This is a genomic window from Paenibacillus konkukensis (genome assembly GCF_023523925.1).
GTDB classification, from domain to species: domain Bacteria; phylum Bacillota; class Bacilli; order Paenibacillales; family NBRC-103111; genus Paenibacillus_S; species Paenibacillus_S doosanensis.
Window position 1 is genome coordinate 4,614,087 of record NZ_CP027059.1, and the last position, 57,671, is coordinate 4,671,757.

Genomic DNA, 57,671 nt, shown 5'->3' on the forward strand with positions numbered 1-57,671 from the left:
GGGTGTTCATTGAAGCGAAGGACGGGGCGGTCGCTCCCGTATCTCTGGAGCTGCTGGGAGCGGGCAGGACGCTTGCCGACAAGCGGAAGACGGAGCTGGCCGGCGTGCTTATCGGCCATCGGGTGACCGGACTCGCGGCGGCGGCATTCGAATACGGCGCAGATACCGTATACGTCTACGACGATCCGATCTTTACCCATTATCGCACGGAAACGTTTATGAAAGCGCTGCTCGCTTGTACGCAGAAATATAAACCGGAAATTATTTTGTACGGGGCGACCTCCACAGGCAAAGATTTGGCCAGCGCGGTAGCGACCGATCTGCCGACGGGACTGACTGCGGATACGACGTTGCTGGATGTCGAGGAGGATACGGGGCTGCTGCTGGCGAGCCGTCCTGCCTTTGGCGGCAATATTATGGCGACGATTTTGTGCAAGAAGTACAGACCGCAGATGGCTACCGTTCGCCCCAAAGTTATGAAAGCGTTGCCGCGGGAGGAAGGGCGCACAGGGAAGCTCATCGAAGAGAGCATTCCGCTGCAGGAAGAGGATGTGCGAACCAAGGTGCTCGAAATAGTCCGCCGGACGACGCAGCAAGTGCGCATTGACGAAGCCGATATTGTCGTGTCCGGCGGCAAGGGAATGGGCGGGCCGGAAGGCTTTCAGCTGATTCACCGGCTGGCCGGGGTGCTCGGAGCCGCCGTCGGGGCGAGCCGCGATGTCGTCGAAGCGGGCTGGATCGAGCATCACCATCAGGTAGGGCAGACCGGGGTCACGGTGACGCCCAAAATTTATTTTGCCATCGGTATTTCCGGCGCGATTCAGCATATTGTCGGGATGCAAAATTCGGGCTTGATCATTGCGATCAACAAGGACCCGGAGGCGGCGATCTTTCAATCCTGCCACTATGGGATCGTCGGCGACGCGTTCGAGATTATCCCGCTGCTGATCGAGCAGTTTACCAAGGCATTGGGCGGAAAGGAAGACGGCTATGTCGGAAAAGTTTGATTGCATCGTCGTCGGCGCGGGGCCCGCGGGCATCGCTTGCGCTTACGAGCTGGCGAAAGCCGGCGTCGACGTGCTGCTGCTGGAGAGGGGAGAGTACCCAGGCTCCAAAAACGTGATGGGAGGCGTGCTGTACCGCAAGATGATGGAGGACGTCATCCCCGAGTTCTACAAGGAAGCTCCGCTGGAGCGGCCTATTGTCGAGCAGCGGTTTATGATGCTGGATAAGGAGTCGGCGCTGACCTTCGGCTATAAGGGACTGGAGTGGGCGCGCGAGCCGTACAATAACTTCACCGTGCTGCGGGCCAAATTCGATCAGTGGTTTGCGCAGAAGGCGGTCGATCAGGGCGCGCTGCTGATCAATGAAACGGTGGCGCTGGAATGCATCGTCGAAGAGGGCCGGGTCGTCGGGGTGCGTACGGACCGTCCGGACGGCGATCTGTACGCCGATGTCGTCGTGCTGGCCGACGGCGTGAACTCCCTGCTGGCGAAATCGCTCGGCTTCCACAAGGAATTCAAGCCCGACGAAGTGGCGCTGGCGACGATGGAGATCGTCAAGATGGACCGCAAGGTGATCGAGGACCGTTTTAACCTGGAGGAAGGCCAGGGCTGCACGATCGAGCTGTTCGGCGACGCGACCAAAGGCATCCTAGGCACAGGCTTTCTATATACCAATAAAGATACGCTCAGCATAGGCGTCGGCACGTTACTGTCCGGGCTGATCAAGCATAAAATAAAACCGTACGAACTTCTCGAATACGTCAAGCGTCATCCGATGATCCGGCCGTATTTGCAAGGCGGCGAGCCGCAGGAATACCTGGCCCATCTTATTCCCGAGGGCGGCTACCATTCGATGCCGAAAGTCGTCGGCAACGGCGTTCTGGTCGTCGGGGATGCGGCGCAGCTGGTCAATGCGATTCATAGGGAAGGCTCGAACATGGCTATGACGTCCGGGCGGCTGGCGGCGGAGACGATCGTCATGGCCAAACAGGCGGGCAATTTCTCCGAAGACATGCTGGATTATTACCGGCAGCGGCTGATGGAGAGCTTCGTCGGTCAAGATTTGCATAAATACAAGGATGCCACCCATCATTTCGACAAATTCCCGCAATATTTCGAGGAATACATCCCGATGATGAACAGAGCGGCCAGCCAGATGTTCACCGTAGACGGAACCTCCAAGCGGGAGAAGCAGCGAAAAATATGGCGAGACATCGGCACGGCCAAGCAGAAACTGAAATTGGCCCGCGACATGTACCGGGCATGGAAGGTGATGAAGTGATGAGCGAGCAGGGGAAAGCCGCGAGCATCGAAGAGAAACAGTACCTCCTTCGCTTCAACGCAGATACGAAATCCCATCTTACCGTTCTCAACGCAAATACGTGTTTGACGCAATGCCCGGATAAAATCTGTACGATTTTTTGTCCGGCGGAAGTATACAAGTGGGAAGATATCCGCATGCATGTCGGTTACGAGGGATGTCACGAATGCGGAAGCTGCCGGATCGGGTGCCCCCACCAAAACATTAAATGGGAGTACCCGAAGGGCGGTCATGGAATCGTCTTTAGACTGGGGTGACCGGAATGTTTGAAGTAGGCGATCGCGTCGTGTTTGTGCTTGATGGCGCCAAGGGCGTCATTGTGGAAGCCGAAGCGGAGGTAGGCTTCTATCACATCATTTGGGAGGACCGTTTTACGAGCTGGGAGAAAGAAGAGATGCTGGAGAAACCGAAGGAATAATTCGAATGCGCTTTCTTTGCGCCCTTTTGCCCTGCTCTCCACAAATTGACAATCCTAATCCGCAGTGTTAGTTTGGTTACAGGATGGCTGCATCATCCCAGCTGAAGATTTCAAACGAAAAGGGGACTTCATCTTGGAACGAACTGCGGAAAACACGGTAATCGGTTTTATCGGCACAGGGGTTATGGGCAAAAGCATGGCCGGCCACCTGATGAGCAAAGGCTACAAGCTGCATGTCTACAGCCGTACGAAGGAGAAGGCGGAATCGTTGGTAGCCCAAGGGGCGTCCTGGCACTCATCGCCTGCCGCGCTGGCTCCATTGTGCGACGTCATCATTACGATGGTGGGCTATCCCCGCGACGTTGAGGAAGTGTATTTGGGAGACCAAGGCGTCATTCCGTTCGCCAAGCAGGGAGCGCTTGTCATAGACATGACGACCTCCAGTCCTTCGCTTGCCAAGCGGATTGAGGAAGAGGCGTCGAAGCGGGGAATCTGGGCGCTGGACGCTCCCGTTTCCGGCGGGGATATCGGGGCCAGAGAGGCGCGCCTGTCCATTATGGCGGGCGGCAGCAAGGAAGCCTTCGAGCAGGCCGTACCCGTTCTGGAAGCGATGGGGACGCAGATCGTCCATCAAGGGCCTGCGGGCTCCGGCCAATTTACGAAGATGTGCAATCAGATTGCCATCGCATCCAATATGATGGGCGTCTGCGAGGCGCTGATTTATGCCGAGAAGGCAGGGCTCGACCCGTCTACCGTATTGAAAAGCATCCAGTCGGGGGCCGCAGGGAGCTTCTCCTTGAGCAATCTCGCTCCGCGGGTGATCAACGGAGATTATGCGCCCGGCTTCTATGTGAAGCATTTTATTAAGGATATGCAAATTGCGCTGGACTCTGCGAAGGAAATGAATCTGGACCTGCCTGGATTGTCGCTTGCTCTTTCGTTATACGAACGGCTGGCCCGAATGGGAGAAGAGGATAGCGGCACGCAGGCGTTGTTCAAGGTGTATTTGCAGCAGCAATAACGGACGGGAACAAGAGAGAGGGCTGTAATCGGCCCTCTTTTTTGCCGTTCCTAGGAGTCTGTCCGACGAAACAGGAAAAGCATAGTTTCGTCGCGAAACTTAACTGTAATCTGTTTATCTGGTAAAAAAGGGTGTGTGGTTTATGGCAAAATTTAAATCTTACTCCACGGAACAAGGTGAATTGTTTCCGATGTATTTGAGCGATTGGATCCCTGAAGATCATTTAGTGCGGCTTGTTAGCGACATCGTGGATCAGTTAGATCTCACGGTCATGACAAATCGGTATTCCCATCGCGGAGAAGAAGCCTATCACCCCGCCATGCTTTTGAAGTTATGGTTCTATGGCTATGCTACGGGTGTGTTCACCTCCCGGACCCTTCGTCAGGCTATGGATGAAAATATTCCTTTTCGTTGGCTATGTGGCGGCCATCGACCGGATTTCCGTACGCTCAGCGATTTTCGAAAGGATCACCTCGAATCATTACCGGGACTTTTCAAACAAGTGGTACACATCGCCATACAGCTAGGGTACGTGTCCCTCGGTCATGTCAGCATCGATGGTTCGAAGCTGAAAGCCCATGCATCGAAGCATAAGTCGATGTCGCGAGATCGGATGAACCAGGAAATCGAGCGTCTGGAAAAGGAAATCCGCGAAGCTCTCGAGCAAGCCGGCCAGATAGACGACCAAGAGAACGAAGAGCCCCTTTCGCTGTTGCCGGAATCGGTGACCAATCGCCAATCCCGACTTGAAAAAATCAGAGAGGCGCTCAGACAGTTGGAAGCTCGCAAACCGGTAGAGGAATCGAAGACACCGGACAAAGATCAATTTAACTTTACCGATCCAGATTCCCAAATCATGGATACGAAAACCCAAGGCGTCATCCAAGGATATAATCCGCAAATTGCCGTAGATGCGGATCAGGGATTCATCGTCGGACTGCAGATGAACCCTAGCAGCAGCGACCAACACCAATTCCAGCCGGTGCTCGGTTCCATCCGCAACATAACGGGAAAGGTGCCCGAGAAAGTGAGTGCGGACGCAGGGTACTTTAGTGCGGACAACATTCAGGCGGCGACGAAGGCCGAGACCGACGCCTACATCGCGGCAACCCGTGAAAACAAGCAGCACGGGAATCCGTACGATAAAACCAACTTTACGTATATCCCGGAAACGGATACCTATGTGTGCCCAGCGGGACAAACGCTGATCCACAAGTACACATACTATGAAAAGGATCCTCAAAAAGCGACTCAATGGGTGTATATGAGCGATGCCTGCCTGACCTGCCCGTTTCAAAAGGACTGCGTTAAGTCCGGATCCGGTAAACGAAGGGTCAAACGCAATGAAGGCGATCCGATCCGAGAAGCCATGAGAACCAAAGTGCAAAGCGATGCCGGTAAAGACATTTACCGGTTACGTAAAGCCATCGTGGAACCCGCGTGGGGGCAAATGAAAGAATGTCAGGGCTTTCGTCAGTTTCACCTCCGTGGCGAAGATAAGGTTGAGGGTGAGTTCGTCCTTTTGGCTTTAAGCTATAATTTAAGAAAGCTTCATTCTGCCAAATATCCCAAACCATCCACGGTGTATAAACGGGAGAGGTCTGCCCAAAAACGTAAAAAAGCGGCGTAACTCCCACAAAGGCAAAGAAAGACACAGTGATTATACTCAAATCGTGATGAAAAATCATTTGAAAACCGAGTCTTACTCCGAAGGGACCTACAAAAGTAACTCCGTCGGACAGACTCCTAGATGTGAACGCGGTCATGGTGGACGTGTTGCCGAAGCACAGAACGGTGCCTTCTCTTGAAAATTAGTTATTGACCAATCACTAACCTATTGGTATAGTTTAATCATTAATTAGTGACTGATCAATTACAATTCGAAGGAGAGTTGCTGTCTGATGAAAAAAGCGATTGTAGTAGGCGCGACGGGCGGAACCGGTGCGGTGGTTACGGCCGAGTTGGTCAAAAGGGGTGTGCCCGTCATTGCCTTCGGACGTTCACGCCGTAAGCTGGAGGAGCTTGCGGATGAGCTTGGCCATCCTTCGCATCTGTCATTATCCGTCGGGGACGCTTTCCGGCCCGATGACATAGCCGTAGCGTCGACAGAAGCGGATGTATTGTTCCATTGCGCGAACGTCCCTTACCATGAGATGGAAAGCAAACTGATTCCGCTAGGCGAGTCGGTCATGGAAGCGGCTAACCGATTGAGCTTGAAGGTGGTGGCGGTAGACGGCATTTACCCTTACGGACGGGGACGGTCGGACTGGATAACCGAGGAGCATCCGAAGCAGCCTCATACGAAGAAGGGGCGAGTGCGGCTTGCTTTTGAGAAGATGATCTTTAGCGGCAGATGGCCGCATGCGCGCGCAATGATTGTCCGATTGCCGGACTATTACGGACCGACTGCGAATCAAGCTTCGTATTTGGGCGGAACGTTCGAAGCGATCGCTGCGGGCAAACCGGCCTTCTTCATCGGAAACATGAAGGTTCCCCGTGAATATGTGTACTTGCCGGACGCGGCCGTAATGATTGTCGAGCTTGCGGGACGCGATCAGGCGTATGGTCAAAATTGGCATATTCCCGGCTCCGATATCATTTCCGGATATGAAATCGTTCGGATCGCCCGGCAAGCGAGCGGCATGAAGAAACCGGTCATTTCGCTCGGCCGGACCGGGTTAACGCTGCTCGGTTTATTTGTCCCCGTCATGAAGGAGGTTGTCGAAATGCTGTACTTAACCGAAGAGCCGCTGCGCCTAAGCGGAGACAAATACAAGCGGCATATCGGCCCGATCCCGGCAACGAAGCCGGCCGACGGCATTGCAGCGACGATTCGCGAATTGCAGAAAAGAATGCATGTCAAAAATCCATCGTAAAATACGAATATGAACCTGGCAGCGTTTTTGCTGGAAAAAGCCGGCCCGAGAAACATCGGACGATAGATAACAACGTTCGTGTTTTTTATCGAAAATTCCATGGTACAAAGATGAAACCTGTTATATTTCGCCTAAATACGAATGAATTCCGCCGAATCTCTTGACAATTGTAATGAACTGATTTACCATTCTAGATGGCAATGGAATATGACGCAACTTAACAACTGTTCGTATATCTTCGGCGATATGGGCCGGAGGTCTCTACAAGGAACCTTAAATTCCTGGCTACGAGTGGGCGGGCTTACCGTACCTTCTCGCAGCCGGGGTTTTTTGTTGTTATCGGGTATTGCCGCCGAATAGCAATATCCCGAAATGCAATGAAATCGTTTTCTCGAAGGGTCTTCGGTTGCTCGCAGCGGTATGGCAATGAATTCTATCTTGCGGAGGAGCTAAGAAGGATGAGCAGACGTTATGATGTCATTATTGTAGGAGCCGGACCGGCGGGGATTTTCGCCGCTTATGAATTATTGTTGAAAGCGCCGCATTTGAAGGTGCTGCTTATGGATAAAGGTCATGATATCGACAGCCGGCGCTGTCCGATTCTGGAGGAGAAGATCAAGCTGTGTCCGCCGCCAGCGGGCAAAAAATCTTATGCAGGCTGTCTTCCCGCCTGTTCCATCACGAGCGGGTTCGGAGGAGCGGGAGCGTACAGCGACGGCAAGTTCAATATTACGACGGAGTTCGGAGGCTGGCTGACTGATTATTTGGCTCCGTCCAAAGTGCTTGAACTGATCACTTATGTAGACCGCCTCAACCTGGAGCACGGCGCTCCGGATACGATTACGGACCCGCTGACCGACGTCGTCCGCTCGATCGAGCAGCGCGGCTACGCGGCGGGACTAAAGCTGCTGCGGGCGCAGGTGCGCCACCTGGGCACGGAGAAAAATTTGGAGATTCTGCAATCGATCAACCGCCATTTGAAGCGGCATATCGATATGATGTACAAGACGGAGGCGGCCGACATCTTGACGGTCAAAGAAGACGGTCGCCAGCGCGTGAAAGGCGTCGCGCTCGCAAACGGCGAGGAGATCGAGGCGGATTACGTTATCGTTGCGCCGGGGCGGGACGGGTCCGCTTGGCTGACGGACATTCTGAAGAGACGGCGCATCCCGATGTTTAACAACCAGGTGGATGTCGGAGTGCGCGTGGAAACCTCGGATGTCGTGATGCAGGAAATCAACGAGCATTTATATGAGGGTAAATTTATTTTCAATACGTCGGTCGGGACGCGCGTCCGCACGTTCTGCAGCAATCCGTCCGGCCATGTGGTGGTGGAGAATCACAGCGGCGTTATGGCGGCCAACGGCCACGCGTACAAGGACCCTGCACTCGGTTCGGCCAACACGAACTTTGCGCTGCTTGTCTCGCATCGCTTCACGGAGCCGTTCGACAAGCCGAACGAATATGCCCGGGAAATATGCAAGCGGGCCAACGATTTATCGAGCGGAGGCGTGATCGTGCAAAAGTACGGCGATATTATCCGCGGGCGCCGTTCCACCGAAGGGCGCATCAAGGAGGGGTTCCTCGAGCCGACGCTCAAAGAGGCCGTGCCCGGCGATTTGGGCCTTGTACTGCCGTACAATACGATGAAAAGTCTGATCGAAATGGTCGAGGCGCTCGACAAGGTCACGCCTGGCATCGCTTCCGAGCATACGCTGTTCTACGGCGTGGAAGCGAAGTTTTATTCCGCGCGGCCGAAGCTGACCTCGCAGCTGGAGAGCGAGATCGGCGGTTTGTACTGCGGCGGCGACGGCGCGGGAGTAACCCGGGGACTGGCGCAGGCCGGAGCCGCGGGCATCTGGATCGCGCGCTCCATAGTGGAGCGGGTAGCCCCGTAGTGCGGAAGGCTGTGTCTGGAGCCGGTAAGAAGAACGATAGTTGAAGAATAAGAGCCGAGTGCCTCTAGTTGAGGCCCCGGCTCTTTTTTGCATTACGGGTCATCCTCCTTCATGCCTCCCACCATGCGATATTCAAAGTCGTCGAAAGGACGCCGGCAACGCTCAAAGAGGCGCTGAGCGTCGCAGCTATCGATTGTCCTGCCGGCACTACGATGCTTCCCGTCTGCTCGAGCGCGAATTGTCCGGCATTGACAGGAAGCGCAAAAAAGGCCGTGCCGCCGGAGACGGCCGAGGTGGAGGAATTGGCCGTCATGACGCTGACGTTGGCGCTGGAGAAGTTGGTGTTCAATTTGCTTGCCGACGTAGGGGAAGTCAGGGTTCCTCCTTTGATCAGCGTAAAGTTGGCGGAGAAGGAGGACAAAAGGTTTAGCGAAATGCCCGTCCCCCCTGCAATGCGCGACACGTACAGCGTCTTGCCGCTGGAACCGGGATTGCTGATTTGCAATGTAATGGTGACGGACCCTCCCAACAGCCCCAGCGAGGAAGAATTGGAGGCGGTTGAGATATACATGCTGCCGTTGCTGCCGGCGCTTGTCTCCGGAGGGGCGACCGTTCCGGGAGAGCTGTAAGCATTGGTGATAAGGGTAAACACGGGTTGGTTCTGCGGATTGAAGACGGAATGGTTCGGCATAGTTCTCCTCTCCTTGCAAGGCTGTTGTTTAAAATTCCCACCAGACTATGTTAATGGACGCGGTCAATGCTCCGGTACCTACCGTTACCGTTAAGATTTGTCCTACCGGGACGACGATGCTGCCGGTCAACGGGATGCTGTACAGACCTGAGGAGACGGGCAGACTGATCACGTTGATAAAGGTTGCCCCCAAAGTGCCTGTGTTCTGCTTCGTCGTCATGCTGCTCTTACTCGTGCTTCCAAACAGCATATTGACGGGAACGGGGTTCGTACCGCCCGTTATCGTGCCGCCGGAGTAGACGAAAACCGCAGCCGAACCCGTGACTCCTCCCATAATGCGCGATACGTACATGGTTTTGCCGCTGCCGGCGGGATTGACTGCTTGCAGCAGCAAGCTTTGGCTTGCCGGAACACTGACGCTGCCGGAGGAGAGCGTGTATAGAATTCCGGATTTGGCTGCGCTTCCTTCGGGTTCGGATTCGATTCCCGGTGAAGTGTACGTATTCGTCATTTGAGTGTACAAAGGGCTGTTCGATTTATTGAATACGGAATAATTCGTCATCGGCACACCTGCTTTTTTTCAGTTCATAGGCTAACTGCATTCATCGCGCGATACTATACAATATGTAAGTATAGAATTGCGTTGTTTGGGTTTATTGGTAACGATTTACATTTTGTGGAGGCATGAGCCGTTTCACCTTCGTTTGAGAAACCATACACTATGGCAGCACAACTTTTAAGGGGAGTTACTATGGGATCAAGAATGGATTGCGATATGCGCAAACGGAAAAAAGCCAAGACGGGCAAAAGCAAGCATAAGTGCAAAAACAAGTGCCGAATTCTGCTGAGATCGGCTTGTGCTGTATGTTTGCGCAAAAAAAAGCGGAAATGCCGCCATTCCTGTCATAAGGAAGCTCCCCATACGTTTCTTAATATTCAAGCGGGGGGTGAATTTACGGTACTTCCCGTTCAGGACGTATCGCAATTGACTATGTACTCTTACGGTATCGTAAATCGGGGCGAACATCCGATCGTGGCCAAAATTCAGATTAGTCCCAACCGCCACGATTTTGCCGATGACGTAGAAGAGGTCATTGATAGCGGTGCGACTTTGGCGTTGGTGCCGGTCCGCTTCCTGTATTATGCGCGAGTCGCTGTCCGTGCCGAGGACCCTGACCAGAGCTCAATGGTCGATGTGTATTTCCAGGCAAGGACCGTAGCGTAAACGGCCTGGAGTGTCTTCGTTAGTTTTACATTTTCTGTGAAGGGAGAAATGCGGCTTGCCTAACTTTTCAACGTTTAATACAAACCCGGACAGATTGCGTACGTTGATATTCGGTCAGGACAGCGCAGCTGTTAACCATCCTCTTGCAACGGATACCGACGGCAATCTGTTGACCGTTATTATGGACGGGACTGTAAGTTTGCAAAGTGTGACGTTGACGGCGGGAACATTGACGAACCTGCTGAACGGGACGATTACGAGCGTCATGGGAGCGACGATTACGGCGGGAACGCTGACGAACCTGCTGGACGGAACGCTGACCAGCGTCATGGGAGCGACGATTACAGCCGGAACGCTGACGAACCTGTTGGATGGTACGCTGACAAGTGTAATGGGAGCGACGATTACAGCCGGAACGCTGACGAACCTGCTGGATGGTACGCTGACCAGCGTCATGGGAGCGACGATTACAGCCGGAACGCTGACGAACCTGCTGGATGGTACGCTGACCAGCGTCATGGGAGCGACGATTACAGCTGGAACGCTGACGAACCTGCTGGATGGTACGCTGACCAGCGTGCTGGGAGCGACGATTACAGCCGGAACGCTGACGAACCTGCTGGACGGAACGCTGACCAGCGTCATGGGAGCGACGATCACGGCTGGAACGCTGACGAACCTGCTGGACGGAACGCTGACCAGCGTCATGGGAGCGACGATCACGGCTGGAACGCTGACGAACCTGCTGGATGGAACGCTGACCAGCGTGCTGGGAGCAACGATCACGGCTGGAACGCTGACGAACCTGCTGGCTGGAACGCTGACCAGCGTGCTGGGAGCAACGATCACGGCGGGAACGCTGACGAACCTGCTGGATGGAACGCTGACAAGTGTAATGGGAGCAACGATTACAGCCGGAACGCTGACGAACCTGCTGGACGGAACGCTGACCAGCGTCATGGGAGCGACGATCACGGCGGGAACGCTGAGCAGCGTAACCTCTATCTCGCAAAAAACCTTCCAGGAGCAGGAGACGCTGGATATTCCTACCGGAGATGACTTCACTGCTCTGCCGGCCGTGACGACAAGCGTGTTCGGCAACTATTCGTTCTTCGTATATAACCGGGGGACAAATAATGCGGATGCGCGCGTTGAAATTAGCGCGGATGGGTCCCATTGGTACGACGAGGTCGATACGGTTACAGGGATCGCTTCGGGTTCGGTCGATGTGCTTGTGCCGCAAAGATTTTTGAAATACACGCGGTTGTCGTATCGCTCCAGTTCGGCTGGCGATTCAACGAATATCGATGTGTTTTTCAATGGACAAGGCACATAATAGGGCGCTGTAACATATAGGTACATGGAATCCTCGGGAGGGGATCTCATGTACTCTTTACTTTTATGGGGGAAGTGCATATGGAGAAGCCGTTGTTAGGCGTTCATTTGATCGTCAAAAATGAAGAAGCGCTGCTGGCCCGCTGTCTGGAGAGCATCCGCGCGGCGGCGGACGAGATTATTGTCGTAGATACGGGCTCCGACGACCGTACTTCGCAAATAGCGCAGTCTTACGGGGCAAAGGTCGTTTATAGCGAATGGCAGGACGACTTCGCGCAGGCGCGAAATACGGGGCTTTCCCATGCCGCCAGCGAATGGGTATTGATCATCGATGCGGATGAAGAGGTAATGGAAGGCATAGAGAAGCTTCCCGCCTTTTTACGGCAAACCGGCGCCGAGAGATGCAGCGTCCGCATTGTCAGTCCGGTTGGGGATCGGCATGAGGAGCGAGTCGAGCATGAAAGCGTAAGATTGTTCCGTACGGGCCAAGGCTACCGGTTTAGCGGACGCATTCACGAGCAGCTGATACGCGGCGAGGACTATGCGGAGAGAGAGCAAGAGGCTGGAGAAGAGAGCTCTTTAGGCGGCCGAAGCATCCCTTTAAGCCCGCTGCTTTTAAACCATACCGGTTATTTGCCGGCCGAACTGGAGGGCAAACGGAAACCGGAACGAAACCTGCGAATTATCCGAAAATGCTTGTCTGAGAGCCCGGGGGACCCATTTCATACTTATAATTTGGCGGTGACGTACTGCCAGCTGGGGGATTGGCCCCAGGCGGCGGAAGCTTTTGGCTGCGCTCTTGATGCCGCCCCGGATGCGCCTTATCGGCCTACCTTAATCCGCGATTACGCCAAGGTTCTGCTTGCTTTGGGGCAGCCCGCCCAGGCGGGCGAGCTTTTGCAGCGCGAGGTCAAGCGGTACCCGCATTATCCCGACCTTCATATGCTGCTCGGGCAATGCTTGGAGGAGCAGGGGCTGCTGGCGGACGCCTTCTCGGCGTATGGCTGCGCCCTGACCGTCGACAAGCAAACGGCGGATGGCTATATTACGGAATCGGGCTCGCGCGGATACCGCGCTTGCACGGGGCTGGGCCGGATCGCCGTGCGCCAAGGCGAGAAGGAGCTCGCCGACCGGCTATACCGCCAGGCGCTGACGGAGCATCCGCATTATGAGCCTGCGCTATGCGGCTGGGCCGATCTGCTGCAGTTGCGCGGGATGGACGACGAGGACATTAAGCAGCGGCTGCTGGAGGTGCTGCAGCCGGACGGTTCGTCTGCGCTTGCAGCCCGCGCTTTGGCAAGCTGCGGAGCGTACGCGGCCGCACTGGCGGTGCTGCAGAGCCCGGGGGCGCAGCAAGAGCGGGCTCTCGTCTGCGAGTGCCTCATGCAGACGGGGCAGTTCGGCGCCGCCGCGCTGCGCTTTGCCGCATGGCGGCAGGAGGGCGGGGCGGAGCTCCCGGCGGGCAGCATAGCCGATTGGGCGCTGTGCTGCTGGAGCGAGCAAGGAACGCTGCCGAGGAGCTTTTATGCCGCGGCCGATCCGCGCCGTCATGCCGCTTACGCGGCGCTTGAGCGATGGCTGTCGGCCGGCCCGGGCGGCGGGGAGCGGGCTATGCCGCAGGTCGGGCCGGAACTGCTGGAGCTGGCGGCGCAGCAGCTCGAACGCGCGGTGGAGCTGCGTCTTCTGCAGCTCTCGGAGCAGCTCGCCGAGCTGGCGGAGCCGCTTCGGCTGCGGCAAGCCAAGGCGCTGTACCGGCACGGTTATGTGCTGCCTGCCGCGGATCGCCTTCTTGCCCTGATGGATCAGGGAGGGCTGGATGCCGAAGGGTTGTTCGACTTGGCGGAAATTTTGTACGACAAAGGCTTCTACGGACAATCCGCCGCTCTATTCGAGCAAGCGCTCGTCCTTAAGCCGGACTGGCCGCGGGCTCATACGGGGGCTGCGCTCAGCTACTTGCAGTTGGCCCGCGAGGTGGCGGCGGACAGCATTGGCAAGCTGCCGGATATGGAACCGCTAAAGAAAGACCTGCGGAAGCTCGATCAAGCTGTGAGCCGGTTCGGCGGCCTTGGCTGGAAAACATGGCGCAGCGGCCGGCAAAGGAGGAACGCGGATGCGGCGCAATCGGATTTCGTTATGCATGATCGTCAAGGATGAGGAAGAGCAGCTGCCGCGCTGTCTGGCAAGCGTACAGGGAGCGGTGGACGAGATCATCGTCGTCGATACGGGTTCCTCGGACCGTACGGCGGCGATTGCCCGCCGGTTCGGGGCCCGAGTGATCGAGACGGCCTGGACCGGGGATTTCGCCGCAGCCCGCAACGCGGGTATCGATCAAGCGGCGGGCGAGTGGATCTTGTTTCTCGATGCCGACGAGGAGCTGAACCGGGCCGACCGGAGCAAGCTGCGGCAGTATGTGCAGCTTGCGGGGTATGACGGTTTTTTTCTGCAGATTCATAACTACATCGGCAGCGGCCATCAGGGGGCGACGATCAATCCGGTTCTGCGGTTGTTCCGCAGCGATCCGCAGCATCGTTTCGAAGGGCGCATCCACGAGCAGATCGCCGAAGCGATTTGCCGCCGGAATCCGGCCGCCGCGTTTCATATTACGGATATCGTGATTCATCACTACGGCTATCGGCAGGAGGTCGTCGTAAGCAAGGATAAGGTGCGCCGCAACATCCGGCTGCTCGAAGAAGCGATCGCCGCAGAGCCGGATAACGCTTTTTACCGCTATAACATGGGGGTAGAGCGGCTTCGCTCGGGTCAGCCGCTGGCGGCGTTAGACTCCTTCGGCGAAGCGGTCCGTCGCATCGATCCTTATACGACCAGCTACGCGCATCTTCTCTATAAGTATGAAGTTCGCTGCTACCAGGCTCTCGGCCGGTGGGAGGAGGCGCTGAACCGGATCGGGTCGGCCCTGGAGTTGTTCCCGGAATATACCGATTTGCTGCAGTACAAGGCGGTATGCGAGAAGGCGCTCGGGCGCAGCCGCGAGGCGAAGCGGTCGCTGCTGCAGGCGCTGGAGCTCGGGCCTCCGCCGGCTATGTATCATACCGAGGAAGGAATGGGCACGTTCCAGAGCGCTTACTTACTGGGCCAATTGATGGAGGAGGACGGCGAGGCGATCGAGGCGGCGCACTGGTACACGGAGGCGATCCGCTTCAAGCCCAGCTTGACGCCGCCGCTCTATCGGCTTTTTCATATTTTCCGGATTACGGGGCGAGAGGAACAGATTCCGGAGTGGGTGAACCGGCGGTTTGCAATCCGCTCGCCGGAGGCGCTGTGGAAGGTTGCGGCGATTATGCTGCAATGCCGCTGCGGGCGGGCGCTGCTCCTTCTGCTTGCCGCGGATCAAGGCGTCCGTCTGCCTAGGGAATTGAACCGCCGTATCCGGGCGGAGGCGTATATGCAGACCGGCGAGCTTGGGCGGTTGAGGAGCTTATTGAACAAGGAATGCAAGCAATCCGGAGACGATAGGCTGAAGGCGCTGCTCCTTCGCTTGAACTGGCTCGAAGGCAGACCGGTTCAAGGTCGAGACCGGATCGTCGGCAGGCTGGCCGGGAACGCGCACGTGCAAGAAGACCTGGCTGGAGCGAGCCTGGAACCGGAACCGGAACCGGAACCGGAGCGGGAGCCGGGGCTCGCCATGCGTCCGGTCGAATCGTCTTCATCTGCTGCATCCTCGGGAAAAAGAATGAGGAGAACCGAAGGACGAGAAGAAGGAGTCGCTGCGAGAAGCTTCTCTATCCCGCCATGCGAACGGCCGCTGCCAAAGAAGGCTGCCGGTCCGTTGTACGGCGCGAACGATCCGTGGGACGAGTGGATGAATCTGCTGCTGGCCGCCGCTCAGTCGGGGCGCCATGAAGCCGCCGGTCACATTCTCGCCGCTTGGAACGGGGCGCTGGAATCGTGCGGGAAAGCTGCGCAGGCATCGGGAGCGGCTTCGCTTGTACGGGGATTGGCTGCCCTGGCTGACCGGCATGCCGCTGAGCTGGGGCGCAGCGGCATACCGCTCTCCGATGGCGGAGAGAGCGGGCAGCGATCCGGCGCGGATCGGGAGCAGCCGAACCCGGAATCGAATGGGGCCGGTCAGACCGCCTCATCCGGGGAGCCGGATGAACGGAACCGGCTGACTGCGGCGATGCCGTATCAACGGTGGAGCGAGGCCGTTCGTCTGGGACTGCCATGTATGGACGGCTTTTGAGCGAAGTCTGCGTGAAAATACGGCCGGATAGCCGCTAGGGAGCTGAAACGGCGTAAGCGATCGCCTTGGCAGTCGGATTTTCTCCTGTTCATGGGGCCGAAATTCAAAAAATCCGGCTGCATTAGCGAGTGAAGCCCCTAACGACCGCAGGCCATGCATAAATCGCCACGCATCTAAAAGTCCGGTGAACAAAGAGCGGAGGGCCCATTTGAATCTGGAAAAGCGTTAGCGTTCGCCTTTGAAAGCAACAGCGATTGGAGGATCAAATGGGCGCCGCAGCGGACTTTTTCACCACACTTCTAAGGATGATTGGATGGAGGGGAGGAGGTCTTGATGGGACGAACGGAAATCTCGCTGTGTATGATCGTGCGCGATGAGGAGGAGCATTTGGCCCGCTGCCTGTCTTCCGCGGCTTCTACCGTATCCGAGATCGTAATCGTCGATACGGGATCGGCCGACAGGACGGTGGAGATCGCCCGCAGCTTCGGAGCCAGGGTAGTCTCCGTGCCGTGGACCGGCGATTTCGCCAAGGCTCGCAATGTGGCCTTGGACTTGGCGACCAAGCCGTGGATATTGGTGCTCGATGCGGATGAGGAGTGGGTCGAACCGCAAGAGGGGAAGCTGGAGAGGCTGCTCAGCCAAGAGGGGACGCTAGGCTATTACGTCCGGCTGTTCAGCTATGTGGGGGCCGCCGGGGAGGAGTATGTGACGGATGCCGTCTGCCGCCTGTTCCGCAACAATCCGGGTATCCGCTACAAGGGAGCGATTCATGAAGACGTCGCCTCGGGTATTCTGGCGATGCGGCCCGGGGCGCTCGAATTCTCCGATCTGGAAATCGTGCATTACGGCTATACGGACCGCATCATTGCGCAAAAAAACAAAAGCGAGCGCAATTTGACGATCATCCGCGAAGCATTAAAAGCGAATAAGGACGACTTGCAGCTGATGTACGCGCTCGGCACGGAATATTATCAGCAAGGCCAATACGGACGGGCGCTGCTTGTATTTGAAACGATGCTTCCGAAGGTGCCGGTCTATGGCGGCTATACGTCGGATTTGCTGCTAAAAATGGCCTTTGCCTACCGGGAGACCGGCCGCCGCGACGAATCGCTTCGCATGATTGAGGAGACGCTGCGCCTGTACCCGGATTTTACCGACCTGTTCGAGCTTCAGGCGATCGTGCTGACCGATTTGCGCCAATACCCCGAGGCGCTGCGTTCTTTGGAGAAGGCGATAGCATGCGGTGATGTGTCGCATCAATACACTTCCTGTTCGGGGGCAGGCACTTACCGGAGCCGGTATTTGTCCGGTATCGTCTACGAGCGGTTGTACCGCTGGGAGGATGCTTGCCTCAGCTACGAGCAGGCCCTCGCTTGGCAGCCGGGCTATACCCCCGCCTGGCAGCGGTTCGCTGCCGTCTGCGCGGCTCTCGGGCAGCAGGAGCGGCTGATGGCTGCGATGCAGGCTCATGCCGCTCGGCTGCCGCTGCACGCGCAGCTGGCGCTGCTAGAGACGGCCGCCGATGCGCAGCGGCCGGAATGGCTCCTGCAGGGCCGAAGCCTGCTGCAGGCGGCTTTCGCCCGCCAGCCGCTGACGGAAGGGCTGCTGCTGGCCCAGCAGGGCGACGATGCGCAGGCTGAGGCGGCATGGGAGCGGTGGACCGGCCATCCGCAGCACGGGAGGCAGGCGCTGATCTACCGCTGGGCGCTGTCCGTCAAGCGGGCCGATGCCGCTGGCGGGCCGGACCGCGAGCCGGCCGAGGCGGAAGCCCGCCGGCAGCTCGAGCGGCTTGTCCGCGCCGACGGCGCCTACGCCGCGTTGGCGCAGCCTGCGGCCGGCGCCGCGCTGCCGCCGGCCGTCTACGCGGGCGCGAGGACGGCGCTGCTGCGCACCGGCGCCTGGGACGGCTGGCTCCGGCTGCAGGAGGCGCTGCCGCAGCCGGAGCCGCTCGGCGCACTGCCGCCCGCGCTGCGCTGCGGCCTGCTGCGTGCTCCTGCCGCGGTGCAGGAGCGGCTAATCGGGCGGCTGCTCGCGTCCGGGCAGCCGGAGACGGACCGTCCCGGCCTGCTGCTAGCCGGGCTGCTTGCCCTCGAGCGCGGCCGCAGTCATGACGCGCTGGGGCTGTTCTGGGCCGCGCGGGAGCAGGCGGACGGCATGCCCGAGGCTGGCGCCGCCGCCGTGGGCGTGCTGCACGCGCTGACGCAGCTTGCGGCCCGCAGCCTTCGCGGCAGCGGCGCAAGGCTGGCTCCGCCGATGTTAACCAGCGAAGTCAGAGCGGTCCTCCTCGCCGAGTGACCGCTCGCGGCGTTTACGCTCCGCTGGGAGAGGCTCCGGGGCGGCGGAGGCCGGAGGCAAATAGGCTTCCAGCACGGCCCGCCACTTGCGCCTCCACTCTTTCTTATCGAAGGCGAGCGCAACCTGCCTGGCGCTGCCTCCCAGTCTTTGCCGCAGAGCCCGGTCGTTCAGCAGCCGGCGGAGGGCGGAGCACAGCCGCTCTACCGTAGGCGGGACAAGCAGCCCGTTGTATCCGTCGATGATCAGATCGTTCAGCCCGCCGACATTGGCGGCGACGATAGGCAGCCCGCAGCTCATCGCTTCCAGGCAAGAATAGGACGTTCCTTCGGAATAAAGGGTAGGGATAACCGCAATATCCGCTTGCCGGTAGGCGCGGCGGATTTCTTCGAAGGAATACGTGCGGTGAACGATGCGATCGCGGTGAGGGTGGGCGCTATGCCATATGGAAAAAGCTTCGCTGATCGTACTCCCCTCTACCTGCTCTCCGGCAAATTCGATTTCGATTTGCGGGTATTGCGCCAGCAGCTCGTCTGCGGCGAGCATCATGGCGATAATGCCCCGTTCCATACTGATGCGGCGCGGGTACAGGATGCGCAGCGGGCGAGGGCCCGGCTCGGATTCCGTCTGCGGCGAACTGTCCTCTGCCAAGTTTCCCTTCGCAGCGACAGCCGGCGGTACGCTGGGCAGGGCCGCTTGAGGCTGCGTCGTGCTTTCCGTGCTTGCTGCCTCCGGGCAAAAATAACCGGTGTCGACCGCATTCGGAATCAGCTCGATGCGTTCGGGGTCGTTATAGGTGCATACGGAGCGGCAATAGGTTTGGAAATGCGAATCGACCGTGACGATTTTGCTCAGGCTGCGAACCGCGTTCCCGATCTGGTCGGCGACGCTTCGCTTGACCTCTTCGGGCAGACTGGGACGGTCCCAGTTGATTCCGTGACAAATGCCGAGGCTGCCCGGCCGGTAGCGGATCGGGTGCCATATGCAGCTGGCGTAGATGATCGGCCCCTCCGCCCGCTCAGCCATCCGGTGGAACGCTTCGTCGATCCGATCCGGATCGTACGGATAGCCGAATACTTCGATATGCTCTACCGTTCGATGGAACGCTTCGAAGAACGAGAGCTGATGAACCTGCGGCTGGTAGCCCATATCGCGGATAACGCCGCACAGGTCGTAAATGTAACGCTCCAGCCCTCCGCCGAAAATACGGCTCAAATCACGGTTGTAGCCGTCAAGAAAACTGTGCGTAAATATACTGACTTTGCCCATTTAGCGATCCTCTTTCCATTCGATCAGATTCGGGTTCAAATCAAGAATCGATTCATACTGGGCGAGGCTTCCCCATCTGCCCTCCGGATCGATTTGCTTGTATCGGAGATATTTGCGCACGCGATCCTCCAGGCTTCCCGCCCAGCCCAGATGCTTGACTCTCAGGTCCGTGAGCAAGCCGGGCAGCGCGATGCACGGCAAAGGGAGCCTGGGGACATGGTGATCCCATCGAGGATAGGCGTAAGGGAACTGCGGGAAATAGCGGAGAAGCGCCATCGTATGATGCTTGTGAACGTTCCAATGCGCATCCTCCCTGTAGTGGGTCGTTCCGCCCCACAGATCGTAGAAGCGAAACCCGACCCAATCGTACCGGTCTTGATCGATCAGCTCGCGCATTTGGCGTTTGGCTTTATCCTCATACAACTCGTCGGCATCGACCGACAGCAGCCAATCGGGGCTGGTCGATACGGCGGCCTCCCAGAGCAGGGAGCGCAGCTCCCACTCTTGACCGAAGCGGGACGTCTTCAGGGCAACGAGCTTGGCGACTTTGGGACAAGCTTGGCATATCGCAACGGTGTCGTCGGTGCTTCCGTCGTCGACTACGACAATGTCGTCCACGAATGTGCACAGCTCGGCAAGCACTTGCTTCAAATAGCGGCCGCTTTCGTTACGCACTTGCATCATGGCGGTCAATCGATTGCCGGAAGCTTTGCGCACTCTCCTTAACGGCCGATGCGGCCGCGGCTGGTCGCCGGCGATTTCTGCCGCCGCCGCTTGCGGAAGGACGCCGGAACGGTCGTCCGCGTCGGCCACTCCGGTATCCTGCGGAAGCGAACCCGTCGCGAACTTGTCGCTTCGGCGGCTTTCCGCAGGCAGTTCCCGCTCCGGCTGATCGTCTCTGTGCGCAGCGGTATGGTCAATCATCCGATTCTCCTCCTATTCGTTCCAGGGCTTGATCGACGGCTTTCATTTCCAAGACTTGAGCCAGTGCTTCTTCTTCGTCCAAGGCGGCTTCCAGAAAGCGATGAATGGCTTCGTGCCGTTTCCCTTTCAGTGCCAGAACGATTCCGCACAGCAGAAGGTAATCCCTTTTGTCGGCCGGAATCGTCAGCTCTTCGGGATCGAGGCAGGCCAGCGCCGCTTCCATGTTTCCGGCAGCCAGATGGGTTCGCAGGCCGAGGCGTCTCGCTTCTGCAGACGAGGGATCAAGGACTCCAAGCGTCTGAATGGCGGAGCGGAAGTCGTCGTTCAGCCTGTACAGCTCTCCTCTCACCAGCTCCCGCTGCCCTTGTTCCATCCATCGGCACAGATGCTCATACCATATCGTATCCGGCTCGGACACGGCGGTAATCCCGTAGACGGTCACCGCTTTCTCCAGCTCGTCAAGTTTGGCGTGGATGGCCGAGAGGAAACGATAGTGCGTATGCAGGGAGTTGCCGGCTTTCCCTCCCGTTGCGGCCTGTTGGAACGACTCGATCAAATGCCGCTTCGCGCTGTCGCTGCCGAGTAAATACAAGTACACCGCAAGCAGGAAGGAGATCGTTTCGTGCGCTCCCGCTTGCTCGCGCAGCCGTCCGTAATAATCGGCCCGCAGCGACCATTGCAGCGCGGCGGTTTGCGCGGCGGCGGACGGTCCGTGATCCGTCAATTCGCGCATGCATTTTAGAAACAGCACTTCATAATCGCGCAGCGATACCGATTCGCCGCCGACGATGGCGTCGCCGGAGAGAGAAGAATTCTCCCCTTGCAGAAACAGCGCTCCGGGTGCCCGGAAGCTTTGATCCAGATAGCGTGTCTCCGATTCCGTACAGACCAGATCCGCCAGAGCGGTCAAACGGCGCCAGCATGTTTCCCATAAAGGGGTCTCTTCCTCGCGAGACGGATGGGGCAGCATGACGACCAGGCGGGCCGGCTGCAAGGCGGCTACGTCTGCCACCCAGTAAGGATGGGTGACGATGGCGGTCATTTCCTGCTGCGGCAAAGAGCCGAGCCTGCTTCTGGACAACGGGGAGAGCGACGGTGGGAGGGAGGAAGCCGCATCCTCCGAACCGCCGTGCACGAACCAGACTTCGCTTTCTCTGCTTAAGAGGAGAAGCAGCTTCTGGAACGGGAATGCCCTCCAGCTGCAATGGGGAAATACGACAAACGGTTTGCTGCTCATGCGCTCCATCCTTTCGGTCTCCCGGTTTACCGGCTTCGCCCGTCCAAACCTGCGGGCTGTTGCGGGTATATTTCGTAATTATTTTATGGACGAATGAGGCGGAAGGTGACGATGGAAGACGGATTCAAGCCGGCAGGGATACCAACGGGGAGGCTGTAGGAAAGATCTCTATTCGGACTATGAAACGGCAAAAAAAGAAGCCCGCGGCATGAAGCATATATGCCTGGGGCCTCTCGTCGGTAGAACGGCTTTCACCCGACCCGTTTAAACTGACTGTTATACAGCTCGTAATAAAATCCTTGGCGGTCCAGCAGCTGTTGATGAGTGCCGCGTTCAATAATTTCCCCGCCGTTAATAACCAGAATTTGGTCGGCTTCGCGAATTGTGCTCAGCCTGTGAGCGATGACGAAGCTTGTGCGCCCCTTCATCAGGGAATTCATCGCTTCCTGAATATGCATCTCTGTGCGTGTGTCGACGCTGCTGGTCGCTTCGTCCAGGATCAGGATGGCCGGGTCGGCCAGGATGGCTCTGGCGATCGTAATCAGCTGCCGCTGCCCCTGGCTTAAGTTGCTGCCTTCGGCCGACAGCACCGTATCGTAGCCTTGCGGAAGCTTCCTGATGAAACCGTCGGCATTGGCCAGCCGCGCCGCATCCTCAATCTGTTCATTCGTCGCGTCCAGCCGGCCGTAGCGAATATTTTCGCGAATCGTATCGGCGAATAAATACGCATCCTGCAGGACGATGCCGAGCTGGCGCCGAAGCTGGTCCTTATCGAGGTCGCGTATCCGCTGGCCGTCGATCGTAATGGTGCCTTCCTGAATATCGTAGAAGCGCGTCAGCAGGTTGATGATGGTCGTTTTCCCGGCGCCGGTCGGTCCGACCAAGGCTATCGTATCGCCGGGGTTGGCCGTGAGCGATACATTTTTCAGCACGGGAACGTCCGGCTTGTATCCGAACGACACGCCGTTCAGGACGACTTCCCCTTTCACCTGACGCAGCTCCCTGCTGGCCGTCGCGTCCTCGTATTCGGTCTTCGTATCCATAATCTCGAATACGCGCTCGGCTCCCGCCACGCCGGACTGGATCATATTGAACTGGTTGGCCAGATCGTTAATGGGCCGGCCGAACTGTTTGGAATAGTTCAGGAAGCTGACGATGATGCCGATGGTGGACATATCGTTTAGGACCATCCAGCCGCCGACGGCGGCGATCAAGGCGAAGCTGATGTTGTTCAGCACGTTCATTACCGGCCCCATCATGCCGCTGAAGATTTGCGCCTTCGTGCCGACGTCCCGCAGCTTCGTATTAATGTCGTTGAATTGTTCGATGGTTTTGGCTTCGCGCCGGAACGACTTCACGACCTTTTGACCGGAGACGGTTTCTTCGATAAAGCCGTTGATTTCGCCCAAATGCTTCTGTTGTCCGCTGAAATGCTTCCGGGTATACCCGGATATTTTGCCTGTGACGAACATGACGAGCGGAATCGTGACCAGGCTGAGCAGAGTCAGCCAAATGTTCAGCTTAAGCATGAACAGCAGCGCGCCCGCCACCGTAATGACGCTTGAAATAAGCTGAGTCACGCTCTGATTCAGCGTGTTCGACACATTCTCGATATCGTTGGTCGTTCGGCTCATCAGCTCGCCGTGAGTTCTGCTGTCAAAAAACTGCAGCGGCAGCTTCTGAATCTTCGCGAACAAATCTGCTCTCAGCTCGCAGACGGTGCGCTGCGATACCCCGGTCATGACATAGGCTTGGGCCCAGGTCATAGCGGCGCTGAGTACGTAAATGGCCAACAAGGCGGCGCACAACCGGATGAGACCGCCGTAATCATGTGGAATAATGTACTTATCGATCGCCAGACCGATCATGTATGGCCCTGCCAAGGCCAAGCCCGATCCGATAACGGTCAGGATGAATACCGAAATCAGCCCGGCCCGCTGCCGGCGCAAATAGTGCCATATTCTTTGCAGGGTAGCCCGCGTGTTCTTCGGACGCACCTTGGCCATCATGCCGCGGCCCGGCCCCCCGGGTCCGCCCGGTCCGCCGCCCATAGGTCCGCCCATCCCCATCGGAGGGCTCATCGGTCTTGCGGAGCTTGCAGTTTGCGTGTCGCGGTTCGACTCAGCCATGGGCCACCGCCCCCTTTCCAAGCTGTGAGTTGTAGATGTCCTGATATTCCGGACTTTGCCGGATCAGCTCGTCATGCGTTCCTTCGGCGACGATGCGGCCGTCGTCCAGCACGAGAATTTTGTCGGCGTCGAGCACCGAGGTGATGCGCTGCGCGATGATGAAGCAGGTGGTGTCCTGCATCAGCGATTTGATCGCCGCTTGAATCCGCGATTCGGTGCCCAGATCGACGGCGCTGGTGCTGTCGTCGAGAATGAGAATGGCCGGACGCATAAGCAGTGCTCGGGCGATCGAGACCCGCTGTTTCTGCCCGCCGGACAGATTGACACCCCGCTGTCCGAGCTGGGTGTCGTAGCCGTCAGGCATCCGCATGATGAAATCATGCGCATCGGCGGCTTTGGCAGCCGCCTCGACTTCTTCCTGCGCGGCGTCGGGCCTGCCGAAGCGGATATTGTCGCGGATCGTGCCGGTGAAGAGTATCGCCTGTTGAAGCACCATGCCGATATGGCTGCGCAGATGCTCGAGCCCGATATGGCGAATGTCGGTGCCGTCAATCAATACCCGTCCCCGGGTCGTTTCATACAAGCGGGGAATGAGGTTGACCAGGGTCGATTTGCCCGATCCGGTCGCTCCGAGAATGGCTATCGTCTGTCCGGGCTCGGCGGTAAAATCGATATCCTTCAGCACCAGTTCTTTTTGTTCTGCCAGCGTATCGGTCGGAGCGAAGGAATCTGCGTTATACGTGAACGACACCCGCTCGAAGCGGACTTGGCCCGAGCCCACGGCGCTATGCGCGGCAGGCCCGGCGTCGGCGATTTCCGATTCGGTCCGAAGCACCTCGTGAATCCTGTCGGCGGAAGCTTTGGCCCGCGAAATGAACATGAGCATCATCCCTACCGAAAGCAGGGAAAATAGCACCTGCGTCACGTAGTTGATGAAAGCGATCAAGTCCCCGACGGGAAGCGATCCTTCCCAAGTCAGATTGCCCCCGTACCAGAGTACGGCGACGATGCTGACGTTCATGATCAAGGTCATGACGGGCATATTCAAAGCGACAATCCGCGTCGCCTTCATCGCCATGTCGGTATAATCGTTGTTGGCTTTGCCGAAGCGCCCCGTTTCATAGCGGGAGCGAACGAACGCTTTAACCACGCGAATGCCCGCCAAATTTTCCTGCAGCACGTTGTTCACCGTATCCAGCTTGTTCTGCACTTTGGAAAAGAGCGGAAACGCATAGCGTATAAGCAGGAACAAGACGATGAATAAAATCGGAATGACGACGGCCAGAATACCGGCCAGACGGAAGCTGATCGTAACGGCCATAATCAAGCTGCCGATCGCCAGAAACGGCGCCCGGACCAGAATGCGCAGTGTCATTTGCACCAGATTTTGCATTTGCACGACATCGTTGGTCAATCGGGTGACGAGCGATCCGGCTTTAAATTGATCGAGATTGCGGAAAGAAAACGATTGCACTTTTTGAAAAAGATCGCTGCGAATATCAGCCCCGAAATGCTGAGAGGCGATGCTGGAAAAAAAGGTGCATCCGATCCCCCCGATAAGGCCGATAAGCGCCGTGCCGAGCATCAGCAGCCCGGTTGTTTGAATATGCGGCAGATTTCCCTGAAGAACGCCCTCGTTCACAATGCTGGCCATGAGCTTAGGCTGAAGCAGATCCATATAGACCTCAATGAGCATAAGAAGAGGGGCCAACAGCGCAGATTTCCAGTAAGGCTTCAAATAACGAAATAATTTCAACACAGCCTTGCACCTCGCTAATATTTTGTCGACTAAATACTTTCCTCGATCTGTTTCAGATTGTTTTGCATATGAAGAAGGAACCTCCGCAGCAGCAGTTTTTCTTCTGCCGTAAACTCCTCGAACGTATGAAGCTCAAGCGACTGCATCGTCTCCTTCACTGCTTGAATGGCCTGACGGCCCCGCTCAGTGAGATATACCCGCGATATGCGCTGGTCATGCGTATCCGGCATGCGCCGGACTAGCCCCGTCTTCTCCATGCGCGTCAGCATAACGGTCAGTGTAGCGGGCTTAATCCGCAGCTTGCGGGCGAGCTCCTTCTGGCTCTGCCCGTCTTCCTCGGAGAGCCGGAACAGAAGGGGCGGCTGTCCGGGATACACTTCGATGCCTTGCTGCTGCAAAAGCAGATGCAAGGTGTGACGATGAAGTCTCATGATGTTCGACATCGTATGGGTCAACGCTTCGGAAGAGTTGTGATGCACCGATTGTCCTCCTTTATTTAATTAGTCGACTAATTCAAATTTTAAAACAGTGGAAGCCTCGGCGTCAACGCTCCCTCCAAAAAAAGTGAGTCCGGGGCAGCGTCAAATGATTTTTATTGAATGGGCGTGAATGAGCGTTTTTATCGGCGCTATCGACGCAGATCAAGAATCGGTTCCGGAAGATTACTTTGTCCATGAGCATCGTGTCATTAAAGCGCGCCGGTTATTTTTTAATAGGGCCGGGGAGATAATAGGACGGTTCAAAGATCGGGAGAGAGCAAGCAATGAGGACGTTGACAAAACGGAGCATTGTAACTAAAATCATTACAAGTTCGATGAGACCGTTCAATGCGGATGATTTGCTAAGGCAAAGCTTAAGCACAAGCTTACGAAGCCAGTTTTGTTAACGCAAACCGAGCATAGGCTTACGAAGCTAATTTTGCTATCGCAAAATTTTAGGTGGTGAACCCAATGACAATCAGCAGCCGCTACGCGGTCGCCATTCACATACTCTCGCTGCTTGAGATTAATAAAGAAGAGCGCATCACCTCCGATTTCATCGCCGGCAGCGTCAATACGAATCCCGTCGTGATCCGCCGGATTATCGGGATGCTCGGCAAAGCCGGGCTCGTGATTACGAATCCGGGAGTGGCGGGAGCGCAGCTGGCGCGGCCCATTGACCGTATCACGCTGCTCGATGTTTACCGTGCCGTTCAGTCGGATCCGGAGGAGGAACTGTTCGCGCTTCACGACAATCCGAACCCGCAGTGTCCGGTGGGAAGGAATATTCAAGGGGCTTTGGAAGGAACATTCGCCCAGGCGCAGAAGGCGATGGAGGAAGAGCTGAGAAAAGTAACGCTGCAGCAAATTGTCCATCAAGTAAGTCAAGAGTCGTAGGGAGCTGGCCGTACCCGTTTCGTATATGTATGACAGGAGAACCGCCACACGCGCAAGAGGGGCGGAAGAAGCTTGCTGCGGCATAAAACGGACCGATAACTGTAGGAAGATATAGGCACGCAAAGAGGAACACTTCATGCCGGATTGAAGTGCTCCTTTTTTGCTTGAAGCAGCTTCGAAGTCAAGGCCTCGCTTCGTAGGGTTATTGTGGATAGAAAGCTATAGCTGTTTGACCATGTGATAATAAGTTTTCTTATTAATGATCGTTTCCTTATCGGAGCTATATCCGAGCTTCGTATATAAGCTGCGCGCCCGTTCGTTATATTCCTCTACGTTCAAGGCGATTTTGTCGTAGCCGCGCCGCTGCGCCTGCCGCTCCGCCGCTTGAATCAGCTCGGTGCCGAAGCCGCGCCCGCCCCATACGGGGGATACGGCGAGAGCGTCGATATAATATTCGTCCTCGTCCGCTTCTTTATCGAGAGTCAGCGCAGGGTCGTTCTTCAATCGGCGCAACCGGTCTCTTATGGGCTTGTCTATCGCTTCGGCCTCCGAGCCGTGATAGCATAAGATCATTCCGGCGACATTCTCGCCGGCGATTTTTACCAAAATATTGGAATGACTGAACCGGTTGCCCGGTTGCAGAAAAAACTGTTGAAGCGCATCCAGTACTTCTTCTTGCGTCTTGGCTCCCGTCAATTGATACCCGATATCTTGAATGGCATCGAACAAGAGCTGTACGACGGCTACGGCATCGGACGGCTGCGCGGTTCTGATTGTCATCTGCTTTCCTCCGTTCACAGCGAAATTCTTCGATAAAATGCTGCTCTCATTGTATACTATAAATGTCGAAATCTGAAATTTCGGGTCCCGCGCCTGCGGTTCCGGCTATTTGCGGATAGCTTGGAAGCGGGCTGCCGGGAGCTGTGCGTACATAGACGAATGAGGAGGGATACCCCGTGCGGTTAAGTGTACTGGACCAATCTCCGATTGCGGAGGGCAGTACCGCGTCGGAAGCGCTGGCGCAAACGGCCAGGCTGGCTCAAGAGACGGAGAAGCTCGGCTACCACCGGTTCTGGGTTTCGGAGCATCACTTTACGATCAGTCTGGCGGGCTCCAGCCCGGAGGTGCTGATCAGCCATTTGGCAGCTAAGACGAAGAAGATCCGTATCGGCTCGGGCGGCGTTATGCTGCCCCATTACAGCGCCTATAAAGTGGCGGAAAATTTCCGCCTGCTTGAAGCATTGTATCCGGGCCGCATCGATCTGGGGATCGGGAGAGCGCCGGGAGGCATGCCGCTGGCTACGATGGCGCTGCAGGAAGGCAAGACGGGAACGCTCGACAAGTATCCGGAACAGCTCGAAGATCTGATCGCGTATCTTCACGATACGCTGGGGGATTCGCACCGCTTCGCGGGCTTGCGGGCAACCCCTGTAATGGATTCGGCTCCGCAGCTTTGGCTGCTCGGCTCGAGCGGGGAGAGCGCCAGGCTTGCGGCCCGTACCGGAGCCGGTTTCGCCTTTGCCCAGTTCATTAACGGATACGGCGGCGCGGATGAAATGCGCGGCTATCAGAGGCAGTTTCAGCCGTCTGTGTTGGGCGAGCGGCCGAGTTCGCTGCTTGCCGTCTTCGTTATCTGCGGGGAGACGGAGGAAGAGGCGAACGACTTGGCTTCGAGCCTTGATCTGACGCTGCTGCTGCTAGAGAAGGGGCGCAGCTCCCAGCAAGGGACGCCCTCGATAGACAAGGCGAAGCGTTATCCTTATACGCCGTTTGATCTGAGCCGGATTGAAGATAACCGCAAACGAATGATTGTCGGCACGCCGGAACAGGTCAAGGAGCGTATGCTTCGCTTGGCGGAACGTTACGGCACGGGCGAAATGATGGTGGTCACGATCACCCATGATTTTGAAGCGAGGCTTAAGTCGTACCGTCTTCTTGCGGACGCCTTTCAGCTTCCGGCAAGGGAGCTGGAGTAAGCGATGACGATGCTTCGCAGAGAAGAGCCGCTTACGTCCGCCGGCCAAGAAGCGCTTGCCGAGCAATTGAAGCTGACGATAAGGCAGTGCGCAGCCAATGCGGATTTGCCGTTCTGGGGGGAAGTGTTTGCAGTGCTTCACCAAATGAAGAAAGTACCTGTGGACCGCATGCCGCTGTACCGGATTCACCCGATCGGAGAAGTGGCCTACGATGCAAGCAAACGGCGCTTTATCGTCCGCATTCCCGATGTCGATATTACTATGAAAGACGCGGAACTGGCCGATGCGATTGTGAAGCAAGGGTTGTTTCATCCGCAATAGAACGAGTTAGAGCCAAAGCGGCAGGCAGAGGGGGACCTCTGCCTTTTTTGTTTGAAGGGGAGAACCGGATTGCAGGGAAACTTCGATGAATCGGTCTGTGAAGAGGGGCGGCCGCAGCGGCGGTCAACGGATTCCAATCGGCCGCACTCCCAAGGGTAACGGTTGCCGTGGCGCTTAGGTGGCTCCGAGCCGTTACCTAACGGCCCTGCATGATTTATTGCGGAGCATTCGGCGGCTGCGGAACGCCGCAGTCCGGCGCGCCGGGAACGCTGCCGCTGCTGGGGATAAGCCGCTTCGCGGCGCATTGTTCCTTCAGCAGCCGGTCGAGGACGCTTTGGATGCGCCTGGTTTCGGCGGTGGCGTAGACCGGGCAGGCCAGATTGCGCTGCTCCCAAGGATCGTCGGACAGATCGTACAGCTCGAATTCATCGGGCGCCGGGGTTTCTCTTGTAACCGTAACGCAGACGGAGTTTGCCGTATGCGCTGTGATTGCGACGGGGTCGCTCCAAAATTGCGGGTTATCGAAATAGCGGGTATACTTCCACACTTTTACAGCGTTCTCGCTAGGAAGCTCCGCTATGACTGTCTCCACATGGTTCGGCTGAACGACGGAGCTGTAGGGGACGCCGAAAAGCGAAACTTGATGCGGCCCGCGGGTTACGTCGTCGTCCGTCATGAAATAAACCGGCTCGCCGGCCCGGTCCGGTCGGCCTTGACCGAGCAGCAGCGGCGCGAGATTGCGCCCGACGAGTGGACGCACCTCGTTATGGGTGCGTCGCAGCCGCTCCTGGATGGCCGGAATGTCGGCGCAAGCCAGACCGAGCAAGGTCGGCAGCAGGTCTACGTGGCTTGTAAGCATGTCGGCGGAGGATCGGCCGGCATACAATACCGGATTGTGGACGATGAACGGGACGTGAATGCTTTCCTCGTAGGCTTGATACCATTTCTGAAACAAGCCGCCATGGGCGCCCAGCAGGTCTCCGTGATCCGAGGTGAAGACGACCAGCGTATCTTCATAGAACGATGACCGCTGCAGCTCCCGAAACACCCTCAGCATCTGCTGATCGGCCTTCTTTTGCAGGGAATAGTACAGGCGGCGGTAATGAAGCGTATCCCGGGTCGGCTGGAATGCATGAGGGAACACTTCGCGGTAGCTTCGCTGCGCGGAGGGCTTCGTATCGAGCGATTCCCCCGAGGTCGGCGCCGGAGGGACATCCGGGACGGAAGGGTCGGCATCGAATCGGAAGGCCGGGACATGCTTCGAAATTTCTCCGTACAGCGCAATGTCATGCGGATTTACGTAAGAAGAAACGATGAGCCACGGCGTATAGGATGACCCCAATGGCAGCGATTGCCGCTCCGCTTCTAGACTCGCCAGCAGCTCGATGGTTTCCTCGGCATAGACGGGATCTCTGCCGCTGACGCCATAGGCGGCCGAACCGCCTGTGGAACGCGGGCTCCGGTGGAACGGCTCGGGCCCGACCCAGTCGTGGAAGCCGTAGTCCCGGAGCCGGTCCGCTCCAAGATACTGGCGCACCTTCTGCAGGTCCGGGACGCCGGTGCGCTCGTCATAGCTAAGAAGCGGCGCCTTCGTACCTGGAATGAGCAGGTCGGCCTGGGACACATGCCACTTTCCCTTCAAGTATGTGCGGTAGCCGAGCTCGCGGAAATAGTCACCCATCGTCGGCACGGTGTTCGGATCGAGCCAGAACATATCGGCGTCGAAATCCCCTTTGGCTGCGCCCGGCGTCTGACTCACCCCGTGAAGAGAGGGATACTGGCCGGTGAAGAGCGTCGCCCGGCTCGGAGAGCAGGCGGCGCTGCCGATATAGTGCCGCTTCAGCTCCAGCCCCTTTTCGCGCAATTGCTCCTGCAGTACAAGATGGCTGCTGCGCCATGCGCGCAGCGCTTCGTTCTCGTAACTGACGGGAAATCGCTCCTCGTCCACGAGGAAAAGAAGAATATTGGGCTTCTTTTTCAACAAGACCGCCTCCACTCCTTTGGTGACCCTAAGAATACTGGGAACGACCCGCTGCCGGGCCGGTTTTCCGATACTCTACTATATGCGAGAACGCCCGAAGTAGGCGGGAAGAAGCCGAATCTATCCGGCAAAGCCGTGGGCGGCGAATAATTCTGTACTTTTCGTTCCAAAATAATATAATAGATGTTACAATGCGAGAGAGGGGGACGTTATGGCGCGACCCAGAGATTTTGACCGGCAGCAGGCCCTGGAGCGGGCTATGCATATATTTTGGTCCAAGGGGTATGAAGGAGCGACGATGCCCGATCTGCTGGAAGGGATGGGGGTCAGCCGGTCGAGCCTGTACAACGCGTACGGGGACAAGCTGGCGCTATTCCATGAAGCGGTCGCTCATTACCGGCAGACGATAGGGGAGTCCAAACGTCAACCGCTGCTCCGGAGCGATTCGGCCAAGCAGTGTATTCGGAGCTACTTGCAGCTGCTGGTCGATACGGCGCTTAGCGGCGACGGAACGCATCCCGGAGGCTGCTTGTTCACCAACCTGGCAACCTCTTTGGAAACGGCGGATGAGTCGGTTCGGCAGACGGTTCTGCATAGTCTGAACCAGTTGGAACAGCAGTTGTACGATGTTTTGGAACGGGGACGTCAGTCGGGTGAGATCGCCGCGGATAAGGATATTCGCAGCATAGCGCGAATGCTGCTCGGGCTCGCCCAAGGGATCAATGTCGTATCCAGGGCGAGCAAAGACAGGGAGCAGCTGGAGGGGATGGTCCGGGCCGCTATGACGGCGCTGGAGTAATCCGACATCCTCGCGGCGAAGCGCGGCAGAGAAGCCCGAAGCATGTTAACCGGATAAAAGGAGGCTTATGCTCATGCAATTTCGGCGATTAGGAAACAGCGGATTGAAAGTATCCGCGCTGGGACTCGGTACGAATGCGTTCGGCAAGCGGGCGGATCGGGACACTTCCGAGCAAATCATTCGCTATGCGATCGATCAAGGAATTAATTTCATCGATACGGCCAATATTTATGCCCAGACGGAGTCGGAGCGGATCATCGGCTCGGCTCTGGAAGGCAGACGCCATGACGTCGTTCTCGCCACCAAGGCGGGGCTGGTTCGCGGTGCGGGGCCTAACGAAAGCGGGGCGTCGCGCTATCACCTCCAGAAGGAGCTGGAGGACAGCCTGCGCAGACTGAAGACGGATTATGTGGATTTGTACCAGATTCATACATTCGATCCGGATACGCCTCTGGAGGAGACGCTGCGGGCGCTCGACGATATGGTCCGCTCCGGCAAAGTGCGGTATATCGGGGCTTCCAATTACGCGGCCTGGGAATTGATGAAGGCGCTAGGAATCAGCGACCGGCTCGGTCTGAACCGCTTCGTATCGACGCAGACCAGTTATTCGCTGGCCGACCGGACTCCCGAGCAGGAGCTGGCGCCGCTTTGCCTGGACCAAGGCGTCGGCATCATCCCTTATTTCCCGCTGGCCGGGGGGATATTGACCGGCAAGTATGCCTCCGAAGGAGAGGCTCCTGAAGGCTCGCGTGCCGTTACCGATCCGAACTTCCGTAAATTTCTAAGCGAAGAAAGAATTGCGTTAGGCAGGGAAGCCGTCAAGCTGGCAGAAGAGGCCGGCTGCACGCCGGGAGCGCTGGCTCTGTCCTGGCTGATGCGGCAGCCTGCCGTGTCGACCGTTATTGTAGGGGCGACACGCGTGGAGCAAGTGAAGGAAAACTTGCGGAGCCTGTCCATTCAGCTTGATCCGGAGCGTCTGCAGACGCTGGAGGAGATCAGCCGGCCGTTCCGCTACGGCGAACCGTTCGCCGTGTACCGCCTGCCTCGCTGACAAATGCCAAGTCGAGCTTGACGCGGCGCCAGCGGCGCAGCGGCGGGAGAAGCGCGCTGAGCTGCTGCGCCGAATCCAACACCATACAACGGAGGAATGAACCATGTCCATCTATGATATTCAGGCAACGACCATTCAAGGCAAGGATGTCAATCTGGGGCAGTATGAGGGCCAAGTGCTGCTTATCGTCAATACGGCAAGCAAATGCGGATTCACTCCGCAATATACGGATCTGCAGAAGCTGCATGAAAGGTATGGCGAGCGGGGGCTGCAAATCCTCGGTTTCCCTTGCAATCAGTTCGGCGAGCAGGAGCCCGGCAGTCATGAAGAGGTACATACTTTCTGCCAGATGAACTACGGCGTACAGTTCCAGTTGTTTGAGAAAATCGATGTGCGGGGCCGCGACGCCCATCCGCTGTTTCGCTACTTGACGGAGCGGGCGCCGTTCAAAGGGTTCGACCTGAGCAATGCCAGCGGCCGGCTTCTTCACGCCTTCCTGCAGGAGAAGCAGCCGGAACTGTTGATCGGAGACGAGATCAAATGGAATTTCACCAAGTTCCTCGTTGACCGCAGCGGCCGGATCGTCGGCCGGTATGAGCCGGCTGTGGAGCCGATGGATATGGAGCCGGCGATTGAAGCGCTGCTGTAAAAGATCTTATAGCGTACTCATAGCATAAACCTATAGTATAACCATACGAAGACTGCCATTCGCGCGCACGAGCGCTTGAGGGCAGTCTCTTGTTTACTGAGGCGAAGAATGCGGCAGACCGCCGCAGTATATTGTGCCTAATCGGTCCTATCTTCGCGATTTCCGTCTTGAAGGTGACGCGGATGACCGAGCGGACCAGCGCCTCGCCCCAATGGTCCTTGGCTTCTTTTCACATCTCGGAAATGGAAAGCGTCGTTCCTCTCTCATTCATTTGACGGTGAAGCTCCTGCAGGGTGGTTTTGACGGTAACGTTTCGCTCGTTAGCCGTATCGATCAGCTTGGACAAGTGCTCGGGCAGGCTCTGCTTGAATAAAGGACAAGAACTGACAAACGTGAAGAAAAAAATGAAAAAATTGTTGCACGTGGAGCAATATTTGTCGTTTCAGCAAAGATGCTACGACAATTTGTTTGATTATCGGATCGCGCTGTCGCTGGCCAGAGCGGCATAAGGATATATTTTTACGCAGGCACGAAGTTAGCGATTCAGGAGAACCTGTTTATCAAAATGAATCCATCGCTCATGGCTCAAATGCATTACGGTTCTTTCGTATACGCAGTTAAAGCCTATCTGCACGGGAAGCTTACGCTTTCGGACGAAGAAATCAAACGTCTTATCGAAGCCACATGGAATAGTGTCAGTGTCCGCGAGTAAAGCAAATATTACCCTCATCGATCTTCTGCCGTTCTGTCTTACGGCCGCTGATGAATGCGCGAGCTGAGAATCAGCCCGATGGAGAACATGTTAATGGCCACTGAACTTCCCCCGTAGCTGATGAACGGAAGCGTAATCCCGGTCAGCGGCATGATGCCCATCAGCATCCCCATATTTTCGAAGATTTGAAACAGCAGCATGGCCGATACGCCGGCCGCGATAAAGGCGGCGGCATAGCTCTCCTGCAGCTTGAATAAAAGCAGCTTGCTGATTAAAACCAAGTAAAGCGCGATGAGCAGGGAGCTGCCGATAAAGCCGAATTCCTCGCCGATCACGGCGAAGATCGAGTCGGAATAGGCGAACGGAATGCTGCCGTTGTTTTTGGAATCGCCGAGCAAGTAGCCCTCGCCTTTCAATTGGCCCGAGCCGATGGCGGTAATCGTATTTTCCACATGATATCGGGCGTCCCGCGAAGCGCTCTCCGGCACGAGAAACGTATCGATCCGCTCGGACCAGTGTCCGAGTTTTTTGCTAAGCAAGTACTCCTCTATCGGCTCATGATAATGAATATAACTGTAGACGAAAGCCGTTAACGAAAGCGCAATGGCCAGAATGAGCGCAACGGAATGCTTGTATTTCAGATTGCCGACCCACAGCAGGTTAAGGAAGATGACGATATAGATGATTGCATTGCCCAGATCGGGCTGGATCAGCACCAGCGCGAAAGGCAGCAGCGTAAGCAATGTCAGCGGCCCGACGTCCTTGATCAGCCGCAGATGATCGTATTCGCGGTTTTCGAGATATTTGACCAGCGCCAAAATGAGAAAAATTTTCATCAGCTCGGCAGGCTGAAAGGTGAAGCCGAAGGGCAGAGAGAACCAGCCTTTGGCTCCGTGAATCTCGTCGCCCAGCTTATAGACGAGCAGCAGCAGCAGAGCGCCGATGCCATACAGATAATACGCTATTTTGACGAAAATCCGATAATCGGTGGCGGCGGTGAGCAGCAGAATTGCGAATCCGATCGCATAGTTAATGATGTTTTTCATTGGCAAGCTTTCGTACTGCGGATCATAGACCGTGGCGCTCTTGATGAGCAAGGTGCTGATAAGCATAAACAGGAGCAGGATGATGACGACGGGATAATCTATTTTTTTAAGATGGCGAATCATAGGGCTGCAAAATTCTCCTTTACTGCAATGCGGTACTCTAGCTTCGCTATTACCCTACTAGCAGATTCTAGCAAACTTCTTATAGTGTACCATACCCGGCGGCCGTTAGATACTTGGATTAGACGGTCGGGACGGGACAGCGTTTTCGATAAATATCGCATATCCTACACCTTCGGCAATCAATAGGATCGCTCGAACGGGGGCGCGGAAGGAGCCGACGAAGCGCAAAAGTTCTGGTATATCGGATTGGGATTACGGTGCTGGGAAGGAGAGCGAAGATGATGGATAGCGCATCGGCAATCGCCCATGCCGGACACAAGCGCGCGTCCAAGCTAAGCAAATACTCGGAACGCATCGTGCTCATGACGGTGTTTCCGGTCATTATGACGCTGCATAAAACAAAACCGCCCCTTCTTGAATTCCGAAGGGGCGGCTTCTTCCTTTTGCTAGTCTATAAATCGAATTAAACGTTCTGCTTCTGTAGTTTTCTCATACTCATGCTGGCGGGAAGCTTCTTCGATGTTCTCCCATGCCCAGTAGTTCTTAGGAACATCCGGCCAGCTCGGTTGAAGAACTCCCTTCAGAGGTCCCCGAGAAAGCAGCCGATTGACGATGGTTACGAATTCGGCTCTTGTTAACGGTTGATCCGGACGATAGGAACCGTCCAAATATCCGTCTAACAGGTTACTCTTTTTCGCCGTGCTGATGTATGCTTTGGCCCAGCTTTGTTCCGTATCGTTGAATCCCGTTTCTTGCAGCAAGGCAAGATGCTTGTACCGAACGACTACCGCAGCCATTTCTGCGCGGGTAATCGGGCCTTCCGGAAGAAACACATTCCCGGGATAGCCCTGCATAATGCCTTCCTTCGTGGCCGCCGCTATATAGTTCTTGGCCCAGTGCGATTCCGGTATATCTGCATAGGCGCTCTTGGCTTCCGGCGCATCAATGGTATCGTACAAGATGCGGGTAAATACGGTCGCCACTTCTGCGCGGCTTACATTGCGTTCCGGTTTAAACATTCCATCCGGATAACCGGTCACGTAATAAAAATGTGTTCCTGTCTCCGTTGGAGTCTCTTCCGGTGTCTCTGGAGCCGTTGGAGCAGGTCCCGCCGAGGTGCCGGGACTGGAGCTATCGTCACTGCTATCGGATGACGAGTCGTCGCTAACGACATTAGGTGTCATTGAAAAATTATACAATACAATCGATTTGCCTACATGAATGATCCCGTTCGCGATATAGCTGTCCTCTCCTGGGTCAGCCGCCTGATTTCTGCCTTCCACCCGGCTGTCATAGGCTGCATAGCCTTCTTTGGCAGCCTTGATATAGTAATCGGCATCTTGGAAGACCATCCATGCGTATTGACCGGTGTTTGTCGTGGACTGCGGGTTTTTGTTCATGTTCGGCATAAAGCCCGGCAGCTCCGGCAACGGCACCAATTCCCCCGGTGTTCTGCCATTGCTAACGTTCAGTGCCGTATTCGCCCAGTAAAGCTCCGTATGGACATCGCTTACGGGCTGATTGGTCGTCTTATCGGTTACGGTTCCGTAAGGGTCGATCAACGTCGTCGCGATCGCAAGCTCGCCGTTTTGCTTGACAGTTATTTGCAATCGGGCACCCGCCAGCTTTTCTCCCGTAGGTGCAGTGACTTGGAATATGATGTTGTACGTTCCCGGTTCGATATTATCTACTTTATAGCTTCCGTTAGAATGAATCGTGATGGTTTTATCTAACGGCCTGCCATCCTGATCCAAGACCAGGCCGGATAAATGCTCGCCTTGAGTAAACACCCGGTTCACTTCTTGCGGGTCTCCGTTATTGGAGTCTGCGACAAATACGCTTCCCGTAATTTGGCGATTAGCCTGAACCGTTTCACCTTTACCTGTTAATGTGCCCACCTTGCTGGTTTGTTCGGATTCCACAGTTACGGTTTTATTTCCTACTTTCACCGGGGCGGCGATATGGATTGTATATTCCCAATCCCCGCGCGGAACGACGATATTGTACTTGCCGTCTGCTCCTGTTACTACTTGGGCGTCGTAGTCAATTACCCCGTCGCCATCGAAATCCTCGGCAATATGAACGACTGCATGAGCCACAGGGAGCCCGCCGTTCGTTACTATCCCTTCCACGGATGCAGGCAGGAACGTGATGGCAATCTCTTTTTCAGCAAAAATCCCGTGTTCTTCATCCCGGACCATAACGCTGGCTTTTTCCACACGAGGCAAAACACCTTCAATAACCGGAGCGGTCAGTATGGATTTGGCTAAGCCGTTTGCATCGGTATTCTTGTTAGCATCGCTGATGCTGCCGGCTGAGATGAAAAATTGGATAGGTACATTTTGAACCGGCTGACCGCTTTTATTGAAGAGCGTAGCCTGCAGTTCGCTAGTCGAAACTCCGTCTCCGACAATTTGGTCAGGAACAGCCGTTAAGCCGAGTGCGCCGTTTTCGGGCAGTATTAGATCGACTTTAACATGTTCCGCCCGCTGGATAGCGGCTTGTGATTTTACAAATTGCTTGGTCAGTCTGGGAGCTACTACGTTGTAGGTCCCCGCTTCCAATTCGGTGAATGTATACTGTCCGGAGGCATCTGTCACAGCAGAAGCGATGACTCGGGTACCGGTGCCGTCGAGAAGCTCTACCCCCAGGTTCGCTACTCTACCTCCCGTAGCGCTGTAGATGGTTCCAAAAATTCCGGAATCCGTATAATGAACTCCTGTTGTTACGGTAACCGTATTGGATGTAATCATCCATTTCCCGTTCTGGAATGCATCGACTTTAAAAGTGTACGTCGTTCCTGATGACAAGCCGTCTGCCAGGTATACTGTATCGGTGACCGTGGCTAACTTGGCATTATCCTTGTACAAAATGTAATAAGTGGCTCCCGTGACCGTATTCCAATTTAAGTTTACGGCCGTTTGTGTGGCGTCGCCGGCTGTTAAGGCTAGCGACCAGCTAGGGAGTGTCGTCACCTGAACGGTGTTGCTTGGAACCGATTCTCCGCCTGCATTGGAGGCGCTCACTGTGAACTCATAAGTCGTATCGGGAGTTAGCCCGGTTACTTCAAATACATGGCTAGCCACATTTGTCTTATACACTTGATCGTCTTTATAGATGGTGTAATACGTTGCGCCGCTGACGGAGTCCCAACTCAAATCGGTTGTTGTTTGAGTGGTGTTGGAACTAGCCAGATGGATCGGCGCAGCAGGTTTATCGGGCAGTGTATTCACTGTAAAGCTGACTTGCGCTGCATCGGCGGTATTGCCGAGTGTGTCAGTTGCGGTGGCGTCAACGGTATGAACGCCCTCCGCCAAAGCATTTGTAGTCGTGAACGACCATTTGCCCTCGCCGTTGGCGATCACGGAGTCGGATGCCGTAACGCCGTCGATCTTGACCACGATGGTAGCGCCAGGTTCGGCAGCACCGGAGATCACCGGTTTGGACTCTTTCGTAGTGCTGCCATTAGCGGGAGCCGCGATAGCAACAAAGGTGCTTGAATCAATGGTAAAGCTAACTTGCGCTGCATCGGCAGTATTGCCCAATGTGTCGGTTGCGGTGGCATCAACGGTATGAACGCCCTCTGTCAAAGCATTTGTAGTCGTGAAAGACCACTTGCCATCGTTACCCGCGATCACGGAATCAGATACCATAACGCCATCGATCTTCACGACGATGGTATCGCCAGGTTCGGCAGTACCGGAGATGGACGGTTTGGACTCTTTCGTAGTGCTGCCATTAGCGGGAGCCGCGATAGCAACAAAGGTGCTTGAATCGATGGTAAAGCTAACTTGCGCAGCATCGGCGGTATTGCCCAATGTGTCGGTTGCGGTGGCATCAACTGTATGAACGCCCTCTGTCAAAGCGCTGGCAGGCGTGAAAGACCATTTGCCCTCGCCGTTGGCGATCACGGAATCGGATACCGTAACGCCGTCGATCTTCACGACGATGGTATCGCCAGCTTCGGCTGTACCGGAGATAACCGGTTTCGTTTCTTTTGTCTTGCTGCCATTAGCCGGAGCCGCGATAGCAACAAAGGTGCTTGAATCAATGGTAAAGCTAACTTGCGCTGCATCGGCTGTATTGCCTAATGTGTCTGTTACCGTAGCGTCAACGGTATGAACGCCTTCTGTCAAAGCGCTAGTAGGCGTGAAAGACCATTTGCCGTCGTTACCGGCGATTACGGTATCGGATACCACAACGCCGTCGATCTTCAGTACGACAGTGTCACCGGCTTCGGCAGTACCGGAGATGACCGGTTTGGTTTCTGTTGTCTTGCTGCCATTAGCGGGAGCAGCGATAGTAACAAAGGTGCTCGTATCCACGGTAAAGCTGATTTGCACTGCATCGGCGATATTGCCCAATGCGTCGGTTGCCGTAGCGTCAACGGTATGAACGCCCTCTGTCAAAGTGCTAGTAGTCGTGAAAGACCATTTGCCGTCGTTACCTGCGATCATGGAATCAGATACCATAACGCCGTCGATCTTCACAACGATGGTATCGCCAGCTTCGGCGGTACCGGAGATGAGCGGTTTTGATTCTTTTGTTGTGCTGCCATTAGCGGGAGCCGCGATAGCAACAAAGGTGCTAGAATCAATGGTAAAGCTGACTTGCTCCGCATTGGCAGTATTGCCCAATGCGTCGGTTGCCGTGGCATCAACTGTATGAACGCCCTCCACCAAAGCATTTGTAGGTGTGAAAGCCCATTTGCCGTCGGTGTCGGCGATTACGGAGTCGGATACCATAACGCCATCGATCTTGACCACGATGGTGTCACCGGCTTCGGCAGTACCGGAGATAACCGGTTTCGTTTCTTTTGTCTTGCTGCCATTAGCCGGAGCCGCGATGGCAACAAAAGTGCTTGAATCAATGGTAAAGCTAACTTGCGCTGCATCGGCAATATTTCCTAATGCGTCTGTTGCCGTGGCATTAATGGTATGAACGCCCTCTGTCAACGCATCTGTAGTCGTGAACGACCATTTGCCGTCGTTACCTGCGATCACGGAGTCGGATACCACAACGCCGTCGATCTTCAGTACGACAGTGTCACCGGCTTCGGCAGTACCGGAGATAACCGGTTTCGTTTCTTTTGTCATGCTGCCATCCGCCGGAGCCGCGATGGCAACAGAGGTGCTCGTATCCACGGTAAAGCTAACTTGCACTGCATCGGCTGTATTGCCTAGTGTATCGGTTGCCGTGGCATCAACGATATGAACGCCCTCTGTCAACGCATCTGTAGTCGTGAAAGACCATTTGCCGTCGTTACCGGCGATCACGGAGTCGGATACCATAACGCCATCGATCTTCACGACGATGGTGTCACCAGGTTCGGCAGTACCGGAGATAACCGGTTTCGTTTCTTTTGTCTTGCTGCCATTAGCCGGAGCCGCGATAGCAACAAAGGTGCTCGTATCCACGGTAAAGCTAACTTGCACTGCATCGGCTGTATTGCCTAGTGTATCGGTTGCCGTGGCATCAACGATATGAACGCCCTCCGTCAACCCATCTATAGTCGTGAACGACCATTTGCCGTCGTTACCGGCGATCACGGAGTCGGATACCATAACGCCGTCGATCTTCACGACGATGGTATCGCCAGCTTCGGCGGTACCGGAGATGACCGGTATGGACTCTTTCGTAGTGCTGCCATTAGCGGGAGCCGCGATGGCAACAAAGGTACTTGAATCAATGGTAAAGCTAATTTGTTCCGCATTGGCGATATTGCCCAATGTGTCGGTTGCCGCGGCGTCAACGGTATGAGCGCCCTCCGTCAAAGCGCTGGCAGGCGTGAAGGACCATTTGCCGTCGTTACCGGCGATCACGGAGTCGGATACCATAACGCCGTCGATCTTCAGTACGATCGTGTCGCCAGCTTCGGCAGTACCGGAGATAACTGGTTTCGTTTCTTTTGTCTTGCTGCCATTAGCCGGAGCCGCGATGGCAACAAAGGTGCTTGTATCCACGGTAAAGCTGACTTGCACTGCATCGGCAGTATTGCCAGCAGCATCGGCAGCCGTGGCGTCAACCGTGTGGACGCCCTCCGTCAACGCATCTGTAGTCGTGAACGACCATTTGCCGTCGTTACCGGCGATCACGGAATCGGATACCATAATGCCATCGATCTTCACCACTATAGTATCGCCCGGTTCGGCAGTACCGGAGATGACCGGCTTGGATTCTTTTGTCGAGCTTCCATTGACTGGAGACGTGATACTCACATGAGTCGCCGTATCGATCGCTACTGGAAAAGCCGCGGAAGGGTCACTTGTATTCCCTGATCTATCTGTTGCCGTAGCCGTAAGAGAGAACGATCCGTCTGGCAAAGCTGTGGAGGTGTAGTCCAAGCTCCATGAGCCGCTTTCGTTTGCCGTTACTGTTCCAATAAACTGGCCATCTTTATAAACCGATACGGTACTATTGGCTTCAGCCGTACCCTTAATTTCCAGTGTATTATCGTTAGTCAGGCCGTCGCTCCCGCTGTTCCCTGTGTCGTTAGTGATCCCTGTAATCACAGGCGGTGCCGGCGGCGTCGTATCCATCGCGTATCCGACGAGCTCGAAAGCGGTATTCCCGTCGGCAGCTGCCAACTTTGTCTGGGAGGCGCTGCCGGATACGAGGGAATAACCCGTTAGACCGGCTCCTCCAGTCACTTGAACCGTTACGGACCCTTGAGTTACCGGAGTACTGTAATCTCCATTGATGTCTGTTGTGATCGTCTGGACAATATCGGCGGAATCGGTAACCGTCAGCGTGACATTGGCTAGCCCGCTCTCGCCAGTATCTTTAACTCCATTGCCGTTAATATCGTTATAAATATTTCCCGATATGGTGGTATTGGTAATGACAACATCGGCCGTTGCCGTTGGCCCCGGGAAATAGGTCCAGGTATCCATAGCGATATTATTGCCATCTGGAAAAGCATGCGCCCCGTTCGTACTATTGACGCCTTTACTTGCATCTGTGCCGTTGATATCGTTTAAAAAAGTTCCGTTAGAGGTTGTATAATTGCTGTCGTTGTAGTAGATTGTGCTGCTAGTAATCCCGCTGGGAAAATGGCCCGGAGGGTTTTCCATATTGATTTTAATTCCATTAGTCGCGACCTCGACGTCCAGCAGCGGGAAGTGGTATTCCCCGCCCTTAATAATTAATTTCGCCGGGTAAGTACCTACCGGGAGATTAGCCGTACCGCTCCGGTTTTTGCCGTTCCAATTCACTTTATTAAGACCTTGGCTTAAGACATTTTCCAGGACGACGTCCTTGGTCGGGTCGAATTCTTTATCTCCATCGGTGTCTATAATAAGCTGGTACGTTCCGGACTTATCCGAAACGAATTCGAACGTACCGCCGTCCCCGGGTTTAGCCATATTGCTCGTTTCTTGCTTGTTTTTAAACTGAAAGCCGGAAATGGTTGGCAGATCGACAGGAGATGTAGGGACATCTGCCGGCAAATCCGTACTGGGCTTGTTAAAAAAGATCCGGTGGGTCTTATCCGTTTCCGTATCCGCTTCTCCGGGGTTCTGAACCGTAACACCGCTATCAGTAAGCTTGCTAAAGCTGATTGAACGGTATAGGGTGGTATTCCCATCAATATACCCGCGATTATTCGAAAAGAAAATGAAGCCCCACGGGTCGATCCCGTTCATATCCGTTAAATAGAGATATCCGTCCTTAGTCAGAACATACAGGTTGGAGTTTAAGTTGATACCATTGCTCCCCATGTTTAGAGGAAGATAGTAACTGAATGTACGGCCATTTTTGATATTTCCTGACGCATCTTTAACGGTAATATCCCAGGCGCCGACGGTCTTCGACTGAATCGTCTTATTGGCGGTGGTTGTGCTGCTATAAAATCCGTTTTGATTTCCGAGGAGCTTTTTCGGGTTGCCTGTACCACCGCCCGGCGAGTGGAACTCTACCTTATACCAGCCGGTTTGGTCCGCGTGAACAGTCAGCGGGTTATATCCTGCGGTATTCGAACTAGCGACATAAGGGCCGGCGGTTTCTTTGGCCACGGTGTTGATCAGGCCTTGATCGGCTGTTGTAACATCTAGATTTATGACGGCCCCGCTTGGCGTAGTGACGACGATATCTCTACCATCGCTTGAAACCGGGACACTCGAGCCCAAATTTAGAGTCTCCCCGCTGATTGCGTATGTATATAGCGTCGCTTTCCTTTCTATCCCGGAAGTGAAGTTTCCAACATCCCATTCAAGATAAGGTCGATACCCTCCATTCTGCACAAGCTCCCGGCTTCCCTCCGCATGAACCTGGTCGTTTCTGAGGATAAAAGTCAAGCCGGCGGTAAGAAAAATAACCGACAACATGACTCGGAAAATCCATCTTTGCATTAAATTAACCAATTGCTGCTCCCCTCTTTACTTCAAAGTTTGTAAGCCAAGACCGGAATAGTCCATAAGTACTATTATAGTGAGATCGGGACTTGTAAAGCAATCGGTGTTTTTGTGAAAAATGACACGATAACATCATTTCAAAACCTGAGATCCCTCTAATTTCCGGGAAAATTTTCCTTGTTTGTGACTTTTCATGAATGAAATATTCATTTGGATGATATTGGGTAATTTGTACTAGAGTATGTTCTTCATAACCCTGGCTTGCATACACCAACGGCATGCCAGTCTCTTGCTTTGCGAGGGCGGCTTGCGGGATTATAACGGATGGCGTTAACTTTCGAGGAGAAACGAAAAAGAGCAAAATGAAACGGCCCTGCCGGTAGGCGGGCCGTCTCTCCGAAATGTTGTGCAGCCGATAACGCTACGACGATACGCTGGGCGAAGCAGCATCCTGTTTGTAACAAGAAGCCGCCGCGGTTTGTGGCGGGCTCACGCTTTGTCCTGCTGCGGCTTGAGCGGCAGGGTCACGATGAAGCAGGTGCCTTCGCCCAGCCGGCTCTGCACGCGGATCGAGCCGTGATGCCGCTCGACGATGTTCTTCACGATCGACAGGCCAAGACCGCTGCCGCCGGCTGCGCGGCTGCGTGATTTGTCCGCCTTGTAGAAGCGCTCGAAGACATGCTCCTGCTCCTCCTCGGAAATGCCGATTCCGGTGTCCGATATCCGGATGACGGCATTCGGCCCTTCCTGCCCGGCCTGTACGCCGATCGTGCCTCCGGCCGGCGTAAACTTGATGCTGTTGCCAAGCAGGTTCACCCATACCTGACTCATCATATCTTCGTCGGCGACAATCGTGATTTCATCCAGGGAGACGTCCATCTCGATGCCTTTGTCCAGCCATTGCGGCTCGCAGGCCAGCACCAGGCGGCGCAGCTGTTTGTCCAGCCGGAACGGCTTCGGATCGAACGGGTGATGCCGCGATTCCAGCGAGGTCAGCTTGAGCAGATTGTCGCTGAGCTTGGACAGCCGCCGGCTCTCGGTTTCGATAATATCGAGATAATGGCGGCGTTCCTCGGCACTCAAATTGTCGTTGTGAAGCGCGCGGGCGAAGCCGCCGATGGACGTGAGCGGAGATTGAATTTCATGCGAAACGTTGGAAATAAATTCCTGACGCATTTGCTCCATCTGATTTAGTTCGAGCGTCATATGATTCAAGCTCTCCGCGAGCTCGCCCCATGGACCGTGGCGGTCTTTCGTAATATCGAAGGTGACGCTGAAGTCGCCTTTGCCGATTCGGCGAATCAGCGCGATCATCCGCCGGAACATGTGCATCTGTTTTTTACGCATGGGCGTCGTGCATAGCAGGAGCAGGAAGAAAATGAGCAGATGGACGACGACGGTAACGAGTTGCTTGCCGTAATCGTGAAACAGACTGTCGGTCTCCTGCTGGATGAACAGCGCATACTGACGGCCGCCGACGGTAACGGCCTGGCCCGTTGTGGTCAGGCCCGGGCCGAGCAGATGCGGATGCTCGAACTTTTTCACGTCGGCGCCGCTGCGAACCTGTTCGACATCCTCCGAATCGATGCCGGCGGCGAACGCTTCGGCGGCTTCTCCCCCGAACACGAGCCGTCGGCCCGAGCCGTCGATGAGCACGAGCCGTTCATGCTTGAGCAGGGCGAGCTGCTTCATCAGCAGCTCCGTGCTCGCTTCGTTCGCCCCTTGCAGGGCCGCGATCGTCCTCCCGCCTTCCAGCATATCGTTCCACCGCGCTTCGGTATCTTTTACATTGTAGGCGTACGTCGTAATGAGAAAAGCGAGAGTCCAGACGAAGATGGAAAACGCCAAGAAGCCGGCGATGCCCGATATGATCCGCAGCAGCTTCATGTAACGATCTCCAGGCGATAGCCGAGCCCGCGGATTGTGTTGATCCGGAAGGCGCACTGCTCCTCGGGAAATCGTTCGCGCAGCCGGTTAATATGAACGTCGACCGTACGTTCGTTTCCCTCGAAATCATAGCCCCAGATTTGCTCGATCAATTGCTCGCGGGAGAAGGTTTTGCCCGGGTAGCTGGCCAATTTGAACAGCAGCTCAAACTCTTTTAAAGGCAGCGTCAAGCTTTCCCCGGCAACGGTCAGCTCATACGTTTTGCGGTTCATCGACAGCTCCCCGATCTGGATCGTCTGCGAGACGGCGATGCGGTACCGCTTCATCAGCGCTTTTACGCGAGCGACCAGCTCCGGCGGGTCGAACGGCTTGACGAGGTAATCGTCGGCGCCGAGCTCGAAGCCTTTGACCTTTTGCGAAGTTTCCCCTTTGGCCGTCAGCATGAGCAGGGGAAGCTCGTAATGCTCCCTGAGCTCGCGGCACAGCTCCCAGCCGTCCATATTAGGCATCATAATATCGAGAATGACCATATCTACAGTGAGCGACTCCAGCTTAACCAGCGCGTCCTGGCCGTCGGAAGCTTCATACACGTCAAAGCCTTCGTTGCCTAAAAATACGCGCACCAGCTCCCGAATATGCGGATCGTCATCTACGATCATAATTTTCGTCATCGATAATAACAGCCGCCTTTCTGCAATATCCTCCAACGGTTCATACGGAATAAAAAACGGGATATGAAACAGCATACACCAGTTCCGCCTGCGTTACGAGCTTACGCCCGGAAATATACGGGTAGCGGCATACGGCGGCAGTTCCGTCCATAAACTTGGCAAGATCGTCCCGGCCTTCGATTTCACGGCAGACATCGATAGCATCTCTCCTTTAATACCCTAATATGAAAGAAGTATACGATACTTTTATAAACTGAATGTAAACGGGGCTGAACGCTGTGCCCATCGTCGGCTGGACCGCCGTCCGCGTACGCAAAAAGACCGGTTCGAGAGAACCGGCCTGCCGCTGATCGGCGAAGGAGTTATACGAAGGCATGAATAAGAAACAGAACGGCAAAGGCCAATCCCAGTCGCAAATGCCATTGGCGGTCCAAACGCCGGTATCGGAACAGCCCGGACAGGGGGACGGGAAGCAGCGCAAGCAGAGCCAGCAGCCCGCTGATACTATGGAAATCGGGCTTGAATCCGTACATGAACGCCCCGACGACATGAAGCAGGATCAGGGAAAGGGATAGAATGGCGACAGGAGTATGCCACTTCCTTGCCAGCCTGGACAAGGCTGCGATGAATGTTTTCACCCTCGCCCAGCGCGTCAGCCATCGCCTTTTCATAATAGCAACGAGAACGTAATGAGACAAAACCGCAAATAACGCGATGCGCGCCAAGGAACCGAATGCTTTAAATTCCTCTTTAAAGCTCCTGGCATGAACCATATCCGGGGAGGTGTGAAGCAAGTTCCATAGCCCCATCACCGCAATGACGGCCGCTGTGGCGGTTGCCGCGTAGAACGGGATTCTGTCCTGGGAGGGGATGAAGGACGGGCGCCGTTTGACTGCCGAAGTATTAGAGTGTTCCATCGGAATGCTCCTCTTGTTATAAGTTAACTCCTAGTATAGCCGGTATTTATAAAGCGCCGATTAAACGAAGCTGAGCATTTGCTGAAAATTCGGCATAAAAAAGCTGCCCCCGATGCTGAAGCCCGGAAAGACAGCTTGCGATGCCGTCACCGGCTGCTCGGATGCGGCGTCAACGGAATGCATACGGTTTATGGCCGCAGGCCCATAGGAGATGACAGCGGTTGTTGTGGAGCATAGCATCTGGGATACGGGAGAATTTGCCGGATTTGGCTGAGCGGATAATGCTTGGTGGCGAATTGGGTATGGTACAAATATTCAAATGATAAACCCCTTGGTTCCAAGACATAAGCGGACCCCCTCCATGGGATAGCGTATGAGGAGGAGGGGAGGGCGGTACCTTGGCATACGAAAAAACGAGTCTGTCGCCCGTGCTCACCGCGCCAGATGCGTCAGAATAAATAAATCGATTAATCCGAAACGGTCGGAGCTTGTTTGATTTCGATCAAAATCGTCTCGCGCCCTCTCCGTTCCATCTCGAGGACGGTTTGTATCAATTTGATCGCCGCCTGCCATTTTTCTTGCTCTACCGCCGATTGAATGATTTCTTTCAGATCATGTTTGGTCGTGAGATTATATTGCATCCGCAAGCCCCTTTCCAATGGATGGCTCTTCGCCATACTACATATGATTTCCACAAAATGTAAGCTTCAATCTTCCCCGGCGGTTGCGGGATGAAACGGAGGCCATAGAAAAATAAGACGGCCTCTTGAAGGCCGTCTTGACGGGTTAATATTCGATGATCAAATGGCTCAGCGAGCCGTACTGATAGCTTTGGTGGAGCAGCTTCGCCTTCTTGTTGGAAGCCCCGGCCCCCATAGCGAGAAAGACCGGGAGGAAGTGCTCGTAATCGGGCGTCGCTGTGCGGGCATGGGGCGCCTGCTTCAAGAAATCGAACAGCGCTTCGGTATCCCATGCTTCGATATGGCGGATGAGCCAGTCGTCGAACTCCTTGGCCCAAGCATCGGCCTGATCGGGCTTGCCGAAGTCCATGGCCCGGAAATTGTGCACGGTCGCGCCGCTGCCGATGATCACAACGTTGCGACGTTCGCATAGCTCCGCCAGCGCTTCGCCGATACGGTACTGCTGATCCGGCGGGAGCAGCGGGTTCACCGACAGCGCGATAACCGGAATGTCGGCTTCCGGGTACATATGGCGCAGCAGCACCCAGACGCCGTGATCGAGCCCGCGGCTCGCATTGCGCTCGGCGGCGATGCCCGATGCGGCGAACAAGGAGTGAATGTCATCGGCGATTTCGCGCGAGCCGCGGGCCGGATATTGAACCTGAAACAGCTCATCGGGAAATCCGCCGAAATCGTGGATCGTTTCATAGACCCCGTCCGTGTAAGTAACGGCTTGCCCGCGGCTGACCCAGTGGGCCGAGAATACGATGACCGCCTCCGGCTTGCCGAGCCGCTCGCCAAGACTGCGCAGCTCTCTGGTGTACGGCAAGTCCTGCAAAGCCAGCATCGGCGAGCCATGACCGATAAATAGTGAAGTTCCCATCATTAACGCCTCCTTAGTATAGGGGGGAATTATCCGATATTTGCTGCATTACGCCTGCGCGCCGCTCGAAGAGCCTCCGACCAGCCGGTCCAGTCCCCAGCCTTTCTTCGGTTCCACGGTGAGAAACAAAGCGATCAGCATATAGGCCAGTTCCAGCTCGAAGCCCGCCGATTTGCCGTCGCCGAGCAGCCCCATAGGCAGCTTGACGCTGATGATGGCTCCGGCCATCAAAATAATGTAAGCCAATGAAATGTAGCGGGTAGCCAATCCGACGATCAGCAGCACGCCTCCGAGAAGCTCCAGGATGGCGACGGCATAACCGAGACTGCCCGGCAGCCCGATGCTGTTAAACCAGCCTGCGACGTTGCTGAGGCCCATCTGCAGCTTGGCGATGCCGTGAAACATGAACATGGCTCCGAACAGGATGAGTACGATCGTATGAATGATACTGCCGATAGACATAATATCCTCTCCTTGTAGCGTAATTACAGCTTTAATCAAGCAAGCTTTAATTAAGTAAGTAGATTACTTTTGATAAAAAAGTACCATGATTTCCTTAGCCAGTCAAGAAGAAATATTTATCATACAAATATTTAATTTATATTTATAAACTAGGCCGCTATAAAAAACAAACCTAATGTCTTAAGTTTCTTCATTGTTGAATGAGCTGCGCGAATGCCATAATAAGCATGTAACGGGGACACCCGAAGGAAAGGGGAAGCAATATGATGAAAAAGCTGCAAATAGTCAATCTGGCTTTAACCGGAACGCTCGTGTTCGGTCTTGCCGCTTGCGGAAGCGGAGGCGGAGGAGCCGCCGGACCTGCGAGCCAGGGAGCAAGCTCCGGCGAAGCGTCCAAGGATAAGGAGAAGCAGGGCCCGATCACGATTACGTTCCAGAACATTTATCCGGACCCGACGACCCCGACAAACAAAATATTGAAGAAAATTGTAGGCGATTACATGACCGCCAATCCGAATGTTAAGATCGAGCTCGACTCCTTGAACACCGACCAGCAAAAGATGAAGCTGAAGACGCAGGCCGCTTCCAAAGAAGTGCCAGACATTACCATCGTCAACCCGAGCGCGCAGATGAAGCCTTTCGTCGATGCCGGGCTGCTGGCGCCGCTCAATGACATGCTGGAGCAAAACGGATTGAAGGATACGTTCCAGAAGGGTATCCTCGATTATTACACGTTCGATAACAATGTCTACGCACTGCCGGACGGCAACAATATCGCGGTGGTGTATTACAACAAAGAGCTGTTCGCACAGGCCGGCGTCGAGGTACCGAAAACATTCGAGGAACTGGTCGATATCTCCAAGAAGCTGAAGGCCAAAGGCATTACGCCTATCGCGATTCCCGAGAAAGATACGTGGACCGGTTCGTTCCTGTTCATGAATATGGTGCTTCGCACGAACGGCGGGCCGAATTTCTTGAAGGACGTTCTGGATAAAAAGAAAACGTTCACCGACCCCGCATTCGAGCTGGCGGTTTCGAAGCTGGAGGATCTGGTGCAGGCCGGAGCGTTCCAGGAGGGCGCAACTTCCTTCGACTATACGGCCGGCGAGAATCTGTTCAAGAGCGGCAAGACCGCGATGTACTTCATGGGAACGTGGGCGACGGGAGGGATCGACGATTCCTCGGTAAAAGATAAGGTGGGCGTGTTCAAATTTCCTACCGTGGACGGCAAGGGCAATCCCGATCAATACATGCTCGCTCCGGGCAGCGGATTTGCGGTATCCGCCAACAGCAAGCATTTGAAAGAAACGAAAGAATTTCTGAACTACTTCATGACCAATTTCCCTAAAGTTTCGTTCGAGATGAAAAATGCCGTAGGCGTAGCCCAGAAGGTGGACGGCGACTTCAAAGCGGCAGGATATTCCCAATTGGCGATAGACGTGCTGGAGCTGTTTAAAAACGTGCAGGGCGGCGATTTGGCTTTCGACAACACGATGAATCCGGGAATGGCGCAAGCCCACCTGACCAGCATTCAGAACCTGTTCGTCCAGCAAAAAGATCCGAAGGAGGTTGCCAAGGAGCATCAGGCCGCCTTCGAGACGAACAATAAATAAGCGAATGGGGGGCGAAGGGAACCGGGAACCTGGACGGTTCCCTTCTGTTTTCCGAAATGGACTTGATTAGGAGGTGTTGCGGGTGAATGTGTTAAAGGTTCCCCGGCGGACGATCGCGTTGTTCGTGCTGCCGTGCCTGCTGCTTTATATAACACTCGTGTTTATTCCCATTATCGTATCGTTTTACAGCGCTATGCTCGATTGGAACGGAATCGGCACGTCGACCTTCGTCGGATTGGACAACTTTAAGCAAATATTTATGAACGACCCTGTGTTCTGGCCGTCGGTAGGCAGGACGCTGCTGTTCGCCTTGTTCTCGATGGCGGAAATTCCGGTTGCGCTATTTATCGCCATTTTAATCAGCCGCTTTGTGCGCAAACCGAATTTTCTCGTCTCCAGCTATTTTCTGCCGGTCATCTTGTCCGTCGTCGTCATCGGCCAGCTGTGGAAGACGATCTATAACCCGGCATCGCTCGGGGGGATGCTCAATCAGCTGCTTACGGCGGCGGGACTGGAGCATTGGACCCGGTCCTGGCTGACCGATCCGAAGGTTGCGATCTTCGCCCTGTTCTTCGTCGCGCTGTGGCAGTACCTCGGCTATCACGTATTGATTCAGTTCACCGGCGTACAGAACATTCCCGCCGATATTTATGAAGCCGCCCGCATTGACGGAGCGGAAGGATTGACGGCCGACCGCTACATTACGCTGCCGATGGTGCTTCCTATCTTCAAAATATCGATCGTGCTGTCGGTCATCGGCTCGCTGCAAGCCTTCGATATGATTATGGTGATGACGGGAGGCGGGCCGGCTCATGCGACCGATGTTATCTCGACCCATATGTACAATATGTCGTTCCTGTCCATGAAATACGGATACGGCAGCGCGCTCGCGTCCTTCCTCGTCGTGGAATGTCTGATCGTCACGATGCTGCTCAACGCCCTGTTCCGCTGGCTGGAAAATAAATATGCTTAATATCGAAAGGAGGGGAGCGCGATGCGCCAAATTCCGAATGCGGTATCCGCGCCGCGTACCGTACCGGTGCGCCGAGGCCGCTTTTCCTTGGGCAAGGGACTCGTGTGGCTGCTGTTATCCGTCCTGTTCGTGACCCAGATTTACCCGTTGCTCTGGCTGCTCCTGTATTCGCTTAAGACGAATGAGGAAATTTTGAGCGGCAGCTTCTTTTCCCTGCCCCGGACGCTGATGTGGGGCAATTATAAGGATGCTTACGTCTCGGGCTCGTACCTTAGATACTTGTTCAACAGCTTCTTCGTCACCTCCGTGACGATGCTGGTCGTCATCGTCTTGTGCTCGATGGTCGCTTATGCGATTACACGCTTCCGGTTCCGGCTCGGCCCCGCGGTTATGACGGTATTTCTTGTCGGCATTATGATTCCGCTGCAGGCGACCCTGCTGCCGAATATGATTATTTTCAAGCATCTCGGCATTTTAAATACGTACCTGGCGCTGATTTTGCCCTACATTACGTTCTCCACCCCGATTGCCGTTTTTATACTATCGGGCTTTATGAGGTCGATTCCGGTCGAGATCGAGGAGTCGGCTATTATGGACGGTGCCGGCGTGACCCGGATGTTTCGCAGTATCATTATGCCTATTTCCACGCCGCCGATCATGACCGTATGCATCTTGACGTTCATCTCCGTATGGAATGAATACATTATGGCCGCCACGTTCATTTCATCGCAGAGCCTTAAGACGCTGCCGTTCGGCGTCTACAGCTTCGTCAGCCAATATTCGGTCAATTACGGAGCCATCGGGGCGTTTCTGGTCATGGGCGCCGCGCCGGTCATCGTCATTTATTTCATTTTGTCCGAAAAAATTTCCAAAGGGATGGTCGCCGGGGCTGTCAAAGGCTGAGTCTTGGGCAGGCGGTTCGTCCTCTTCAGGCTTAGGGCCAAGCCCGCCCAAAGCGCGCGCTGCGGCGCTGCCCGACATGCCGGCCGAACCCGGCCTCCAGAGCGCAGGCTGCGGATTGTCCAACCGCCTGCGCCATAACCCGCCCGCGGCGCGGTCCCGCCCATTCTCCCAACATTTCCGTTGGTGCTTAAAAGCGGATTATTGTTGTATAGTTAAATCAGACGGTAGGAGAGGGGCGTCGGCCGTGCGGCGAGGGTTGCATTCGATTCATAACCGGCTGTTTTTTCTGTTTCTGATCTGTATGCTCAGCCTGCTGCTGGTCGTCAGCGGCCTGTATTATAAGCGGTGGACGGATCAATTTCATCAGAAATTCAGCGATATTGCGCAAAAAAACGTCTATCAGACGGTCGAGCTGTTCGACCTGCTGCTTCAGGGCTACAATTCGCTCGCCAAATCGATTGCCGGCAATCTGGATATGCAGCGGCTGATGGCCGATGAGAATAATAAAGATTCTGCTTTGAAAGCGATTAACGAGCGGACGATCGTCAACATATTGGGCAGCATCTTCTATTCCAGGGAAGATCTGATCGGGATTCATGTCATCTCGAATGGGGGCGCTCTGTACAGCTACGGCAGCATGATGAGCGTCATCGATCCGAAATATGCCGAGTCGTCCTGGTACCGGGCCGCAGAACGATCGACGGGGGAGCTTGTCTGGTTCGGGGTTCACGAGCATTCGTTAATCGATCAGAAGGAGACCCAGCCCGTGTTTTCGTTCGGCAGACGGCTCTACGATTTTCATACCCACCAGCCTATAGGCGTTCTGCTCATCGAGATGAACCCGAAACCGGTCGTATCCGCCTTGTCCAATCTCAGCCTCGGGGCGCACAGCGAAGTATACATGCTGTCCAAGGTGGGCGAGGTCATGGGCTCGGCCGGCTCGTCCCCGGGCGATTCGAAGCTGCTGAAGCAGCTTGGCGGCCGGCCGCCGCTGATGCAGGAGCACGAGGTGGTCGTCCGCGAGACGGCCGGACTGCTGGTCGTCGCTTCGCGCCCGGCGCTGGCCGACTGGCAGTTCGTCAGCCTGACGCCTTCGCAGGATATGAACGTGGAGATGGATCAGATGAAGCATTATTTGCTGTTGGTCGGCTCGATTCTGGTGGCGGTTTCGACGGTGATGGCGACGCTGGTGTCCAAATCGTTCGCGGCTCCGCTCAAGCGGCTTATTCATCAAATGAAACAGGTGGAGCGAGGCAATTTCCATGGAGTCGTCAGCGTTAATTCTTATGAAGAGATCAATATTCTGGTCGCCTCGTTCAATCAGATGGTCGCAAGGATGGAGGAGCTGATCGGCCGCATCCGTGCGGTGTCGGAGAGTGAGAAGAACGCTCAGCTGCTAGCGCTGCAATCCCAGGTGAATCCGCATTTTCTGTACAATACGCTCGATATGATCTATTGGATGCTGGATGAGCAGGAGAACGACCGGCTCGGCCGGGTCGTCCTCTCCTTATCCCATATGTTCCGCTACAGCAGCCATTGGGAAGGGGATTCCGTCGTCTCGCTCGGCGAAGAGCTGGAGCAAATCCGCCATTATTTGACGATTATCGAGACGAGGCTGGAAGGGCGGCTCCGCACGGAGATTGCGGTCGACGAGCGGTGGCTGGCGATGCGGCTGCCCAAGATGACGCTGCAGCCGCTGATCGAGAACGCCGTCAAGCACGGCCTGGAGCCGATGCATGAGGCGGGGCGGCTTCGCGTGTACGGCGAAGCGGACGATGCCATGCTCCGGCTGTTTGTCGAAGACAACGGGCCGGGCATGGATGAGCCGACGCTGCGGCGGCTTAAGCGCACGCTAAGCGACAGCTTGGCGCAGGGCGGCGGCGAGCGAGCCCTGGAGGAGAGCGCCGCGGCTGCGGAAGACCGCGCCGCGCCCGCCCATGCCTCCGCGGCTGCAAAGCCGCGGCGAGGCATAGGCCTGCAGAACGTGCATCGCCGCCTCGTGCTGATGTTCGGCGAGCCGTACGGCCTGGATATCCGCAGCCGTCGCAGCGCAGGCCGGGCCCACGGGGAGAGCCGGGGACAGGGGCAAGGCACGACCGTCGTAGTTACCATTCCGCTGAACGTACGTCAAGAGCAGGAGAGGGGGCCGCTGCATGAACATCCTGGTGGTGGATGATGAGAAAATTATACGCGAAGGGGTCAAACGGGCCATCTTGGCCGGATATCCGGCCTTCCGTGTGTTTTTGGCGGCATCGCCCGAGGAGGCGATCGAGGTGCTGCGCAGCGAGCATGTCGATATCGTGTTCACCGATATTTTGATGCCCGGGATGACGGGGCTGGAGCTGATGAGGCTGGCCGGACGCCGCCATGCCCACGTGAAGTGGATCGTCATCTCCGCCTATTCGGAGTTCGCCTATGCCCAGGAAGCGATGCGGCTCGGAGCACGCGATTATCTGATCAAGCCGATCGGCAAGGAGAAGCTGATCGGACTGATTGCGGCGCTGGACGGCGAGCTGCAGCGGGACAGCCGGCTCACCCAGGAAGCGCAGCTGCTGAAGTCGAATTTGAAATATTTGCGCGAAGCCGTCTTTCAGCGGTGGGCGTCGGGATTGGATATCGGCCGCTTCGATATGTCCGCCCTGACCCGCGAGCATCCGCAGTATTACTTGATCATGGTGCGGCTGGAGAGCGAAGGCAGGACGCATCTGGAGCATTTTATCGTGGACAATGTGCTCTCCGAGCTGATCGAGCGCAAAGGCTGCGGCTTCGTCGTCAGTCTGGATACCCATAGTCTGCTGGGGCTCGTGACGCTGCAGGAGGGGGCCGGGTTTGAGACGTTCGCCGCAGAGCTGCGCAGCCATCTGCACCAATACTTGAAGGTGCCGTTTCAGCTCGCTGGCAGCGGATTGCTCAGCCACTTCGCAGGCATACCGGACGAAGTGAAGAAGCTGAAGCAGACGGGCGGCTCGTCCCCGGTCACTTACGACCGAGGCAACGAGAGCGCCATCGATGTGGCGCTGCAATACATTCGGACGCACTACGAGGAAGATCTGTCGCTGGAGAAGGTCGCGTCCGTCGTCTATTTGAATCCGGTTTATTTCAGCCAGCTGTTCAAGCTGAAGACCGGCCAGGGGTTTAAGGAGCATATTATTCAGCTGCGGATGGAACGGGCAAAGGAGCTGCTGCAGGACCCTTACCTGAAAATCGCCGACATTGCGGAGCGGGTCGGCTATCAGGATATGAGGCATTTCACGCAAGTATTCCGCAAGAAGCTGACGCTGACCCCTACCGAGTACAGGAGGCGGCTTGAGCAAAGCTGACGACTGAAGCCGCAGAGCCCTTAGGTTGGGCGCTGCGGCTTATTTTTGTTCCTATCGAGGGCTATTTAATTCTGCTTTCATTGTAGCTGGCGATCAGAATGGCCGCCGGTTCTTCTCCCGCATTGACGACTTTATGGGGCACGCAAGCCTGCCAGGAGAAGGTATCTCCTTCTTCTAACGTAAATTCGTCTTCCCCTTGGGAGACGATCACTGTTCCCTTCAATACCATATGAATTTCGACGCCTTCGTGCACGTGGGTCTCCTCGTTTGCGGGAGGCCCGGGCGGAATCTCGATCAGCATAAGGCGCAGGCCTCCTTCGTCGCCGAGATGCTCTACCTTCAGCTTATCCTTGAACAGGCTGAAAGTCCGTTCTCCTTTGCGGACGACCTTCATCCGCTCCTCCTGTTTGAGCAGCAAAAAAGCAAGGGGCACTTTTAAGTAGTCCGCGATCGACTCCAGAGTCGCCAGAGAAGGCGACGTTTTATTGTTCTCCACCAGACTCATAAACCCTTGGGACAGTCCGGTAGCTTCGCATAATTGCCCTATCGTAATGCCTCTTTTTTTGCGAATCGCCCGAATCGCCGTTCCGACTTCCATCGTTTCATCCCCGTTTTTTGAAAATAATGCCGTTATGCCGCCGGAATCCGGCTTAGGAGCGTGACAGCCCCGTACCGGCCGCTGCGGCTTCTTTTCATCTTAGCGAATCGCAATGGATTTTGCAAAGCCGGAAAATGCCTGCGGCCCCTGCAGCCGAACACGCCAGGGAGGGCGCCATAGGCGAATGGGCTATTCCTGCGGTGCCTTCGCATGCTTGGCCTTACGCAGAAACAGGGAGAAAAATAAGCCTATCACGGTGATTAACGTAGCTACCATGAACGCGTCGTTAATGCCGTTAATAGTAGAATGGGTCGCCGCCAAGGAATACAGCGTTTGAACGGCCAGAGTGCCTCCGGCTTGAACCGCTTGGCCCGATTCGAGCGCCAGCTGCTGGCCGAATTCCCCGATATTTTGCATCAGCGTCGTATTCGTCTCGGTGATTTCGTTGGAATAATCGGCCAAATGGATCGTCGTGCGGCTGGACATCACGGTGACGAGCAGCGCAGTACCGATGGAGCCCGCCACTTGTCTCGTCGTATTGGACATCGCCGTGCCGTGGCTTCCCAGATGCCGCGGGAGCTGATTCAAGCCGGCGGTTTGTACGGTCATCATCAGCAGCGACATGCCGAACATGCGAATCGTGTACAGCAGCATGATATGGTTATAGCTTGAATCGCCGGTCAGCTTGCTGAATTCCAGCGTTGTAACGGCGGTAATAATGAGCCCCGCAATCGCGAGTGGGCGGGCGCCGATACGATCGAACAGCGCGCCTGAGATTG

46 protein-coding genes and 1 riboswitch (2 of these 47 cut by a window edge) are annotated in these 57,671 nt (G+C 55.7%); of the genes, 25 read left to right on the forward strand and 21 right to left on the reverse strand.

What is annotated here, in order from left to right; translation table 11 throughout:
- The 8 genes from SK3146_RS20015 to SK3146_RS20050 all read left to right on the forward strand — a co-directional run.
- A protein-coding gene (locus tag SK3146_RS20015; protein ID WP_249860480.1) for an electron transfer flavoprotein subunit alpha/FixB family protein crosses the window boundary here: on the forward strand, positions 1-1,007 show its 3' portion. Its footprint begins 28 nt before the window's first position; the window shows 1,007 of its 1,035 coding nt (coding positions 29-1,035); the start codon falls outside the window, past its left edge; it ends in the stop codon at positions 1,005-1,007.
- A complete protein-coding gene (locus SK3146_RS20020; protein WP_249860481.1) occupies positions 991-2,286 on the forward strand; it encodes an FAD-dependent oxidoreductase in 1,296 nt (431 codons plus the stop codon). The genes SK3146_RS20015 and SK3146_RS20020 overlap by 17 nt, the downstream gene beginning before the upstream one ends.
- Positions 2,268-2,582, forward strand: a complete 315-nt coding sequence (locus SK3146_RS20025) for a ferredoxin family protein (RefSeq protein WP_249860482.1) — start codon at positions 2,268-2,270, stop codon at positions 2,580-2,582. Before SK3146_RS20020 ends, SK3146_RS20025 begins: the two co-directional genes overlap by 19 nt.
- A complete protein-coding gene (locus tag SK3146_RS20030) occupies positions 2,579-2,743 on the forward strand; it encodes a hypothetical protein (RefSeq protein WP_249866539.1) in 165 nt (54 codons plus the stop codon). The genes SK3146_RS20025 and SK3146_RS20030 overlap by 4 nt, the downstream gene beginning before the upstream one ends.
- A gap of 184 nt (positions 2,744-2,927) precedes the next feature.
- The gene (locus SK3146_RS20035; protein ID WP_249866375.1) at positions 2,928-3,764 is read left to right on the forward strand and encodes an NAD(P)-dependent oxidoreductase; all 837 of its coding nucleotides are present in this window, start codon (positions 2,928-2,930) and stop codon (positions 3,762-3,764) included.
- 142 nt (positions 3,765-3,906) lie between these two features.
- Positions 3,907-5,394: an IS1182 family transposase gene (locus tag SK3146_RS20040; protein ID WP_249860275.1), complete on the forward strand. Its 1,488-nt coding sequence runs from the start codon at positions 3,907-3,909 to the stop codon at positions 5,392-5,394.
- Between the two features lie 271 nt (positions 5,395-5,665).
- Positions 5,666-6,640: an NAD-dependent epimerase/dehydratase family protein gene (locus SK3146_RS20045; protein ID WP_249860483.1), complete on the forward strand. Its 975-nt coding sequence runs from the start codon at positions 5,666-5,668 to the stop codon at positions 6,638-6,640.
- Positions 6,641-6,848: 208 nt separating this feature from the next.
- Positions 6,849-6,948, forward strand: a riboswitch (purine riboswitch).
- A 150-nt stretch (positions 6,949-7,098) separates the two neighbouring features.
- Complete coding sequence (locus SK3146_RS20050) at positions 7,099-8,538, forward strand: NAD(P)/FAD-dependent oxidoreductase (RefSeq protein ID WP_249860484.1); 1,440 nt, start codon at positions 7,099-7,101, stop codon at positions 8,536-8,538.
- A 109-nt stretch (positions 8,539-8,647) separates the two neighbouring features.
- Here the strand turns inward: SK3146_RS20050 and SK3146_RS20055 are convergent, their stop codons facing one another.
- From SK3146_RS20055 to SK3146_RS20065, 3 genes are all read right to left on the reverse strand, one after another.
- Positions 8,648-9,229 carry a hypothetical protein gene (locus SK3146_RS20055; RefSeq protein WP_249860485.1) on the reverse strand — a complete coding sequence of 194 codons (582 nt, stop codon included), beginning with the start codon at positions 9,227-9,229 and terminating at the stop codon, positions 8,648-8,650.
- 28 nt (positions 9,230-9,257) lie between these two features.
- On the reverse strand, positions 9,258-9,791 hold the full coding sequence (locus SK3146_RS20060; protein ID WP_249860486.1) for a hypothetical protein: 534 nt from the start codon (positions 9,789-9,791) through the stop codon (positions 9,258-9,260).
- 195 nt (positions 9,792-9,986) lie between these two features.
- A complete protein-coding gene (locus SK3146_RS20065; protein WP_249860487.1) occupies positions 9,987-10,169 on the reverse strand; it encodes a hypothetical protein in 183 nt (60 codons plus the stop codon).
- A gap of 51 nt (positions 10,170-10,220) precedes the next feature.
- Here SK3146_RS20065 and SK3146_RS20070 point away from each other — a divergent pair, with 51 nt between their 5' ends.
- From SK3146_RS20070 to SK3146_RS20090, 5 genes are all read left to right on the forward strand, one after another.
- Positions 10,221-10,454 carry a DUF6385 domain-containing protein gene (locus tag SK3146_RS20070; protein WP_249866376.1) on the forward strand — a complete coding sequence of 78 codons (234 nt, stop codon included), beginning with the start codon at positions 10,221-10,223 and terminating at the stop codon, positions 10,452-10,454.
- Positions 10,455-10,509: 55 nt separating this feature from the next.
- The gene (locus SK3146_RS20075) at positions 10,510-11,790 is read left to right on the forward strand and encodes a DUF6385 domain-containing protein (protein WP_249860488.1); all 1,281 of its coding nucleotides are present in this window, start codon (positions 10,510-10,512) and stop codon (positions 11,788-11,790) included.
- A gap of 65 nt (positions 11,791-11,855) precedes the next feature.
- A complete protein-coding gene (locus tag SK3146_RS20080; RefSeq protein ID WP_249860489.1) occupies positions 11,856-13,943 on the forward strand; it encodes a glycosyltransferase in 2,088 nt (695 codons plus the stop codon).
- On the forward strand, positions 13,900-15,990 hold the full coding sequence (locus tag SK3146_RS20085; RefSeq protein ID WP_249860490.1) for a tetratricopeptide repeat-containing glycosyltransferase family 2 protein: 2,091 nt from the start codon (positions 13,900-13,902) through the stop codon (positions 15,988-15,990). The genes SK3146_RS20080 and SK3146_RS20085 overlap by 44 nt, the downstream gene beginning before the upstream one ends.
- Before the next feature lie 333 nt (positions 15,991-16,323).
- Positions 16,324-18,285, forward strand: coding sequence for a glycosyltransferase (locus SK3146_RS20090; RefSeq protein ID WP_249860491.1), 1,962 nt, complete (start codon positions 16,324-16,326; stop codon positions 18,283-18,285).
- Here the strand turns inward: SK3146_RS20090 and SK3146_RS20095 are convergent.
- From SK3146_RS20095 to SK3146_RS20120, 6 genes are all read right to left on the reverse strand, one after another.
- Positions 18,247-19,551, reverse strand: a complete 1,305-nt coding sequence (locus SK3146_RS20095; protein ID WP_249860492.1) for a glycosyltransferase family 4 protein — start codon at positions 19,549-19,551, stop codon at positions 18,247-18,249. The genes SK3146_RS20090 and SK3146_RS20095 overlap by 39 nt on opposite strands.
- A complete protein-coding gene (locus SK3146_RS20100; RefSeq protein ID WP_249860493.1) occupies positions 19,552-20,475 on the reverse strand; it encodes a glycosyltransferase in 924 nt (307 codons plus the stop codon).
- On the reverse strand, positions 20,468-21,712 hold the full coding sequence (locus SK3146_RS20105; protein WP_249860494.1) for a tetratricopeptide repeat protein: 1,245 nt from the start codon (positions 21,710-21,712) through the stop codon (positions 20,468-20,470). The genes SK3146_RS20100 and SK3146_RS20105 overlap by 8 nt, the downstream gene beginning before the upstream one ends.
- A 251-nt stretch (positions 21,713-21,963) precedes the next feature.
- Positions 21,964-23,841, reverse strand: a complete 1,878-nt coding sequence (locus SK3146_RS20110) for an ABC transporter ATP-binding protein (protein ID WP_434006805.1) — start codon at positions 23,839-23,841, stop codon at positions 21,964-21,966.
- Positions 23,834-25,600 carry an ABC transporter ATP-binding protein gene (locus SK3146_RS20115; protein WP_249860495.1) on the reverse strand — a complete coding sequence of 589 codons (1,767 nt, stop codon included), beginning with the start codon at positions 25,598-25,600 and terminating at the stop codon, positions 23,834-23,836. The genes SK3146_RS20110 and SK3146_RS20115 overlap by 8 nt, the downstream gene beginning before the upstream one ends.
- Positions 25,601-25,629: 29 nt before the next feature.
- A complete protein-coding gene (locus tag SK3146_RS20120; RefSeq protein WP_434006903.1) occupies positions 25,630-26,043 on the reverse strand; it encodes a MarR family winged helix-turn-helix transcriptional regulator in 414 nt (137 codons plus the stop codon).
- A 507-nt stretch (positions 26,044-26,550) separates the two neighbouring features.
- Here SK3146_RS20120 and SK3146_RS20125 point away from each other — a divergent pair.
- Positions 26,551-26,976, forward strand: coding sequence for an Rrf2 family transcriptional regulator (locus tag SK3146_RS20125; protein ID WP_249860497.1), 426 nt, complete (start codon positions 26,551-26,553; stop codon positions 26,974-26,976).
- Positions 26,977-27,195: 219 nt separating this feature from the next.
- On the opposite strand, the gene SK3146_RS20130 is transcribed toward SK3146_RS20125, so the two are convergent.
- Positions 27,196-27,756 carry a GNAT family N-acetyltransferase gene (locus SK3146_RS20130; protein ID WP_249860498.1) on the reverse strand — a complete coding sequence of 187 codons (561 nt, stop codon included), beginning with the start codon at positions 27,754-27,756 and terminating at the stop codon, positions 27,196-27,198.
- A 176-nt stretch (positions 27,757-27,932) separates the two neighbouring features.
- Here SK3146_RS20130 and SK3146_RS20135 point away from each other — a divergent pair, with 176 nt between their 5' ends.
- Both SK3146_RS20135 and SK3146_RS20140 read left to right on the forward strand, forming a co-directional pair.
- Positions 27,933-28,952: an LLM class flavin-dependent oxidoreductase gene (locus tag SK3146_RS20135; RefSeq protein WP_249860499.1), complete on the forward strand. Its 1,020-nt coding sequence runs from the start codon at positions 27,933-27,935 to the stop codon at positions 28,950-28,952.
- A gap of 3 nt (positions 28,953-28,955) precedes the next feature.
- On the forward strand, positions 28,956-29,273 hold the full coding sequence (locus SK3146_RS20140; protein ID WP_249860500.1) for a hypothetical protein: 318 nt from the start codon (positions 28,956-28,958) through the stop codon (positions 29,271-29,273).
- A 214-nt stretch (positions 29,274-29,487) separates the two neighbouring features.
- Here SK3146_RS20140 and SK3146_RS20145 read toward each other — a convergent pair whose 3' ends face one another.
- Positions 29,488-31,254, reverse strand: coding sequence for a sulfatase-like hydrolase/transferase (locus tag SK3146_RS20145; protein ID WP_249860501.1), 1,767 nt, complete (start codon positions 31,252-31,254; stop codon positions 29,488-29,490).
- A gap of 211 nt (positions 31,255-31,465) precedes the next feature.
- Between SK3146_RS20145 and SK3146_RS20150 the strand changes: the two genes are divergently transcribed.
- From SK3146_RS20150 to SK3146_RS20160, 3 genes are all read left to right on the forward strand, one after another.
- Positions 31,466-32,053 (forward strand): TetR/AcrR family transcriptional regulator, encoded by a 588-nt coding sequence (locus SK3146_RS20150; protein ID WP_249860502.1) that lies wholly within the window; start codon positions 31,466-31,468, stop codon positions 32,051-32,053.
- A gap of 73 nt (positions 32,054-32,126) precedes the next feature.
- Complete coding sequence (locus tag SK3146_RS20155) at positions 32,127-33,104, forward strand: aldo/keto reductase (protein ID WP_249860503.1); 978 nt, start codon at positions 32,127-32,129, stop codon at positions 33,102-33,104.
- Positions 33,105-33,207: 103 nt separating this feature from the next.
- Positions 33,208-33,753, forward strand: coding sequence for a glutathione peroxidase (locus SK3146_RS20160; RefSeq protein ID WP_249860504.1), 546 nt, complete (start codon positions 33,208-33,210; stop codon positions 33,751-33,753).
- A 750-nt stretch (positions 33,754-34,503) separates the two neighbouring features.
- Here the strand turns inward: SK3146_RS20160 and SK3146_RS20165 are convergent.
- Positions 34,504-35,634 (reverse strand): FtsW/RodA/SpoVE family cell cycle protein, encoded by a 1,131-nt coding sequence (locus SK3146_RS20165; protein WP_249860505.1) that lies wholly within the window; start codon positions 35,632-35,634, stop codon positions 34,504-34,506.
- A 278-nt stretch (positions 35,635-35,912) separates the two neighbouring features.
- On the opposite strand from SK3146_RS20165, the gene SK3146_RS20170 reads away from it, so the two are divergent.
- Positions 35,913-36,101, forward strand: coding sequence for a hypothetical protein (locus SK3146_RS20170; RefSeq protein ID WP_249860506.1), 189 nt, complete (start codon positions 35,913-35,915; stop codon positions 36,099-36,101).
- Here SK3146_RS20170 and SK3146_RS20175 read toward each other — a convergent pair.
- The 7 genes from SK3146_RS20175 to SK3146_RS20205 form a co-directional block, all read right to left on the reverse strand.
- Entirely contained in the window at positions 36,081-43,958 is a 7,878-nt protein-coding gene (locus SK3146_RS20175; RefSeq protein ID WP_249860507.1) for an Ig-like domain-containing protein, read from the reverse strand. The two genes, SK3146_RS20170 and SK3146_RS20175, sit on opposite strands and share 21 nt — an antisense overlap.
- Positions 43,959-44,474: 516 nt before the next feature.
- The gene (locus tag SK3146_RS20180; protein WP_249860508.1) at positions 44,475-45,872 is read right to left on the reverse strand and encodes a HAMP domain-containing sensor histidine kinase; all 1,398 of its coding nucleotides are present in this window, start codon (positions 45,870-45,872) and stop codon (positions 44,475-44,477) included.
- The gene (locus tag SK3146_RS20185; protein ID WP_249866378.1) at positions 45,869-46,543 is read right to left on the reverse strand and encodes a response regulator transcription factor; all 675 of its coding nucleotides are present in this window, start codon (positions 46,541-46,543) and stop codon (positions 45,869-45,871) included. The genes SK3146_RS20180 and SK3146_RS20185 overlap by 4 nt, the downstream gene beginning before the upstream one ends.
- Before the next feature lie 362 nt (positions 46,544-46,905).
- Positions 46,906-47,460, reverse strand: coding sequence for a hypothetical protein (locus tag SK3146_RS20190; RefSeq protein ID WP_249860509.1), 555 nt, complete (start codon positions 47,458-47,460; stop codon positions 46,906-46,908).
- 467 nt (positions 47,461-47,927) lie between these two features.
- Positions 47,928-48,101, reverse strand: a complete 174-nt coding sequence (locus SK3146_RS20195; protein ID WP_249860510.1) for a hypothetical protein — start codon at positions 48,099-48,101, stop codon at positions 47,928-47,930.
- Positions 48,102-48,246: 145 nt separating this feature from the next.
- Positions 48,247-49,026: a DODA-type extradiol aromatic ring-opening family dioxygenase gene (locus tag SK3146_RS20200; RefSeq protein ID WP_349655157.1), complete on the reverse strand. Its 780-nt coding sequence runs from the start codon at positions 49,024-49,026 to the stop codon at positions 48,247-48,249.
- A gap of 45 nt (positions 49,027-49,071) precedes the next feature.
- A complete protein-coding gene (locus SK3146_RS20205) occupies positions 49,072-49,485 on the reverse strand; it encodes a DoxX family protein (protein ID WP_249860511.1) in 414 nt (137 codons plus the stop codon).
- 266 nt (positions 49,486-49,751) lie between these two features.
- Here SK3146_RS20205 and SK3146_RS20210 point away from each other — a divergent pair, with 266 nt between their 5' ends.
- The 5 genes from SK3146_RS20210 to SK3146_RS20230 all read left to right on the forward strand — a co-directional run bounded on the left by SK3146_RS20210 (position 49,752) and on the right by SK3146_RS20230 (position 56,294).
- On the forward strand, positions 49,752-51,098 hold the full coding sequence (locus SK3146_RS20210; protein ID WP_434006904.1) for an extracellular solute-binding protein: 1,347 nt from the start codon (positions 49,752-49,754) through the stop codon (positions 51,096-51,098).
- 82 nt (positions 51,099-51,180) lie between these two features.
- Positions 51,181-52,071 (forward strand): carbohydrate ABC transporter permease, encoded by an 891-nt coding sequence (locus SK3146_RS20215; protein WP_249860513.1) that lies wholly within the window; start codon positions 51,181-51,183, stop codon positions 52,069-52,071.
- 21 nt (positions 52,072-52,092) lie between these two features.
- Positions 52,093-52,974 carry a carbohydrate ABC transporter permease gene (locus SK3146_RS20220; RefSeq protein WP_249860514.1) on the forward strand — a complete coding sequence of 294 codons (882 nt, stop codon included), beginning with the start codon at positions 52,093-52,095 and terminating at the stop codon, positions 52,972-52,974.
- A 244-nt stretch (positions 52,975-53,218) separates the two neighbouring features.
- Complete coding sequence (locus SK3146_RS20225; protein WP_249860515.1) at positions 53,219-55,150, forward strand: cache domain-containing sensor histidine kinase; 1,932 nt, start codon at positions 53,219-53,221, stop codon at positions 55,148-55,150.
- Positions 55,128-56,294 (forward strand): response regulator, encoded by a 1,167-nt coding sequence (locus SK3146_RS20230; protein ID WP_249860516.1) that lies wholly within the window; start codon positions 55,128-55,130, stop codon positions 56,292-56,294. The genes SK3146_RS20225 and SK3146_RS20230 overlap by 23 nt, the downstream gene beginning before the upstream one ends.
- 61 nt (positions 56,295-56,355) lie before the next feature.
- On the opposite strand, the gene SK3146_RS20235 is transcribed toward SK3146_RS20230, so the two are convergent.
- Both SK3146_RS20235 and SK3146_RS20240 read right to left on the reverse strand, forming a co-directional pair.
- Positions 56,356-56,892: a helix-turn-helix domain-containing protein gene (locus SK3146_RS20235; RefSeq protein ID WP_249860517.1), complete on the reverse strand. Its 537-nt coding sequence runs from the start codon at positions 56,890-56,892 to the stop codon at positions 56,356-56,358.
- 189 nt (positions 56,893-57,081) lie between these two features.
- On the reverse strand, positions 57,082-57,671 hold the final stretch of the coding sequence (locus tag SK3146_RS20240) for a DHA2 family efflux MFS transporter permease subunit (protein ID WP_249860518.1). The gene runs 940 nt beyond the window's last position; 590 of the gene's 1,530 nt are visible here — the last part of the coding sequence; the start codon falls outside the window, past its right edge — the gene reads right to left on this strand; its stop codon occupies positions 57,082-57,084.

What these genes read in the sequence shown, in the direction of transcription:
- SK3146_RS20155 (WP_249860503.1), top strand. Translation starts at nt 32,127, where the DNA reads ATGCAATTTCGGCGATTAGGAAACAGCGGATTGAAAGTATCCGCGCTG.
- SK3146_RS20185 (WP_249866378.1), bottom strand. Translation starts at nt 46,543, where the DNA reads ATGACGAAAATTATGATCGTAGATGACGATCCGCATATTCGGGAGCTG.
- SK3146_RS20150 (WP_249860502.1), top strand. Translation starts at nt 31,466, where the DNA reads ATGGCGCGACCCAGAGATTTTGACCGGCAGCAGGCCCTGGAGCGGGCT.
- SK3146_RS20055 (WP_249860485.1), bottom strand. Translation starts at nt 9,229, where the DNA reads ATGCCGAACCATTCCGTCTTCAATCCGCAGAACCAACCCGTGTTTACC.
- SK3146_RS20235 (WP_249860517.1), bottom strand. Translation starts at nt 56,892, where the DNA reads ATGGAAGTCGGAACGGCGATTCGGGCGATTCGCAAAAAAAGAGGCATT.
- SK3146_RS20175 (WP_249860507.1), bottom strand. Translation starts at nt 43,958, where the DNA reads ATGTTGTCGGTTATTTTTCTTACCGCCGGCTTGACTTTTATCCTCAGA.
- SK3146_RS20195 (WP_249860510.1), bottom strand. Translation starts at nt 48,101, where the DNA reads ATGCAATATAATCTCACGACCAAACATGATCTGAAAGAAATCATTCAA.
- SK3146_RS20095 (WP_249860492.1), bottom strand. Translation starts at nt 19,551, where the DNA reads ATGGGCAAAGTCAGTATATTTACGCACAGTTTTCTTGACGGCTACAAC.
- SK3146_RS20165 (WP_249860505.1), bottom strand. Translation starts at nt 35,634, where the DNA reads ATGATTCGCCATCTTAAAAAAATAGATTATCCCGTCGTCATCATCCTG.
- SK3146_RS20100 (WP_249860493.1), bottom strand. Translation starts at nt 20,475, where the DNA reads ATGATTGACCATACCGCTGCGCACAGAGACGATCAGCCGGAGCGGGAA.
- SK3146_RS20170 (WP_249860506.1), top strand. Translation starts at nt 35,913, where the DNA reads ATGATGGATAGCGCATCGGCAATCGCCCATGCCGGACACAAGCGCGCG.
- SK3146_RS20210 (WP_434006904.1), top strand. Translation starts at nt 49,752, where the DNA reads ATGAAAAAGCTGCAAATAGTCAATCTGGCTTTAACCGGAACGCTCGTG.
- SK3146_RS20025 (WP_249860482.1), top strand. Translation starts at nt 2,268, where the DNA reads ATGGAAGGTGATGAAGTGATGAGCGAGCAGGGGAAAGCCGCGAGCATC.
- SK3146_RS20180 (WP_249860508.1), bottom strand. Translation starts at nt 45,872, where the DNA reads ATGAAGCTGCTGCGGATCATATCGGGCATCGCCGGCTTCTTGGCGTTT.
- SK3146_RS20060 (WP_249860486.1), bottom strand. Translation starts at nt 9,791, where the DNA reads ATGACGAATTATTCCGTATTCAATAAATCGAACAGCCCTTTGTACACT.
- SK3146_RS20120 (WP_434006903.1), bottom strand. Translation starts at nt 26,043, where the DNA reads ATGTCGAACATCATGAGACTTCATCGTCACACCTTGCATCTGCTTTTG.
- SK3146_RS20125 (WP_249860497.1), top strand. Translation starts at nt 26,551, where the DNA reads ATGACAATCAGCAGCCGCTACGCGGTCGCCATTCACATACTCTCGCTG.
- SK3146_RS20205 (WP_249860511.1), bottom strand. Translation starts at nt 49,485, where the DNA reads ATGTCTATCGGCAGTATCATTCATACGATCGTACTCATCCTGTTCGGA.
- SK3146_RS20045 (WP_249860483.1), top strand. Translation starts at nt 5,666, where the DNA reads ATGAAAAAAGCGATTGTAGTAGGCGCGACGGGCGGAACCGGTGCGGTG.
- SK3146_RS20040 (WP_249860275.1), top strand. Translation starts at nt 3,907, where the DNA reads ATGGCAAAATTTAAATCTTACTCCACGGAACAAGGTGAATTGTTTCCG.
- SK3146_RS20050 (WP_249860484.1), top strand. Translation starts at nt 7,099, where the DNA reads ATGAGCAGACGTTATGATGTCATTATTGTAGGAGCCGGACCGGCGGGG.
- SK3146_RS20130 (WP_249860498.1), bottom strand. Translation starts at nt 27,756, where the DNA reads ATGACAATCAGAACCGCGCAGCCGTCCGATGCCGTAGCCGTCGTACAG.
- SK3146_RS20080 (WP_249860489.1), top strand. Translation starts at nt 11,856, where the DNA reads ATGGGGGAAGTGCATATGGAGAAGCCGTTGTTAGGCGTTCATTTGATC.
- SK3146_RS20110 (WP_434006805.1), bottom strand. Translation starts at nt 23,841, where the DNA reads ATGGCTGAGTCGAACCGCGACACGCAAACTGCAAGCTCCGCAAGACCG.
- SK3146_RS20020 (WP_249860481.1), top strand. Translation starts at nt 991, where the DNA reads ATGTCGGAAAAGTTTGATTGCATCGTCGTCGGCGCGGGGCCCGCGGGC.
- SK3146_RS20200 (WP_349655157.1), bottom strand. Translation starts at nt 49,026, where the DNA reads ATGATGGGAACTTCACTATTTATCGGTCATGGCTCGCCGATGCTGGCT.
- SK3146_RS20220 (WP_249860514.1), top strand. Translation starts at nt 52,093, where the DNA reads ATGCGCCAAATTCCGAATGCGGTATCCGCGCCGCGTACCGTACCGGTG.
- SK3146_RS20160 (WP_249860504.1), top strand. Translation starts at nt 33,208, where the DNA reads ATGTCCATCTATGATATTCAGGCAACGACCATTCAAGGCAAGGATGTC.
- SK3146_RS20090 (WP_249860491.1), top strand. Translation starts at nt 16,324, where the DNA reads ATGGGACGAACGGAAATCTCGCTGTGTATGATCGTGCGCGATGAGGAG.
- SK3146_RS20190 (WP_249860509.1), bottom strand. Translation starts at nt 47,460, where the DNA reads ATGGAACACTCTAATACTTCGGCAGTCAAACGGCGCCCGTCCTTCATC.
- SK3146_RS20070 (WP_249866376.1), top strand. Translation starts at nt 10,221, where the DNA reads ATGTACTCTTACGGTATCGTAAATCGGGGCGAACATCCGATCGTGGCC.
- SK3146_RS20035 (WP_249866375.1), top strand. Translation starts at nt 2,928, where the DNA reads ATGGGCAAAAGCATGGCCGGCCACCTGATGAGCAAAGGCTACAAGCTG.
- SK3146_RS20140 (WP_249860500.1), top strand. Translation starts at nt 28,956, where the DNA reads ATGACGATGCTTCGCAGAGAAGAGCCGCTTACGTCCGCCGGCCAAGAA.
- SK3146_RS20230 (WP_249860516.1), top strand. Translation starts at nt 55,128, where the DNA reads ATGAACATCCTGGTGGTGGATGATGAGAAAATTATACGCGAAGGGGTC.
- SK3146_RS20085 (WP_249860490.1), top strand. Translation starts at nt 13,900, where the DNA reads ATGCGGCGCAATCGGATTTCGTTATGCATGATCGTCAAGGATGAGGAA.
- SK3146_RS20105 (WP_249860494.1), bottom strand. Translation starts at nt 21,712, where the DNA reads ATGAGCAGCAAACCGTTTGTCGTATTTCCCCATTGCAGCTGGAGGGCA.